We start from the raw sequence: 48,574 nt of genomic DNA on the forward strand, positions 1-48,574 counted from the left end.
ACGGCCGGCTCGTCCAGGGTGCCGTCGAAGTTCGGCACCCAGTCCGCGGTGCCCTGGCCCAGTTCGGAGAGCAAGGTTTCGGCGTAGCGCGACAGACGGGCCTCGGTGTAACGCATGGCGGCGAAGGACTTGGGATCGTCCGGCGCCCCCCAGTTGCCCTGGCCGTCCACCAGCGGATAGCGGTAGGAGAACGGCTGGGCCATCAGCACCATGGCTTCGTAGCACGCCGAGTCGCCGTGGGGATGGTACTTGCCCAGCACGTCGCCGACGGTACGCGCCGACTTCTTGTGCTTGGAGTCTGCGTCCAGGCCCAGTTCACTCATGGCATAGACGATTCGCCGCTGTACCGGCTTGAGGCCGTCGCCGATGTGCGGCAGGGCGCGGTCCATGATCACGTACATGGAATAGTTCAGGTAAGCCTGTTCGGTGAAGTCGGCCAGTGACCGGCGCTCCACGCCCTCCAGACTCAGATCGAGGGTTTCGCTCATGCGTGCCTCACGGTGTAGATCGCTGGCGCAGCACCAGGGTGCCGTCCTGCTGGGTGAAATCCAGTTGTCTGAGTGCGCTCATGCCGAGCAGCACCTCGTCGCCTTCCATGCCCGGCGCGATCAGCGCCGGCACATCGGTGAGGCGGATGTCGCCGAGCTGCAGGTTGGGCAGGCGCGTGCGCCAGCCCTGGCTGCGGCCGTTGGCGGTGTCCAGGGTGATCGGCAACCCGCGCGGCAGGCCGAGCCGGTCGGCCAGGCGCTGCGGCAGGGCTACCTGGGTAGCACCAGTGTCGAGCATGAAGGTCACCGCCTCGCCATTGATCCGGCCGTCGGCCACATAGTGGCCGGCGCGATTGCCCACCAACCGCACTTCCACGGCGCCATTGGCGCGAGTCGACTGCGGTTGAGGGTTGGGATTGTGCTGACGGGTTTCCCAGGCGCCGAAATAGTGGGTGGCGAGCAGGATGCCCGCGCCCCAGGCGAGGAACATCATGACCTTGCCGACCCGCTTGCCCGGGACTGCGTCGTTCATTTGCCACCAAGCCAGCCGCCGGCCGGCGCCGCGAAGCGCAGCACGTAGGGGCGGCCATCGCCGTCGGCGCGGGCGTGTTCACCGTTGTCCAGGCCGATCCAGGCGCCCTGCTCGTCGAGGATCAACGCCTCGGCCACGCCATAAGGCAGGTCGTAGCGGCGCTCCGGGGCCAGTGCACCGGCGGCGAAGGACCAGCACAACTCCTGCGCGCCGGTCTTGGCGTCACGGCGGCAGATCTGGTGCGCCAGGCGCTCCAGGGTGAACAGCTTGTCCTTGAACAACGCGATATCGGAGAAATCGATCGGCAGTGCGCGCTCGCTGCCCAGTTCCGGTGGCGGCATTGCCGTACCGCCCTCGCTGAGCATCACGCAGTTGCCTTCGCACTTCCAGGTGCCGTTCTCGTTGCGCACCTTGAGCAGGCCACGGCGCTGGCGCTCGGCGGCCAGCCACAGCTGCTTGCCATCGGCGCTGACGGCAATGCCTTCGTAGAGCGCATTGAACTCCATCAGCAGGCCGCTGGCGCGAGCCTGGCGCAGCAGGCTCTGCGGCAGCGGCAGCCAGCTCGGCTCGCCGACGGCGGGAAGCAGCAGGACGGCCGCGTAGCCTTCGCTGACCACATAGCGGTTGCCCGCCTGGTCGCAGCTGATGCCTTCGAAGTCCATGGCCCCACCACGCAACAGCCCACCGACGGCGACCCGCGCACGGGTGCCCCAGGACAGCCCGCTTTCCGGGGCGCCCGGCACCACGAAGGGTTCGGCGGTGGCCTGCCAGGCCTTGCCCGGCGCTTCGTCGATCAGCAGTCGATAGATACGGTCGTCGTCGCGGTCGGACACCGTCCACATCTCGTTGCCGCACAGTGCGAGCCCGGAAAGGTTGCCACTGGGCATGCCCTCCACCGGATGCTCGGCGACGAACTGCAGCGACGCAGGAGCCACGGGCGCAGCCAGCGGCGCGCCAGCCTTCGGCGCCTGTTCGGGCACCTGGGCAGCGCTCGCTGCGCCGACGAACAGGCTCGTCAACAGGCAGGAGCAGGCCAGCAGCCAGCGCATCAGGCGAAGTCCGCCAGGTTGCCCTTGGTTTCCAGCCACGACTTGCGGTCGCCGGCGCGTTTCTTGGCCAGCAGCATGTCCATGATTTCCAGGGTGCCTTCGGCGTCTTCCAGGGTCAGCTGGACGAGGCGGCGGGTGTTGGGGTCCATGGTGGTTTCGCGCAGCTGCGGCGGGTTCATCTCGCCCAGACCCTTGAATCGGGTGACCTGCGGCTTGCCACGGCGCTTCTCGGCGGCCAGGCGGTCGAGGATGCCGTCGCGCTCGGCTTCGTCCAGGGCGTAGAAGACTTCCTTGCCCAGGTCGATACGGAACAGTGGCGGCATGGCGACGTAGACGTGGCCGGCTTCCACCAGCGGGCGGAAGTGGCGGACGAACAGCGCGCACAGCAGGGTGGCGATGTGCAGGCCGTCGGAGTCGGCGTCGGCGAGGATGCAGATCTTGCCGTAGCGCAGCTGGGTCAGGTCGGCCGCGCCCGGATCGACGCCGATGGCCACGGCGATGTCGTGGACTTCCTGGCTGGCGAGCACTTCGCCGCCGTCCACTTCCCAGGTGTTCAGGATCTTCCCGCGCAGCGGCATGATCGCCTGGAATTCCTTGTCGCGCGCCTGCTTGGCCGAGCCACCGGCGGAGTCACCCTCCACCAGGAACAGCTCGGCGCGCATCGGGTCCTGCCCTGCGCAGTCGGCTAGCTTGCCGGGCAGCGCCGGGCCCTGGGTGATCTTCTTGCGCTCGACCTTCTTGCCCGCCTTGAGGCGGCGGCCGGCGTTGCTGATGGCCAGCTCCGCCAGTTGCAGGCCCAGTTCAGGGTGGGCATTGAGCCACAGGCTGAAGGCGTCCTTGACCACGCCGGAGACGAACGCGGCGGCCTCGCGGGAGGACAGGCGCTCCTTGGTCTGGCCGGAGAACTGCGGCTCCTGCATCTTCATCGAGAGGACGAAGGCGATGCGCTCCCAGACATCTTCCGGCGCCAGCTTGACGCCGCGCGGCAGCAGGTTGCGGAATTCGCAGAACTCGCGCATGGCGTCCAGCAGGCCCTGGCGCAGGCCGTTGACGTGGGTGCCGCCCTGGGCAGTGGGGATCAGGTTGACGTAGCTTTCCTGCAGCGATTCGCCACCCTCGGGCAGCCACAGCAGGGCCCAGTCCACTGCTTCCTTGTTGCCGGCCAGCGACCCGCAGAACGGCTCGTCGGGCAGGCGCAGGTGCTCGGAGACCGAGTCGACCAGGTAGGAACGCAGGCCATCCTCGTAGTGCCACTCGATGCGCTCGCCGCTGGCCTTGTCCTCGAAGCTGACCAGCAGGCCGGGGCAAAGCACGGCCTTGGCCTTCAGCACGTGTTTCAGGCGGCTGACGGAGAACTTGTGCGAATCGAAGTACTTGGCGTCCGGCCAGAAGTGCACGCTGGTGCCGGTATTGCGCTTGCCAACGGTGCCGACGACTTCCAGGTCGCTGGACTTGAAACCGTCGGCGAAGGTCATGCGGTATTCGTTGCCGTCGCGCTTGACGCGCACCTCGACCAGCGTCGACAGCGCGTTCACCACCGAGATGCCCACGCCGTGCAGGCCGCCGGAGAACTGGTAGTTCTTGTTGGAGAACTTGCCGCCGGCGTGCAGCTTGGTGAGGATCAGTTCGACGCCGGGCACGCCCTCTTCGGGGTGGATGTCCACCGGCATGCCGCGGCCGTCGTCGATTACCTCCAGCGAGTTGTCCTCGTGGAGGATCACCTGCACGCTCTTGGCGTGGCCGGCGAGGGCTTCGTCGACACTGTTGTCGATGACTTCCTGGGCCAGGTGGTTCGGGCGCGAGGTGTCGGTGTACATGCCCGGGCGCTTGCGCACCGGATCGAGGCCGGAGAGAACCTCGATGGCGTCTGCGTTATAGGCGTTCTGCTGGGCCATGGGGTTCCTGCTTAATCAGTCGAAGAGGTGATGGCTTCAAAGGCGGAGAAGTCGATGTCGCGCCACTGGCTGGACGGCACGCCGGCGAAGGCCAGCAGGGCCGGCAGATGGCTGACGAAGCGCTGGAAGCTGTGATCGCCACCGGACTCGATGCGCAAGGCAGCGGCCCGGTAGTAGCGCTCGGCGGCGCGGTAATCGAGGGTTTCGTCGGCAGTCTGCAGCCACACCTGGTAGCGCGAGCCGTCGGTGGGCGTGGGGACTTCCAGTTCCGCCAGGGCGGCAACGTGGTCCAGGGTCAGTTCCCAGGTCTCGCCGCTGTAGTAGTTGGTCTGCGGGCCGAGCTGGCCGTCGAACAGCCGGTGCGGGGCCACGGCCGGGTTGATCAGCACGGCCTTCAGGTCATGGCGTTCGGCCAGATACGTGGCGTAGTAGCCGCCCAGGGAGCTGCCGATCAGCACTGGCTGGCCCAGGTCGGCAACGGCGGACTCCAGCTGCGCCATGGCCTTGCGCGGATGATGGTGCAACGCGGGCACGCGCAGTTGCTCGGCCAGGCCCAGGCGCTCCATGGCGGCAGCGAACTGGCGCGCCTTCTGCGAGCCGGGCGAACTGTTGAATCCGTGGATATAGAGGAATGCGGTCATGGGCCGGGAGGCTACAAGCTGCAAGTGGCATGCCGCAAGTGGGTCAGCGTCGCAAGGCGTTCGAAGCGTGACCGATCAATAACCCTTGATGCTGTAGTCGACTTCGAACTCGATGTCGGTCACGCGCGAAACGCCTGTCTCCACCCGACCATCGGCCATCAGCCGCAACCAGCGATAGCCCGGCGCCGGGCTGTCGACGCAGAAGTCTTCGCTGCCGGGAGTGAACTGCACGCAGGTGGACGGTGAAGCCAGCAGGCGCACGTCGCCGCGCATGCGGTCGATCTCCTGGTGCACGTGGCCCCAGAGCAGGCAGCGCACGTTCGGATGGCGGTCGAGCACCGCGAACAGGCGCTCGGGGTTGTAGATGCCTATGCGGTCCATCCACCGGCTGCCGATGGGCACCGGGTGGTGATGGAAGCTGATCAGCAGGTGCTTGTCTGGCGCGGCCTGGATGGCGCGCTCAAGCAGATGGATCTGCTCGACGGTCATCTGCCCCGGCACCGCGCCGGGAATGGTGGAGTCCAGCAGGATCACCCGCCAGGCGCCCAGGTCGATCACCGGGTCGAGCAGGTCGGTGTCGGCGGCGGCCTCGCGCATCGGCCCCAGTTCGTCGTGATTGCCGGGGAACCAGCGGGCCGGCGCGGCAATCGATGCGGTGATTTCGCGAAAGCGCTGGTAGGACTCTACCGAGCCATCCTGGGAGAGATCACCCGTGGCCAGCACCAGGTCGATCGCCGGTTGCTCCTCGCCCACCAGTCGGACGACCTGGGTCAGGCTGTCGGCGGTGTCCATGCCCAGCAGCCGGCCGTTCTCTTCGGCGAACAGGTGGCTGTCGGAAAGCTGGACGACCAGGACGGAATCGGAAGCGGTGGGCTGGGTGGGCAATGCGCCTTCTCCTGTGAGGCGGGCGTGCGGGGATTCGTGACGAAGTATGGTGACAGGCGCCCCCCTGAGCAAACCGGGAAAGCGTCACAGATCACAGTTAGGGACACGAGTCTGCGATGGACGGGCAGGATATCATGGCACGCTGCCACCACCGCCATCTCAGCGTTGCAGCACCGGCTCCAGCTCATGGCCGCAGGACAGGCAATGGCTCAGCCATTCGCCGAGGAACTGGTTGAGCTGGTTCTTCTCGTCCGGCTGGTGCATCGCCTGGTTCGGGTAGGGGTAGATCGCCAGCAGGCGGCGCGCCTGCTCGGCACCGACCACCTCGGCCATGCGCGCATCGTGGTACACCCGCACTTCCAGCTTGGGCGCAGGCAGCCAGGGCAGCCCCAGCTCCTGGCGTACCTGCAGGACCGTGGTGTACGGGCAGGCTTCGACCACGTCCAGCGCCAGCACGCCGAGCAGCCGCTCGCCTTCGCTGAGCGCCACACGGCGCGAGACCTGGGCCTCGCGCATTTCCGGCAACAGGCGCATCAGGCGCAAGTAGTTCGCCTCACAGGTCGCCTGCAACCCCGCCAGGTCGACGCGATAGCGCTCGCGCAGCAGATTCACACCCATAGCCCCCTTACCTCGGCGCGATTGAGCGCCAGCCATTGCAGGGCGAGCATGCTCGCCGCGTTGTTGATACGGCCGTCACGCACGGCCTGCAGTGCTTCCTCCAGCGGCATGACGTGGACGCGGATGTCCTCGCCCTCCTCTTCCAGCCCGTGAATGCCGGAGGCGCTGCTGCTGTCGCAGCGACCGACGAACAGGTGCACCAGTTCGTTGCTGCCGCCGGGCGACGGCAGGTACTGGGCGATCGGCCAGAGCGCGCCAAGGGTCAGGCCGGCTTCCTCCACCGCTTCGCGGCGGGCGACCTCCTCGGGCTCCTCATCCTTGTCGATCAGCCCGGCAACCAGCTCCATCAGCCAGGGATTGACCCCGGCGTCCATGGCGCCGACGCGGAACTGCTCGATCAGCACCACTTCATCGCGCTGCGGATCGTAGGGCAGTACGCACACGGCATCGTGGCGCACGAACAATTCGCGGGTCAGCAGCGGGCCCATGCCGCCGGCGAACTGGCGGTGCCGAAGGCGCAGGCGGTCGACCTTGTAGAAGCCCTTGAAGCACTGTTCGCGCTCCTGGATCTCGATATCCTGCGGGCCTGGCTTGAACGTTTCCGACATCCCGTTCTACTCCCGTTCCTACTGACAGTACGTTGAACTTCGCGCCATCCTATCGCGCCGCCGGAGCAGGCGCAGCCTCTTTCGCGGGCCGCCGGGCGGCCGGTCTGCTGTGACCGTCGCACACTGCCGGCGTTCCGCCAAAGTGGTTCATACTCACCCGCCGAACCGGCAGCACCGATGGCGGTCGAACCACTCCAATTGCCGGCGAACGTCAACGACAAGGATTCCCATGCGACTTCTGAAACTTGCCGCCCTGGGCAGCATCTGCCTGTTACTGGGGGCGTGCCAGGGTCTGTTCAAGCCCTCGCTCGACGAGCCGCTCACTGCGCGCCACACCGCTTTCGAACACGCACAGCCGGGCTGCCAGGGCGAGCAATGCCCGCTGTTCAACCTCGATACCCTGAGCTTCGACGACGAGCCGGCGCTCAACGAAGCGATCAACGCCCAACTGCTGCAACTGGCCCGCGAGGGCGACGGTGCGGCCCCCGCCAGCCTGGATGTCTACGAGAAAGGCTTCCTCGATTCGGCGCAGCCCGGCTGGAGCTCCTACCTGCAAGCGAAGATCCGCGAACAGCATGACGGTCTGGTGATCATCGAGCTGTCCAGCTATCGCTTCACCGGCGGCGAGTACGGCCAGCCCGGCCGCGCCTTCATCAATTATGATCGACGCCTCCACAAGGTGCTCACCCTGCAGGACATTCTCCAGCCCGGCCAGGAGGACAACTTCTGGAAAGTGGCGCGCATGGCGCACCAGGCGTGGATCCTGCAGAACAAGCTGGACGAGCAGGACCCGAACTTCTCGAAGAACTGGCCGTTCCAGCCGACCGAGCACTTCGCCCTGACCTTCGGCGCGCTGACGCTCAAGTACGACATCGACCGCATCGCTCCGCATTCGGTCGGGCACCCGGAGCTGAAGATTCCGTACCCGCGCCTGAACGGGATCGTGAAGACCTATTACTTCCCTGGGCGCGGGGCGCAGTAAAGGTCCGGTTCGCGAGCACGCACGCTCCTACGAAGAGCACACTCGGCGTTACCGGGTGCCTGCCGGAGCGAGCTTGCTCGCGAACAGCGTTACGCAGTAGCCGGCCCTTTCACGCCCACACGCCCCAGCAGCAGTTGCAACACACCCGCCACCACCAAAGCCGGCAGCGTTGCGCCCAGATCAGGCTGGTAGTTCGCCAACAGGTGATACACCACCACGCCGCCGCCCCAGGCCAGCAGCGAGCCCCAGCGCAGGCCATGGGGAATCGCGGCCGGCGCGCGGCGACGGAGGACGAAGTGATCGATCAGCACCACGCCGAACAGCGGGGCGAACACCGAGCCGATCAGCAGCAGGAAATTCTGGTACTGCGCAAGCGGCGCAAACCAGGCGATCAGGGTACAGATCACACCGATCGCCAGCGCCAGGTGTTCGACCTTGAGCGGCAGCAGGATGCCACTGGAGACCGCCGCCGAGTGGATGTCGGCAAAGGCCTTCTCCGATTCGTCGAGCAGGATCAGCAGCAGCGGGATGCCCATGCCCGCACCGGCCAGCGCCAGCAGCAGCGCGTTGGCATCGCTGCCCTGGGCGAACGCCAGGGTGTAGGCCACGCCCAGCCCCATCAGCCAGAAGCAGCCGATGAAGAAGCCCAGCGCCGCGCCGGTGAAGGTCTGCCCGGCGCGCTTGCCGAAGCGCGAGTAGTCGGCGATCAGCGGCAGCCAGGACAGCGGCATGGCGATGGCGATGTCGAAGCCCACGGCGAAGGTCAGCGAACCATCGCCGGCCTTGGCCCAGAGCGCCGCCAGGTCGGCACGCTGGAACAGGTCGATGGTCAGCCAGATGCACGCGGCGACCAGCAGCCAGATCCCCCAGCGACGCAGCACACGGCGCACGAAGGCCAGCGGGCCGGCGACCGCCAGCAGGGTTGCCAGCGCGCCGAATACCAGGGTCCACAGCGCAGGGTTGCTCCAGGCGCCACCTTCACCGAAGGCGCGGGTCGCCAGCAGGCTGGCCGCATCGCGCATGACGATGATCTCGAAGGCGCCCCAGCCGACCAGCTGCAGCAGGTTGAGCAGCGCCGGCAACGCGGCGCCATGGCTGCCCAGGCTGAGCTTGAGCGAGGCCATGGCGGACAGGCCGGTGTCGGTGCCGATGACCCCGGCGCTGGCCAGCAGCAGCACGCCGACCAGGGTGCCGAGCAGGATCGCGCCCAGCGCGCCGGCCAGGCCCAGGCCCGGCGCCAACAGCGCGCCGGTCTGCAGCACCATCAGGCCGATGCCCAGGGAGAACCAGAGGGAGAACAGGTCGCGCAGGCCGAGTACCCGCTGGGCGTTGCCCACGGCGGAAGTCGGTGAGTAGTCGATGGCGGTAGTGGTCACGATGCGTGCAGGGCTCGAAGGTTGGATTAGGTTTTGTTGTTTTTTGTAGGAGCGAGCTTGCTCGCGAACCGCCCAGTTGCGGAGTCGCCGGCAAAGGTTCGCGAGCAAACTCGCTCCTACAGGTATTGCACAGGCATCACACCTGCTTGTAGATCACCGAGCCTTCGTCCTTGAAGCGCGCGGCCTGTTCCTGGAAGCCGGCCTCGATGGCCTTCTGCTCGTCGGTCAAGCCGTTTTCCTTGGCGTAGTCGCGGACTTCCTGGGTGATCTTCATGGAGCAGAACTTCGGCCCGCACATGGAACAGAAGTGCGCGACCTTGGCCGAGTCCTTGGGCAGGGTCTCGTCGTGGAAGGCACGGGCGGTATCCGGGTCCAGGCCGAGGTTGAACTGGTCTTCCCAGCGGAACTCGAAACGCGCCTTGGACAGCGCGTTGTCGCGGATCTGCGCGCCCGGGTGGCCCTTGGCGAGGTCGGCGGCGTGGGCGGCGATCTTGTAGGTGATGATCCCGGTCTTCACGTCATCCTTGTTCGGCAGGCCCAGGTGCTCCTTGGGCGTGACGTAGCAGAGCATGGCGCAGCCGAACCAGCCGATCATCGCCGCGCCGATGCCGGAGGTGATGTGGTCGTAGCCCGGCGCGATGTCGGTGGTCAGCGGGCCGAGCGTGTAGAACGGCGCCTCGTCGCAGCACTCCAGCTGCTTGTCCATGTTTTCCTTGATCAGGTGCATCGGCACGTGGCCAGGGCCTTCGATCAGCACCTGGACGTCGTGCTTCCAGGCGATGCGGGTCAGCTCGCCGAGTGTTTCCAGCTCGCCGAACTGCGCCGCGTCGTTGGCGTCGGCGATCGAACCCGGACGCAGGCCATCGCCCAGCGAGAAGCTGACGTCGTAGGCCTTCATGATTTCGCAGATTTCCTCGAAGTGGGTGTAGAGGAAATTCTCCTGGTGATGGGCCAGGCACCACTTGGCCATGATCGAGCCGCCACGGGAGACGATGCCGGTAACCCGCTTGGCGGTCAGTGGCACGTAGCGCAGCAGCACGCCGGCGTGGATGGTGAAATAGTCCACGCCCTGCTCGGCCTGTTCGATCAGGGTGTCGCGGAAGATTTCCCAGGTCAGGTCCTCGGCGATGCCGTTGACCTTCTCCAGCGCCTGGTAGATCGGCACAGTGCCGATCGGTACCGGGCTGTTGCGCAGGATCCACTCGCGGGTCTCGTGGATGTGCTTGCCGGTGGACAGGTCCATCACCGTATCGGCGCCCCAGCGGATGCCCCAGGTAAGCTTTTCCACTTCTTCCTCGATGGAGGAGCCCAGCGCGCTGTTGCCGATATTGCCGTTGACCTTCACCAGGAAGTTGCGGCCGATGATCATCGGTTCCAGTTCGGTGTGGTTGATGTTCGCCGGGATGATCGCGCGGCCACGGGCAACTTCCTCGCGGACGAACTCGGGAGTGATCTCCTGCGGAATGCTCGCGCCGAAGCTCTGGCCCGGATGCTGGGCGCCCAGCAGGCCGGCGGCGCGGGCCTCCTGCAGCTTCATGTTCTCGCGGATGGCGATGTATTCCATTTCCGGCGTGATGATGCCCTGGCGTGCGTAGTGCATCTGCGTGACGTTCCCGCCCGCCTTGGCCCGACGCGGGGTGCGCACGTGAGCGAAGCGCAGGGCGTCCAGGCTGGCATCGGCCAGGCGCGACTGGCCGAACTCGGAGGTCAGGCCGGGGAGGATTTCGGTATCGCCGCGCTCGTCGATCCAGGCCGAACGCACGTCCGGCAAGCCCTTGCGCAGGTCGATGCGAACGTCCGGGTCGGTGTAGGGGCCGGAGGTGTCGTAGACCATCACCGGGGCGTTCTTCTCGCCACCGAAGGCGGTCGGGGTGTCGGCGAGGGTGATTTCCCGCACAGGGACGCGGATGTCCGGGCGCGAGCCGGTCAGATAGACCTTTTTCGAATTCGGAAACGGCTGGGTCGACTGGCGATCGAGCTGTTCAAGGCGGGTGACGTTGTTCTTCTGGGTGCTCATCCTGGCTCTCCTTGGGTTGATTGCCGGGGAGAACCTGGAACGAGAGGAGCTGCTTGCTGCAGCGAAGGGACGCATCCCGTGAAGGGCTGGGGCCGGGGCGGAATACGCCGCGGGATGCGGTCTTCTTGTTCCCTACGCGGGTGCTAACCCGATCAGGTTCAACGGGATCCGGAACTATCCGATCTCAGCCCCTCGCAATGGGGCACCCCGACAAGAACGCCCGCAGTCTAATCAAGTGGACAGGGATTAGCCAATCGCCGTCCGACAGAATTCCTTGCGACCTCCTACAGGCAGCTACACTCCAGCCTCGGAAGGCTCGTACGAACGTGCCTTGACCGCCACCGGCGGCGACCGTAGCCTTGCCCCACCTCGCATCACTTTCCAGGATGAACGAATGCTGCGCAGACTCTCTCTGGCTGTCGCTGTTGCCGCTACGACAGGCTTTGCCTGGGCTGCCCAGCCCGCTCCGGCCGCTACTCCGCTGCCCACCAAGACGGATCTGATCAGCGTCTACAAGGACGCTGTCGACAATAACGCCGACCTCGCCGCCGCCCAGGCCGATTACCTGGCGCGCAAGGAAGCCGTGCCCCAGGCACGCTCCGGCCTGCTGCCGCAGATCAACGCCGGTGCCAGCACCGGGTCGACTCGCACCTCACTGGACACCCCCAGCGCCACGCTGAACCGCAATACCCAGCTGGTGCAGGCAAGCCTGAGCCAGCCGCTGTTCCGTGCGGACCGCTGGTTCCAGCTAAAGGCCGCGGAAAACACCACCGAACAGGCCCAGCTGGAATTTTCCGCAACGCAGCAACAGCTGATCCTGCAGACTGCCCAGACCTACTTCGGCGTGCTCCGAGCCCAGGACAACCTGGCGGCCAGCAAGGCCGAGGAAGCGGCGTTCAAGCGCCAGCTCGACCAGTCCAACGAGCGCTTCGACGTCGGCCTGTCCGACAAGACCGACGTGCTGGAATCCCAGGCAGGATACGACACCGCCCGCGCCAACCGGATCGTCGCCGAGCGCCAGGTGGATGACGCCTTCCAGGCCCTGGTGACCCTGACCAACCGCGAGTACAGCGCCATCGAGGGCATCCTCCACTCGCTGCCGGTGGTCGCGCCGATCCCCAATGACGCCAAGGCCTGGGTGGATACCTCGGTGCAGCAGAACCTGCGCCTGCAGGCCAGCAACTACGCGGTCGACGCCGCCGAAGAGACCCTGCGCCAGCGCAAGGCCGGCCACCTGCCGACCGTCGACGCCGTGGCCCAGTACCAGAAGGGCGACAACGATGCCCTGGGCTTTGCCAACTCCGGCGTACCGGGCGAGCCGCACTATGGCAAGTACGTCGACCAGAGCAGCATCGGCCTGCAACTGAACGTGCCGATCTACAGCGGCGGCCTGACCAGTTCCCAGGTCCGCGAGGCCTACCAGCGCCTGAACCAGAGCGAGCAGCTGCGCGAAAGCCAGCGCCGCCAGGTGGTACAGGACGCGCGCAACCAGCACCGTGCGGTGAACACCGACGTGGAGCAGGTGAAGGCGCGCCGCCAGGCGATCATCTCCAACCAGAGTTCGCTGGAAGCCACCGAGATCGGCTACCAGGTCGGTACCCGCAACATCGTCGACGTACTGGACGCCCAGCGTTCGCTGTACAACTCGGTGCGCGACTACAACAACACCCGCTATGACTACATCCTCGACAACCTGAGTCTCAAGCAGACCGCCGGCACCCTCGCGCCGAGCGACCTGGAAGCGCTGGGCAGCTACCTGAAACCGGACTACAACCCGGACAAGGACTTCCTCCCGCCAGACCTGGCCAAGGCCGCCGAGGCACAGCTCAAGGCCGGTTCGAAGTACTGATCCCGCCCCATGAAAAAGCCCCGCGATGCGGGGCTTTTTCTTTGGACTCGCCGCCGACAGGGCGTCGCGCTCAATCGCGATACCCCGGCGAGACGCGATCCAGCATGCGCAGCAGCGCCGACCAGGCCAGGTCATAGCCATCCGGATCGCTCAATTCGCCTTCGGCCAGCGGTCGCGCCGGGGCGTTGAACTGCTGCTCGGTGTGACGACATACCTCCTCCGGCGGAATCAACAGCTCGCCGCCTGCCTGGGCCGCCAACTGGATGTCGCAGGCCTTCTCCAGGTAGTACATGCGCAGGAACGCCTGCTGCACGGTCTGGCCGACCGTCAGCAGCCCATGGTTGCGCAGCATCAGGCCCAGGTGATCGCCCAGGTCGGCGACCAGGCGCTGTTGCTCGTCCATGGACAGGGCGATCCCTTCGTAATCGTGGTAGCCCAGCCGTCCGTAGAACTCCATCGACATCTGGTTCAGCGGCAGCAACCCGCAAGCCTGAGCCGCCACCGCGCAGCCGGCGCGAGTGTGGGTGTGCAGCACACACTGCGCGTCCTCGCGGGCGCCGTGGATGGCACTGTGGATGACGAAGCCGGCCGGGTTGACCTTGTACGGCGACGGCTCCACGGCATGACCGGACAGGTCGATCTTCACCAGGCTCGAGGCAGTGATCTCGTCGAACATCAGGCCGTAGGGATTGATCAGGAAATGGTGTTCGGGACCAGGAATACGCACCGAGATATGCGTGAAGATCAGATCGGACATGCGGTAGTGCGCGATCAGGCGGTAGCAGGCCGCCAATTCCTCGCGCAGCTTCCATTCCTCGGGTGAACAGGTGGCGCGGCTGGGCGCCTGCAGCGACGTCATGGTGCACTTCTCCTCAAGGCAAGAAGACGCCGGGGCAGTCGCCCCAGCGTCACGGTCACGTTCTGGTTATTGCGCGGCCCAGGCGTTGAAGCGCTCTTCCAGCTCCTCGCCATGGTCGACCCAGAACTCATCGTCCATCGCCAGGCCCTGGGGCAGGTTCTGCGTCGAGGTCGGCACCCAGCCGGCGAGATCGGACGGCAGGCGTTCGGCGGCCTGCTTGTTGGTCGGACCATACGCAATGTGCTTCACGTAGTCGACCTGCGCATCGGGCTGGTTGGCGAAGGCGATGAAGCGCTTCGCCGCGTCGACGTGCTGCGAGCCCTTGATGATCGCCCAGTAGTCCATGCCATACAGGCTGCCCGGCCAGACCAGTTGCAGGTTGCGCCCGCCCTTGAAGGCATCGGCGATGCGCCCGGTGTAGGTGGTGGTCATCACCACGTCACCGGCGGCCAGCCACTGCGCGGGCTGCGCGCCGGCTTCCCACCACTGCACATAGGGCTTGATCTGGTTGAGCTTGGCGAAGGCGCGGTCGACACCGGCCTTGGTGCCCAATTCCTTGTAGACGTCCGCCGGCTTCACGCCGTCGGCCATCAGGGCGAACTCCAGGTTGTAGATGGCGCGCTTGCGCAGGCCACGCTTGCCGGGGAATTTCTTCACATCCCAGAAATCGGCCCAGGACTGCGGCGCCGGCTTGAGCTTGTCCGCGTCGTAGGCGATGGCCACGCCCCATACCAGCGCGGCCGAACCGCAATCCTTGGCGGCGTTGGGAATCAGCTGGTCCTTGCCGCCGATCTGCTGCCAGTCCAGCGGCACGAACAGGCCCTCGTCGCAGCCACGCGCAAGGTCAGGTCCTTCGATCTGCACCACGTCCCAGTCGGCGTGGCCGGTATCGGCCATTACCTTGATGCGCGCCATCTCGCCGTTGTATTCGGTCTGGGTCACACCAACCCCGGACTGCTTGCTGAACGGCTGGAAGAAGGCCGCTTCCTGGGCCTTCTGACCCGCGCCGCCATAACCGACCACCACCATGTTCTCGGCGGCCTGGGCGACGCCGCAGCACAGCCCGAGGGCTAGCAGCAGGGGCGCGGCGGCGGTCTTGAGGAAGAAGCGTTTGTGGAAACTGCTTTGACGCAAAGTCATCGGGCATACCCCCAGTCGTAGGTGGCAGCGGGCGCAGCCGGAATGACTGCACACACGCAGGACGGGCGCGCCGGAACCACGGAGCAAGAAAGACAGGGCAGAGATGAATCGATTGCCAGCGGGTGGACCCGCCGTGCGAGGGGGTACCGTACGGGACGGTTCATGCGCCTCTCCTCTTGTAGTTGTTGTGGAGCACGTCGCGGTTGCCCCGGAAACTCCGGGAGCGGCATCGAAACTACCCAGTCAATTTTAAAAAAACAAGTTGATTTTTTACTGGCGGTAAATTTCCATAGCAAGAACTTAAACAACACTTTCCACCCAGGAGAAGTCGCCGTGTCCCAGGTTCGCCACTTCCAGCAATCCGCCCTGCAGTTCCAGTCCTACGGTGGACAAGACATCGAACGCGCCGCCATCTGCCGCCTGATCGGTCCGGCGGACAGCGAGACCATGGGCGCGGGCCTGGCGCGCTTCGACGGCGTCTCCATCGAGTGGACAGTGCTCTACGACGAACTGATCGTGGTGCTGGAAGGCAATTTCCGCCTGCGCCTGGCCGACCAGGTGATCGAGGCCAGGCCGGGCGACGTGATCTGGGTCCCCGAACGCACGCCGCTGGCCTACGAAGGCGAAAAAGCCTGCGTCTTCTACGCCCTCTACCCGGTGGACTGGCAGGCGCGCAACGCCTAGCTGGTCGACCGGCTGCGCGTCGGCGCAACTGCGTTGGAAACCGGCTCGGCATGCTCATTTACTGGAGTAAACTCCGCTGCCTCTCCGGTCTCCGCCTTGTTGCGCTCTAGCTCGCGCGGTCGATGTTTAGCGCTGTATTTACAACAAGAATCCGGAGTTGCCCGATGAGCCAGTTTCCCCACCTGTTCAGCCCGCTGCAGATCCGCGGCAAGGCGCTGAAGAACCGCATCATGTCCACCGGGCACGACACCTCGATGCCCACCGACAACCTGGTCAACGACCAGCTGGTGGCCTACCACACCGCCCGCGCCAAGGGTGGCGTCGGCCTGATCGTGCTACAGGTCGCCGGTGTGCACGACAGCGCCCGCTACACCTCCCACGTGCTGATGGCCACCGATGACGAGTGCATCCCCGGCTACCGGCGCATCGCCGAGGCCTGCCACGCCGAGGGCACGGTGGTGCTGTCCCAGGTGTTCCACCCCGGCCGCGAAATCATGGAGTCCAGCGACGGCCTGCTGGCCGTGGCCTACGCACCGTCCGCCTCGCCCAACGAGCGCTTCCGCGTCATGCCCCGCGAGCTGAGCCAGGCGATGATCGACGAGATCATTGCAGGCTATGCCGCCGCCGCACGGCGCCTGCACACTGCCGGCATCGACGGCGTGGAAGTGGTGGCCAGCCACGGCTACCTGCCGGCGCAGTTCCTCAACCCACGGGTGAACCGCCGCAGCGACGGCTACAACGGCGACCTCGACGCCCGCCTGCGCTTCACCCGCGAGGTGATCGCCGCCATCCGCGCCGCCACCGACGAGGACTTCATCATCGGCCTGCGCATCTCCGCCGACGAACGCGATCCCGAAGGCCTCACCGAAGACGAATCGCTGCAGGGCGTCAAAGGGCTGCAGAAAGACCTGGACTACGTGCACATCGTCGCCGGCACCTCCGCCTCCCTGGGCGGCGCCATCCACATCGTGCCGCCGATGGCCATCGAAGCGGCCTACCTGGCCAACGAAGCCGGCACCTTCAAGCGCAATCTGGACATCCCGCTGTTCGTCACCGGGCGCATCAACCAGCCGCAGGAAGCCGAGCTGATCGTCGCCCGTGGCCAGGCCGATGTCTGCGGCATGACCCGCGCGCTGATCTGCGACCCGCAGATGCCCAGCAAGACCGAACGCGGCCACGTCGAGGACGTGCGCGCCTGCATCGCCTGCAACCAGGCATGCATCGGCCACTTCCACCGCGGCTACCCGATCTCCTGCATCCAGCATCCGGAAACCGGCCGCGAACTGATCTACGCCGAACGCAAGATGGCCGCCCAGCGCAAACGCGTCCTGGTGGTCGGTGGTGGGCCAGCCGGCATGAAGGCCGCCGCTGTCGCTGCCCAGCGTGGCCATGACGTCACCCTTTGCGAAGCCACCGCTCAGCTGGGCGGCCAGGTCAACCTCGCCCAGCTCCTGCCGCGCCGCGCGGAGTTCGGCGGTGCCTCCACCAACCTGCAACGCGAGATGCAGCTGGCGGGCGTCGAAGTGCGCCGCAACACCCGCGTCGACCGCGCGCTGGTAGAAGCCGAGCGCCCCGACGTAGTGATCGTCGCCACCGGCGCCAAACCCTATCGCCCCCCTTACGAAGAAGCGGGCGAGCTGCAGGTGGTGGACGCCTGGCAGGTGCTGCGCGGCGAAGTGAAGCTCGGCCGCTCCGTTCTGGTCACCGACTGGCGCGCCGACTGGATCGCCCCCGGCATCGCCGAGCGCCTGGTACGCGACGGCCACCAGGTGCAACTCGCCGTGAACGGCACCCACGCCGGCGAAAGCCTGCCCCTCTACGTGCGCGATCACCTGGCTGGCGAGCTGCACCGCCTGGGCATCAGCATCACCACCTACGCCCGCCTGTACGGTGTGGACGACAGCACCGTCTACCTGCAGCACACCGCCAGCGGCGAGCCGATGCTGGTGGAAAACATCGACACTCTGGTGCTCTGCCAGGGCCACCAACCGGTGGACGAACTGGCCGACGAGATCGCCGACCTCGCCGAGGTACGCCGCATCGGCGACTGCCTGGCGCCACGCACGGCGGAAGAGGCGATCTACGAGGGACTCAAGGCGGGTTGGGCAATCTGAGCCCTGGCAAGGCAACTTCCTGCAGGAGCGAGCTTGCTTGCGAACCGCTCAGCGCCGAACTCGCCGGGAGCCTCGTTCGCGAGCAAGAACTGGGTGCCCCTCGCTCCTACGAAGAGCAAACGGTCCACAGCCCCGGCGCATTGTTTAGAATGCCCCACGACGATATTCGCCAGGACTCTCGCCGCATGAGCCGCAAAGCCCCGCAGGAAGCACCCGCCAACGCCGAAGCGCAGTTCCTCGGCACCCGCATCCGCGGCCTGCGCAAGCGGCGCGGCATGACCCTGGCGGCGCTGGCCGAGCAGAGCGGGCTCACCGCCGGCTACATCAGCCAGCTGGAGCGCAACCTGGCGTATCCGTCGATTCCGGCGCTGTTCAATATCGCCCGCAGCCTGGGCGTGACCATCCAGTGGTTCTTCGCCAGCGAAGTGCAGGTCGATCCGGCCGACGCCGGCTACGTCGTGCGGCGCAACGCCCGTACCAGCGTGCACTACGAGGATGGCATCGTCGACGAACTGCTCAGCCCACAACCCAGCCGCCAGCTGGAAATCCTCCACTCGAAGTTCCCGCCCGGCACCTACAGCCAGCAGAGCTACAGCCATGAAGGCGAAGAAGCCGGCTACCTGCTCAGCGGCACGTTCGAGCTATGGGTGGGCGAGCGCTACTTCCTGCTCAATGAGGGCGACAGCTTCAGCTACTCCAGCCAGGAGCCGCATCGCTACGGCAATCCGGGTGACGTGGACGCGGTGGTGCTGTGGGTGATTACCCCGCCGACGTTCTGATCAGTCGCCCCAGCCCATCCAGCAACCGCCCGAGCGCGCCCTGGTTGGCTTTCATCACGCCACGCCCGGCCTCGGCCATGCGCTCGGCGCTTGCCGGCTCGTCCCACAGAGCGGCCACGGCCACTGCCAGCGAAGGTGCATCGGCCACCTCGCGCAGCGCCCCAACCTCGCGCAATTGCGCAGCGATTTCCAGGAAGTTGAACAGGTGCGGGCCCGACAACACCGGCTTGCCCAGCGCCGCCGGCTCCAGCAGGTTGTGCCCGCCATTGGGCACCAGGCTGCCACCGACGAAGGCGACGTCGGCCAGCGCATAGAGGAACAGCAGTTCGCCCATGGTATCGCCCAGCAGCACCCGGGTGTCCGCCGTGACCAGCTCGCCGGTGGAGCGACGCTGGGTACGGAAGCCTTCACGCTGGCACAGTTCGAACATCGGGCCGAAGCGCTCCGGGTGGCGCGGCACCAGAAGCAGCAAGGCGTCCGGATGTTTTTCCAGCAGTTGGCGGTGCGCCGCCAGGATGATTTCGTCTTCGCCGACATGGGTGCTGGCAGCGATCCAGATCGGCCGCTGCTGTGCTTGCCATTGGGCGCGCAGATCACCGGCGCGGACCAGTAGTTCAGGGTCGATGGCCAGGTCGAACTTGATCGAGCCGGTGACGCTCACGCAGTCCGGGCGCGCGCCGAGCCGGCGGAAGCGCTCGGCTTCGGCCTCGGTCTGCACGGCGATCCAGCTCATCTCTTCGAGCATCGGCCGGGTCAGCCCGGCGAAACGCGCGTAGCCACGCGCCGAGCGCTCGGACAGCCGCGCATTGGCCAGCGCCACCGGAATACCGCGCTTGGCACACTGGTGGATATGGTTGGGCCACAGCTCGGTCTCCATGATCACGCCCAGCACCGGCCGTGCGCGGTCGAGGAAGCGCGCCGCCGCCCAGGGCAGGTCGTACGGCAGGTAGCAGTGCTGCACCTGGTCACCGAACAGCGCGCGGATGCGCTCGGAGCCGGTGGGCGTCATGCAGGTGACGGTGATCGGCAGGCCGGGGTGACGCTGTATCAGCGCGCGGATCATCGGCGCGGCGGCGATGCTCTCGCCCACCGATACCGCATGCACCCAGATGCCGCCAGGCTTGAGCGCCGGCAGTCCGAGGGCGAAGCGCTCGCCAACGCGCTGGGCATAGGCCGGGGCCTTGCGCGAGCGCAGGAACAGGCGCAGCGCGACCAGCGGCAGGCCCAGGTGGAACAGCAGGGTATAGAGGGTCCGGTTCATGGCGGCGGAGAGTAGCAAATTAGCGGGCTTGGCGGCCGGACAATCCTGCATGGTGCATCGCTCCCACGAAGAGCAGGTCAAACCGGCGCGGCGAGATGCTCCGCAAAGTACTCGCCCAGCCAGTTCGCCGCCGGCCCCAGCGGCTCGTCGCGGCGCCAGACCAACTCCACCACCAGCGGCGGCGGCGTCCAGTCGCTGGCGAGCTCGACCAGCAACGGCTGGTAGGCCGGATACTGCGCCACGTGGGTCGGCAGCCAGGCCCAGCCGAGGTCGCGCATCAGCAGTTCGGCCATGGCGTAGAAGCTGTCGGCGCGCCACACCAGCGGGCTGATCTGCTCGCCGCCGGGGTAGTGGCTGTCCTGCGGGGCCATCAGTAACTGGCGATGCCGAGCCAGCTCGCGACGGTCCGCATAATCCAGCTTCGCCAGCTCATGCCCGGCGCCACACACGGTGACCATCTCGATGGTGCCCAGGCGCTGCCGCTCCAGTTCCTGCGGCATACCCTCGTGATGGAACAGCAGACCAAGGTCCGCGCGGCGCTCCAGCAGCTTGCGCGCCACGTCGCCCTGGGCGCTGCTGGAAAGCTGCACCTCCACCGCGGGGAACTCCTGCGCCAGCGCCTGCAGCCCGGAGAGCACCGGCTGATAAGGCATCGCTTCATCCTGCGCCAATCGCAACAAGGGCTCGGTGCCGCGCACCAGCGACAGCGCGCGGCTCTCCAGCCGCTCGCACTGGCGCAGCACTTCGCGCGCCTCGTCCAGCAGCGCACGCCCCTCGACGGTCAGCACCGGCTGGCGGCCGCTGCTGCGCTCGAACAGGGTCACACCCAGGTCGCTTTCCAGCAGCGCGATGGAAGAACTCACGGCAGACTGCACCCGCTTGAGCTGCCGCGCGGCAGCGGAAAACGACGACTGATCGGCGACGCTGACGAACAGGCGCAACTGGTCCAGGTTCCACTGCATGGTCTATCTCCAGAACCCATCTCCAACTCAGATAGGTAATGACTTTATCCCATCAGCCACGGGACTAGAATGGCCGGCAGAATCGAACGTCAGCTGCGTGTCGCTCACAACGAGCGGCGTGTCGTTCCGGGGAGCACCCACCATGCCCGGCTATCTCTACCTCGCCATCGCCATCGTCGCCGAAGTCATCGCCACCGCCTCACTCAAATCGGTGAAGGGCCTGTCCACGCCTCTGCCGCTGGTACTGGTGATCGTCGGCTACGCCATTTCCTTCTGGATGCTCACCCTGGTGGTCCGCAGCATCCCGGTGGGCATCGCCTACGCTATCTGGGCCGGGCTGGGCATCGTGCTGGTCAGCATTGCAGCCCTGGTGCTCTACCAACAGAAGCTCGATACCGCCGCGCTGCTCGGCATGGGCCTGATCGTCAGTGGGGTGGTGGTGATCCAACTGTTTTCCGGTAACGCCGGTCACTGACGTGGCATCGGCGCGCGGCCTGCCGCCGCGCGCCATCGGGTTATACTGCGCGCCTTGTTTTCCCTTCGAGGCGCTTTCATGTCCGAATCCCTGAGCACCGACATCCTCATCGTCGGCGGCGGCATCGCCGGTCTCTGGCTCAACGCCCGCCTGCGTCGCTCCGGCTTTTCCACCTTGCTGGTGGAAAACACCGCGCTGGGGGGCGTGCAGAGCATGCGCTCGCAGGGGATCATCCATGGCGGCACCAAGTACGCGCTGCACGGCGCGCTGACCGGCGCCTCGGAAGCCATCGCCGACATGCCGGCCCTGTGGCGCGACTGCCTGGCCGGGACCGGCGAAGTGGACCTGCGCGGCGTACGCGTGCTGTCCGACGCCCACTACCTGTGGTCACCGGGCGGCCTGGCCGGTAATCTCACCAGCTTCTTCGCCAGCAAGGCGGTGCGCAGCCGCGTCGCCCAGGTGAAGGGCAGCGATCTGCCGCCCGCCCTGCAGGACAAGGCCTTCAAGGGCAAGGCCTACCGTCTCACTGAACTGGTGCTGGACGTGCCGAGCCTGATCGCCCGCCTCGCCGAACTGGCCGGAGACAGCCTGCTGGCCGGCGAACACATCGAAGCCCTGCGCGAAGGCGGCCAACTGGCCGGCCTGCGCGTGGACGGCCGCGAGATCCGCGCCCAGCGCGTGGTGCTCAGCGCCGGCGCCGGCAACGAGGCGCTGCTGCGCGAGCTGGGCCTGGAGCGCCCGGAAATGCAGCGCCGCCCGCTGCACATGGTGCTGGTCACCGCGCCGACCCTGAAACCGCTCTACGCCCACTGCCTCGGCGGCGGGCCGAAGCCACGAGTCACCGTCACCACCCACCCGCTGAGCAATGGCGACTGGGTCTGGTACCTGGGAGGCGACATCGCCGAAGCCGGCGGTGTCGCGCGCAGCGAAGCCGAGCAGATCACCGAGGCGCAGCGCGAGCTGCACAAGCTGGTCCCGTGGATCGACCTTTCCACCGCGCGCTGGGCCACCTTGCGGGTGGACCGCGCGGAGCCTTCGCAGAACAACTTGCTGCGTCCGGACAGCGCCTTCCTCGCGGAGGACGGCGCATTGCTGGTCGGCTGGCCGACCAAGCTGGCCCTGGCGCCGAACTTCGCCGATCGCGTAGTGGAGTCCCTGGAGAAGAGCGGCGTCCGCCCGCAAGCCAGCGCCGCCCTGCCCAACCTGCCGCGCCCGGCCATGGCCAGCCCGGTGTGGGAGGAACTGTTCGGATGAAGACCCTGCATCACCTGCACCGCCCGCTGGGCAGCACCGGCCTGAACGTCTCGCCGCTGGGCCTGGGCACCGTTAAGCTCGGCCGCGACCAGGGCGTAAAATATCCCGCGGGCTTTCGCATTCCCGATGACCGCGAGGCTGCCGACCTGATCGCCCTGGCCCGCGATCTGGGCATCAACCTGATCGACACCGCACCGGCCTATGGCCGCAGCGAAGAACGCCTCGGCCCGCTGCTGCGCGGCCAGCGCGATCAGTGGGTGATCGTCAGCAAGACCGGCGAGGAATTCGTCAGCGGCCAGTCGCAGTTCGACTTCAGCGCCGCCCACACGCGCCGCTCGGTAGAGCGCAGCCTCCAGCGCCTGGAGACCGACTACATCGACCTGGTGCTGGTGCACTCCGACGGCAACGACCTGGACATCCTGCGCGGCACCGAGGTCTACGCAACCTTGGAACAGCTGAAGGACGAAGGGCTGATCCGCGGCTTCGGTTTCTCCGGTAAGACCGCCGACGGCGGCCTCTTGGCCCTGGAGCGCGGCGACTGCGCCATGGTCACCTACAACCTCAACGAACAGGCGGAAAAGCTGGTGATCGACCATGCCCTGGCCCAGGGTCGCGGCATCCTGATCAAGAAGGCCCTGGCCAGCGGCCACGCCACCCTGGCGCCGGGTGTCGATCCGGTGCGCGCCAGCTTCGAGCTGGCGCTGGGCCATCCGGGCGTCGCCAGCGCCATTGTCGGCACCATCAATCCGTTGCACTTGGCGCACAACGTCAGCATCGCCGCCGAGGTGCTCGACCACTGATCGGCAGACGCCGTACGGTCATGTGGATTGCGTATTCCTGTGCCATGCTCCAACTCCCCCGGCGAAAACCGTGGGCACAGAAACTGTCGCCAGCCAGCCATTCCCCTGCAAAAATCTCGGAATCACCAAGACCTTCAGGGAAAAATCCGGAAATCTTTTTGATTTTCGATGACGCCAGAATCGGTGTCAGGCTGTCTAGGTTGTAGCGACCCGGTAAAGAACGATCGGCCGGTCCGTCTCCCGCAGACGGTCAGCGTTGGCGTCGGCGTCGCCTTTGAAAAGGACGCGCCCGGCGCAACCCGGCGCCCTGTACGAGAAGGAACCCCCACATGCCCCGTACGCTCGCCCGCAAGGACCCGACCGCCTTCAAGACCCTGCCGCTGCTGGTGGAAGCCAGCCCGGAAGGTCTCGCCTACCAGACCCTCGGCAAGCCCCTGAACTTTGCCCAGGTCCTGGAAAAGCGCCGCCCCATCGAAATCCACGAAACCGAACGCTTTACCACCGAACTGGCCAATCTCGGCGTGTCGGTGCGACTGACCTTGAACTACCAGGGCCGCGATCACTGGATCCTGGTGCGCCAGCGCCGCCTCGACCGCGGCGACACGGTGCTCAAGCTGATTTCCGGCTACGTGCCGGCCCACGAACTGAACCTGCCGCTGCTCACCGCGATCCAGGAAGTGGCCGAGGAATGCCTGGTGGAAACCGCGGACGGCTGGCTCGGCGGGCGCTTCGGCGACACCTGGCTGCCAACGCCCTACGAGGGCATCCTGCGCTACCGCGAAACCAGCCACTTCTCGCTCACCCCGCTCTCCGGCGCCTCGCGCCCGGTGCAGGCCGGCGCGCTGCGCCTGCTGGAGCGCCCGCAAGCCTACGTGCACCTGCCGACGGCCTCCCTGCAGTTGGTCTACGACTTGCGCATGGAGCTGCCAAAGGACGCCCGCGAGGTCAGTCTGTTCCATGTCGACGAAAAACTCGAAAGCGGCCCGCTGGTGGCCCGCCTGGACCGCCGTCGTCCGGACCTCTACCTGTTGCCGCTGGAACACGGCCGCCCCACTGGCGAACTCTTCACCCTGAGCAAGGGCGAACTGTGCAAGGCGAGTACCCGCGGCCTCTGGCTATCGGAAAGCTTCGCCGAACAGGAAGGTTGGCTGGTGCGCGAAGAGCGCATCCGTTTCCGCGAATGGATGGAGCAGTGGCCGCCCGCCGCCGGCAATGCCGGCAGCGGGCGACGCACGGCCTGAGGCCGTAACCTGATTCGCCCTGCCTGACGGTAGGGCGACGTCTGTAGGAGCGAGCTTGCTCGCGAACCATGTCAGGCGGGTACGCCGGCGTTGAGCAGTTCGCGAGCAAGCTCGCTCCTACAACAGCTTCACTTCAATTGACTGGAACTCTTGCCCAGCAAGCGCCGCGCCACGATCAGCAACTGGATCTGCTGGGTGCCCTCGAAGATGTCGAGGATCTTCGAATCCCGCGCCCACTTCTCCAACAGCTCCTCTTCCCCGTAACCCAACGCCCCCGCCAGTTCGACGCATTTCAGCGTCACCTCGTTGGCCACCCGCCCGGCCTTGGCCTTAGCGATGGAAGCCTCCTTGGAATTGGGCAGGCGGTTGTCGGCCATCCACGCCGCCTTCAGGGTCAGCAGGCGCGCGGCTTCCCATTCAGCTTCCAGGCGATAGAGGGTGGCTTCGGCATGGCTGGCGATCAGCAGCGGCTGGCGAAAGTCGAAGCGACAACCCGCCTTCTTCAGTAGCTCGCGAGTACGGTCCAGCGAGGCCTTCGCCACGCCGATGGCCATGGCGGCCACCAATGGCCGGGTGTTGTCGAAGGTTTCCATTACCCCGGCAAAGCCTTTCTGCACATCGATCTCGGCATTGCCCAGCAGGTTAGCCGCCGGCACGCGGCAATCGGTGAAGCTGATGGAGGCGGTATCCGACGCCTTGATCCCGAGTTTCTTCTCCAGCCGGGTGACGGTCATGCCCGGCGTGCCCTTCTCCACCACAAAGGACTTGATCGCCGCGCGGCCGAGGCTCTTGTCCAGGGTCGCCCACACCACCACCGCATCGGCGCGGGCGCCGGAGGTGACGAAGATCTTCTCGCCGTTGAGCAGGTAGTGATCGCCATCGCGGGTTGCGGTCGTGCGGATTGCTGCCGAGTCCGAGCCGCAGCCCGGCTCGGTGATCGCCATGGCCGCCCAGGTACCGGAGAAGCGCTTGAGCTGCTCCTCATTGGCCACCGCGGCGATAGCGGCGTTGCCCAGGCCCTGGCGCGGCATGGCCAGCAGCAGGCCGGTATCGCCCCAGCACATTTCCATCACGCCCAGGCAGGCGGAGAGGTTGCCGCCGTTCTTCACGCCCTCCTCCGCGCCGGCCTTGCGCTTGCTGGCCGAGGTGGCGCCGACGGCGTCCGGCGAACCGGCGTTCATGCCGTCCAGCAGCGCCGCCAGCAGGTCCAGTTCCTTGGGATAGGCGTGTTCGGCCTTGTCGTACTTGCGTGAAATCGGCCGCAGGTAGTTCTCGGCGACCTGACGGGCCTGGTTCTGCAAGGTGCGGAATTTCTTCGGTGTCTCGAGGTACATGCAAGGCTCCTAAGCGGAGCTCATCGCGTTGCGAGCGAAGCGCAGCCAAGGCGGAAACGGACGAGGAAGCGGAGTCTACAGTTGTAAATGAGCATTCCGAGTTCGTTTCCAACGCCGGCTGGGCGAGCACAGCAGCGATGAGCCCGCGTTACAGGTGTAGGCCGCCGACCATCAAACTGACGGCGCGCAGGTCGCGGTACCAGCGCTCGGCCGGGTGTTCCTGGGTGAAACCGTGGCCGCCGAGCAGTTGCACCGCGTCGGTGCCGATCTTCATCGCCTTCTCGGCGCAGAGCAGCTTCGCGAGATAGGCCTCGCGGTGGAACGCCTGGCCACGTTCGGCCAGCGCGCACGCGCGCCAGACCATCAGGCGCATGGCGTCCAGTTCGATGGCAATATCCGCAACCATGAAGGCCACACCCTGGCGGTGGCTGATCGGCTCGCCGAAGGCTTCGCGCTCGTTGCAGTAGGTGATCACGTAGTCCAGCGCGGCCTGCGCGGTGCCCACGGCCAGCGCACACCAGGCCAGCGCGGTGTGATCGAGGAAGGATTGATAGTCGAAGCGCTCGGCTGCCAACCGCTGTTCGGCCGGGACTCTCACCCCCTTGAAGCGAACCCGCGCGGTGCCGGTGGCTTTCAGCCCCATCGCCGGCTCGGCACGCACTTCGACGCCCTTGGCACGGGTATCGACGAGGAACAGCGCCGGGCCGTCGCCGGCATCCGCGGCGACGATCAGCTTCTGCGCATCCACGCCGCGCACCACCAGGCACTTCTCGCCGGATAGCGTGTAGCTCGAACCGCGCTTGCGGGCCCTGGTGGACAGGCGCAGTGGATCAGCCAACAACTGCGGCTCGTTCACCGCGATGGCAATCAGCGGCGCCGCTTCCTCGGCGACAAAGGCCGGCAGCCAGCGCGCCTGCTGTTCGGGCGAGGCCCAGCGGCGAATAGAGTTGGCCGCCGACAACGGCACCAGCAGCGCGGCAGCCAGACTCAGGTCGCCGCGGGCGAGGGATTCGGCGATCAGCGCGTTGGTCACCACGGTGCGTTCGCCGGCCATGCCGCCATGCACTTCGCTGACGCCATAGTGGATCAGCCCCAGCTCCTGCGCCTGGGCCAGCAGTTCGAGACTGAGATGGGCCCTGGCGTCGGCCTCATGGGCGGCCGGGCGAAGCACTTCGGCGGCGAAGCCTTCGAGCATCTCCACCAACATCTGCTGCTCGTCGGACAGGGACAGGTCGAACAGCCCATCGGGATCGGCCTTGCGTGGGGTCTTGGGCTGCTTGGCGGCGCGCTCGCTGGCCAACCGAAAGCCGGTGCGGCTGCCGCTGTAGAGCAGTCTTTCGAAAGGCTTGCGCAGCTTCAGTCGGTCCGGCCAGTCGGCCTGGGCGACACGGTTCAGCACGGCCAGGGCGCGGCCCTGCACGTCGGTGGTCATGGCATCTCGCTCCGCGGAGGGTGGATGCCCCGATCATGCGCCGCAAAATGCCGCAGGAACCATGACCGCTTTGCCGTTGGTCGCTGGCAGAGCGGTCAGTGCATGGGGCACAAACAAAAAGGGCGCTACCCGGTAGCGCCCTTTCTGGGGAGGGGAGGATCAGCCCTGGTGACGAATCTTCTCGACGATGGCGGTGGTGGAGCTGTTTTCCACCAGGCCCAGCACGCGGACTTCGCCGCCGTAGGCCTTGACGATGTCGGCACCCACGACCTGATCGACGCCATAGTCGCCGCCTTTCACCAGCACGTCCGGGCGGACTTCGCTGAGCAGGCGCTCGGGGGTGTCTTCGGCGAAGCTGACGACCCAGTCCACCGCGCCGAGGCCGGCGAGCACGGCCATGCGGCGGTCGACGCTGTTGATCGGGCGGCCAGGGCCTTTCAGGCGGGTCACCGAGCCGTCGTCGTTGACCCCGACGATCAGGCGGTCGCCCTGGGCGCGCGCCTGCTCCAGGTAGGTCACGTGGCCGGCGTGGAGGATGTCGAAGCAGCCGTTGGTGAAGACGATCTTCTCGCCGTGGGCGCGGGCGTCCTCGATGGCCAGCAGCAGTTGGTCGAGGCTCAGTACGCCCCGCTCGGAGCCCTGCTCGCGCTGCACGGCGCGACGCAGTTCCGGGGCGCTGATGGCGGCGGTGCCGAGCTTGCCGACGACGATGCCGGCGGCGAGATTGGCCAGGGCCACGGCCTGCGGCAGGTCCTCGCCAGCAGCGATGGCGCCGGCCAGGGTGGAAATCACCGTGTCGCCAGCACCGGTGACGTCGAACACTTCGCGGGCGCGGGCCGGCAGGTGCAGGGCGCTGTGGCCGGGGCGCAGCAGGGTCATGCCGTGTTCGCCACGGGTGACCAGCAGCGCACCGAGCTCCAGCTCGGTCATCAGTTGCTGGCCCTTGGCAACCAGGTCGGCTTCATCGGTGCAGCGACCGACGATGGCTTCGAATTCGGAGAGGTTCGGGGTGATCAGGCTGGCGCCACGGTAGATGGCGAAGTCCTTGCCCTTGGGATCGGCCAGCACCGGGATATTGCGTTTGCGCGCGGCCTGGATCAGTGCCTGGTGGTTCTTCAGCGCGCCCTTGCCGTAGTCGGAGAGCACCAGCACACGGACCTGGTCCAGCAGCGCTTCGACATCGGCGGACAGCGCCACCGCGTCGGTGCGGAAGGCTTCCTCGAAGTCTACGCGCAGCAATTGCTGGTGGCGGCTCATGACCCGCAGCTTGACGATGGTCGGCTGGCCGGCGATGCGCTGGAAGCGGGTGGTCACGCCCACGGCCTGCAGGCTGTCGCTCAGGCTGTCGGCGGCCTCGTCGACACCAGTGACACCGACCAAGAAGGCCGGTGCGCCGAGGGCGGCAAGGTTCAGCGCGACGTTGGCGGCGCCGCCGGGGCGGTCCTCATGCTGCTCGACCCGCACCACGGGCACCGGCGCCTCGGGCGAGATGCGCGAGGTCGCGCCGTGCCAGTAGCGGTCGAGCATCACGTCGCCGACTACTAGAACGGGGGCCTGATCGAATCGGGGCATGGTCAATTTCATGGGAACTCCGCAGGTCGAAATCGCCGCGGATAATACCATAGCCGCCCGGTGCGACTTGCGCCGGTCAGGGCAGTCTGCGGACCCAGAACAGCTCGTGGCGACGCACCGCCTTGCGGAAGAACTCGTCGTCACCGGTGACCGGCCACTGGCGCCCGGCGAACACACGCTGGATCAGCCGGCGCAGGCGCTTCTTGCCGGTCAGCGGGGTCTGCAGATCGTGCTGCAGGGCCAGGGCCTGGGCTTTGTCGATGCGCGTCGCGGCATCCAGCACCGGGCTCCACAGCGGGTCGGCCGGCAATGCCTCGATACAAGGTGGCAGGGCGATACCGCCATCGGCCGGCCCCATGGGCCAGCGATCGTTATCGTGCAGGTGGTTGGCGTAAAGCAGCAGGGTCTGCGGCCGCCAGCTGCTGCGTTCGATGGCCTCCAGGGTCGCGCGGGTAGCGTGCACGTGGTCGGCGTGGGGGTCCAGCTCCGGGTGAGCGGTAAGGATCACCTCAGGGCGGATGTGTTCGATCAGTGTGGTGAGGTCAGCCACCAGGTTGAGCCAAGTCGGCGCACCGTCGCTGTCGGCCGGCAGCGCGAACGGATTGAAGCCGCGTACGCTGCGGATGTCGGTCTCGCCGGACTCCTTCGAGCCGAACGCCTGGCTCGGCTCGGCAGCCATGGCCGGCAGTTGCAGGCAGTAGTAGCCCAGTTGCACGCAACGCTCGGCCGGCACGCCACCCCAGAGCGGCGCAGCAATGCTGTCCCAGGTGCGCAGACGGCCCTTGAGTCTGGCAGCCTCGGCCTTGCCCAGCCCGAGACGCTGGTAGTGTTCGGCCTCGATCTCACCCTGGGTCAGGGTGACGATCCAGGCTTCCGGGCAACGGCTGTACTGGCCGAAGGCAGCCAGTTCGGCGTCATCGGCGTGAGGGGCGATGATCAGCAGGCGCTGCCGGGCGTAATCGGGGTTGTCGAAGGCATGCAGCACGCCCTGCTGCGCCAGCCGGCAATGGCGGCTGCGGATGCGCAGGTGCCCGGCACGCAATGCTGCGCCCTGGCCGGAGAGGTTGATGTAGCGCTTGCCGCTGACACCCCGTTCGAAGTCCTGGCGGTCGTTCTCGACGCCCTCGATCAACACCTGCGGATCGAGCCAGCGGCCGAGCAGCGAGGCTTTCACCTCGATCTCCAGCACCAGGGTCTCTTCCCGCTCCGGCAACGCGCCGGTGGCAACGTGCAAGCCGTGCGGACCCAGGGAGACCGGCAGCGCGACGGAGCCTTCGGGGAAGTCGTAGCGGTAGTCGTCGCGCGGCGAGTAGAACAGGTGATCGGCGAACCACGCCTCGTGGGCGACCCAGCCGAGCAACACGGCCAGCGGCACACTCCACCAGGGCGCGAAGATACCCAGCAGGATCAGCGCCAGCAGGGCGACGAGCAGAACCACACGCTTCTTGCGGCGGTGCTGTTTGAGCAGATGCTGTTTGCGGGCGGTCACGCGGGGATCTCTCTCAAGGCAAATGGTGGACGAGGTCCGCTCAAACGGTGAGGCTTGAGGTTCGGGTTCTCCCCTGTCCCTGAAGGACGAGGGGCCTTCAGACCTGGAACACCGGCACGCGGTGGCACCAGCGGTCCTTGTACTCGCGGTCGGCGCGGCCGAAGGAGTAGCGCAGCGGCTTGCCCAGCGCTTCGGCTTCGGCCCAGGCCTGCTGGGTATTGACGAAGCTGAGCACGCTGCCGGGGCTGAACTCGCGGTTCTCCGGCGCCACGCCGCCATTGATATATTCGACGCTGATCCATTTCGGCGCCTCGACCCTGTAAAGAATCTGGATCGCCACCGGCTCGCCGTCCAGGCGCACCAGCGAACCACGCATGAACTCACGCATCAGGCCGAATACCTCGGCCAACCGTGCCTTGCCCGGTACCTCGAACTCCCAGCGGCGCTGGAACAGGTCGGCATAGATGCTCGCCTGCTCCTCGGGGCTCAGCTCGCTCATCGGCTGCAGCACGCCGCCCGCCTCTTCCAGCAAACGCTGTTCGCGGCGCTGGTTGTAGCGGAATTTCTTCGAGAAATCCGCTGGCGCGCGATTCATCGCCAACTGCTCGGGTTGCTCACGGGCGTCGCTGACCTGCTCACGGTTCAGCTCCGAGAGATAGCGCACCTGATGGCGCAACTCGATGCGCGCGCCCTCGGCGATCGGCAGGATGATCTCGGCGTTGCCCAGGTCGAACAGCGCCTTCTTGCCTTCGCGCTTGAGCACGTCCTTGGACAAGGCCAGGTTGCGCCCCCACGTGGGCACGGCGGCGCGCAGTTCGTCGCCTTCGAACCAACCGAGGTAGCGCACCGGGATACCGGCCAGGGCGGCGAGACGTTCGACCACGTCCGGATGGGTCGCGACGCTGCCGCCGAAGCGCTGCCAGGCGGCGGCGTAATCGGTGGCGCTGAGGGAGGTCCAGCCGCGCTCGCGGAAGACGCGCAGGCGGTTCAGCATGGACGGCGATTCCCCACTGCCGTCATACCGGTTGCTCGACCGGTGCTTCTTCGGTCCCGTCGACCGGGTCGTCGGCGAACTGACGGGCGTGCAGACGGGCGTAGTAGCCGTTCTGCGCGATCAGCTCGTCGTGGCTGCCGCGCTCGACGATGTGACCCTGGTCCATCACCAGGATCAGGTCCGCCGCCTCGATGGTGCTCAGGCGGTGGGCGATAACCAGGGTGGTGCGACCTTCCATGACCTTTTCCAGGGCGGCCTGAATGTGCCGCTCGGACTCGGTGTCCAGCGCCGAGGTGGCCTCGTCGAGGATCAGCACCGGCGCATCCTTGAGCAAGGCGCGGGCAATTGCCAGGCGCTGGCGCTGACCGCCGGAAAGCATCACGCCGTTCTCGCCGACTTCGGTCTCGAAGCCTTCGGGAAGGCGGTCGATGAACTCGCGGGCAAAGGCGTCCTCGGCGGCCTTCTCCACCGCTTCGCGCGGTTTGCTGGCCAGGTCGCCGTAGGCGATGTTGTTGAGCACGCTGTCGTTGAACAGGTTGACCTGCTGGGTCACCAGCGCGATGTGTGTGCGCAGGTTGCTCAGTTTGTAGTCCTCGACATCCGTGCCATCGAGCAGGATCTGCCCTTCGCTATGGTCGTAGAAGCGCGGGATCAGGTTGGCGAGCGTCGACTTGCCGCTGCCGGAACGACCGACCAGCGCCACCATCTGGCCCGGCTCGACGCTGAAGTTCAGGTCGTCGAGGACCTTCTTCTGGGTACCCGGGTAGGTGAAGCTGAGGTTCTTCACTTCAAGGCGGCCCTTTACGCGGTCACGCTCGACGGTACCGTTGTCCACCTCGGGCTGTTCGTCGAGCTGCTCGAAGATGCTTTCCGCGCCGGCCACGCCCTTCTGGATGGTCGAGCTGACTTCGGAGAGCTGGCGGATCGGTTTGGGCAGCAGGCCGGCAACGGTGATGTAGGCGATCAACTCGCCGGCGGAGGCATCGCCGCGCAGCAGCAGCACGAGGTACAGCAGCACGGCCATGGCGCTGTAGATCACCAGTTGCAGCATGGGGGTGTAGACCGCCGAGGTCTTGTTCATGCGCAGGTTCTTGGCGGTGTTCTCGCTGCTTACATTGAAAAAGCGCGAGCGCTCGTAGGGTTCGCCACCAAAACTGCGAACCACGCGATAACCCTGAATGGTCTCCGAGGACACATGGGTCACGTCGCCCATGGCTACCTGGATCTTCTTGCTCTGCTTGCGGAACTTGCGGCTGGCACTGGTGACCATCAGGGCGATGACCGGCAGGATCGCCAGCATCACCAGCGTCAGGCTCCAGTTTTTGTACAACAGGTAGAGGAACAGGAAGACGACCGTCATGCCCTCGCGGATCACGACCTTGATAGCGTCGGTGGCGGCACCAGTCACCATGGTCACGTTGAAGGTGATACGCGAAATCAGGTGGCCGGAGTTATGTCGGTCGAAATAGCGGTTGGGCAGGGTCAACAGGTTGTTGAAGAGTTCGACCCGCAGGTCATGTACCAGCCCCAGGGAAACCTTGGCCAGAAAGTAGTTGCCGAGGAATGACCCGACACCCTGCCAGACGGCAATCAGAACAACCAGCAACGGCACGGCAAACAGCAACTTGAGGTCACGCAGCCAGACCCACTGCGAACGTGGGAAGAGCGACGCATTGGGGTTGTTCAGGCCATCGACGAAGTACTGGAGAATGGCTCCCAGCATCGGCTGAGTAGCGGCAAAGATCAGGAAGCCGACGATGCTGAGCAGGAACATCCCAATGTACGGGCGCACATAGGTCAGCAGTCGGAAGTAGATCTTCAGGCTGGAAGTTGCCTGGGGTTCTTTACCGGACATGTAGGAATCGCACGCTTAAAAGGTCGGCGATTATAACACAGCGCTCTCGTTTGCCCGGCGGCTGGGCTACTATAGCCGGCTATCGATTCAGGGACCCGTTATGCAAGACCTCGCTCTCTCCGCCTACGAAGCGCTGCGCGCCGGCGCCCAGGTGCTGGAAGCCGACAAGCATGGCGACAAGGTCCTGCGCCTGGCCGATGGCAACTTCCTCAAGCTGTTCCGGCGCAAGCGGCTGATCTCCTCGGCGGCGTTGTATCCCTATGCGCAACGCTTTGCCGACAACACCCAGGCCTTGCAGAAACTGGCCATCCCCTGCCCACGGATCATTGCTGTCTACCGCATCCCAGGGATCGCCCGCGACGCGGTGCACTACCACCCGCTGCCCGGTCTGACCTTGCGCCAGCTGATAAGCGCGGAGCATCCCCAGAAGCAGCTACGCCAGGACCTCGGCTCGCTCATCGCCAAACTGCATGATTGCGGGGTGTACTTCCGTTCGCTGCACCTGGGTAACGTCGTGCAGACCCCCGAAGGCGAACTGGGCCTGATCGACATTGCCGACATGAAGACCCAGCGCCGTGCCTTGAGCCGACTGCAGCGCAAACGCAACTTCGCCCACATGCTGCGCTACATGCAGGACCGCACATGGCTGCTAGCGGACGCTGGCGCCCAGCTTTGCCAGGGCTATCGACAAGCCAGCTCGATGCCCTGGCCACCTGGTTCCCTGGAAAAAACGCTCCAGCAACCCTAGATCAGGGCTGCTTCGCGCCGGCACGGCGCAGGACCACGTAGGTCTCGCCCTTGCGGTTGTGGAACTGTGCAAGCGGCACCAGGCCCTTTTTCTCCAGCGCGGGTAGTTGTAGCTTGGCCTTGCGCTTGAGGTCCAGGACGAAATACTCGTAGGCCCCCTTGCCCGTCCGCGCCAGCGCGTGATCACGGTCCAAACTTTCCCTGCCGTATCCCCAGCCTGCGTAGTAACTCACCCGGTTGTCGTCCTGGTACACACTTGCCGACCTCGGCAGATGCTCTCCCACCCAGTGGCCAGCATCGCGCAAGTGTGTCTTGGGCGCCGAGAGTGACACCACGTTAGCCATGGCTATCAACACCAGGATCGCCACCAGAGCGACGCGGATGCGCGGCCAGCGTTGCGCTATCAGACTCAGCCCCCAGGCAGCCCGTGGCAACAGAAGGAACGCGGCAAATGCCACGTAGCGGCTAGATAGAAACAGGTGGCTCAGTGCGAAGACCAGCAAAAGTGCGATGTAGCCAACGGCAGCGACATCCAGGAGCAGCCAGCGGTTTTCCCGCTCTCGCCACTGGGCAACGGCGCCCACGAACAGCGGCACCACCAGTACACCAAAAGCACTGAGTACCTTGCTCGCCAGGTAACCCAGCAGGCCGAAGAAGATGATCTGCGGGGCACTGTCGCGGGCGTATTCAAAGGGCATTGCTTGCGCCACGCCATCAGCGAACGCGTAAAAGTTGCGCAAGACGCTCGCCAGATCCAGGTAGTCCACCAGGCCGGCCACTCGCCCCTGGGGCAACAGGCCATGCCGGCCGACCCACAGCAACGCGCCGGCAATCACGCCCATCAAGGCCACCCCTACGGCGAAGCGCAAACCCCGACGCAAGGGGACCCCGCCGGCTTTCAGTACCTCCATCAGCGGCACGATCAGTAGCAGGTAGACGGCCTCGAAGCGGAAAGCCGCCGCCACAATGACGGCCACGCAAGCCAGTAGCAAACTGACAGGACGACGCTGCTGCAGCCAGCTCTGCATGTAGCACAAACCAACGAGCGAGAAGGCCCAGAAACCGTTTTCACGCAGGATGTCGCCGCGATACTCATTGAATGCCGGCACTGCCAATACGGCGAGGCAGGCCCAGGGCAGGGCTTGCGGGCGGAGTCGGCGGACAAAGTCGACGCAGGCGACGCAGGCGACTGCCGTGAGCAGCTCGCAGAACACTCGGGCGAGCAGTTCATAACTCAGCCCTGTCACCTGGCTCGTCACGCTCAGCAGTATGGAAAACCAGGGCCAGTCAAAGCGCTGCAACGCACCGGTGACACCCTGCTGCTGGTAAATACCCGCAAGATCCATGTACAGGGCCGCATCACGACCGATGATCGGGTTGCAGAAGGATGCAATCAATGACAAAACGAGGCTGGCAAAGAAAACGCACCACAGTAGCTTTCCTTCGCTGACCGCGGAAAAAATCGAACGCCCGACTACATGACTTCCCATGAAACCCTTCATCTCGGATATGAATCACCAGAAACGCAGCATTCAGCAGTTTCCTGCTCAAAGAATCAACCCGGAGCAAGCACTCTCCCTCGCCTGAAGTGTCGAAACAGCGCTGAACGTGGGTTTCCCCGGGCGGACTTCCACGACGGGCTCTGGCCGTCTGTAGAACCTTGGATACAAACCTTTCAACAGGATACTATTCGTCGCCCCGGAACGACTTGTGCAACCGCACTCGCGTCGAGTCACCTCGGGACCAAGCAGGCACAAGCCGCTGCGACTTAACTTGAATTTGCTGTGACGAACGCCCTCAAGCAGATCGCAGCCTCGCATATCCTGATGCCAGCTAGTGGATGGACAGCTACACAATGACGCGCCTCTCATGACAGCAAGACCCCTGATCAGCGTTGTAATTCCCGCGTACAACTATGCGCACGTGCTTCGTCGCGCCGTCGAATCCGTCGCAACTCAATTGGATGAGCACAGCGAGCTACTGATCATCGATGACGGTTCGTCGGACGCTACGCCGGCCCTGATCGAGGCCCTTCATCAGCAGTTCGGCAATTTCCGCAGCCTGCGCAAGGAAAACGGCGGTCTCGCCACCGTGCGCAATCGTGGAATTGCCGAAACCCGAGGGGACTACCTGATCTTCCTGGACGCCGATGATGAAATGACGCCCGGAGCCTTGAGAGCCGCACGCCAGCACATCGAGCAGTACCCGCACAGTCGCATGGTGATTGGCGGCTACCTGGCAAAGACCTGCGACAGGACGGTGGAGCGCACGCCTCAGGCGCTTCCGCGAACCCCGCAGGAGCGGGTACGCGGCTACCTGATCGAAAAGAATATCAACCTCTCCAATGGTGCCTGCGTCATGCATCGAGAGGTATTCGAGCGGGGCCTGTACCCGGAGAACTTCCGCAATGCCGAAGATATCCCGGTATTTGCGCAGGTGCTGGCTAGTTATCCCTGCACCATTCTGGAAAAACCCCTGGCTACCATCCACCGCCACGATGACAGCCTGCGCCACCAGTTCCACTACTCGAAGCAGATCGGCGTGGAACTGGTCGAGGAAGTCTTCCGGCGCCTTGATGGCGACTGGCAGCGACTGAGCAAGGCTTATTACACCCAACGCTGCCTGTCGCTGTTCCGCGAAGCCTACCTGACGGACGACGACCTCTCGGCCAAGCACTTCTTCCGCATGGCCCTCAAGCGCAATTGGCGCGTCATCTTCAAACTGTCTTATACCCGCAAGGCCGTGCGGCTCTGGCTCAATGCCAAGCGCAGGAAGAAGGTCGCCAGGTAGTTTCTGGCGACCTGCTCGCCGGGCAAACGGGACAGACGGCCCGCCTGCCGCAGCGCTCACGGAAACCTAGAGAATGCCGTACTTGTCCAGCCAGGTGCGCAGTTGGGCAACCCTATGGAAATAGCGATTCTCTCGCTTGCCCATCGAGCGCTTGGGCGAGAACGGTTCCTCGGCAAACTGCCCATCGATGCGTACCCGCGAGGCGGTAGTATCCATCATGCAGACCCGCGCGCCGTAACGTTGCAAGGCGAACTTCAGCAGCCGCTCGGAGTGCAGAGAGCGGCCGCTCGCATCACAGAAGTTCAGCATCTCCTCGGCCCGGCAGCCGTACGCCCGGTATATCTCGCGACCGCAGATGGCAAAGCGGTCGTTGAGACCGCCCCACCATTGCCAGTTCGGCACGTAGACATTCCTGCGTCGCCGCTCCGTGTGGGCGAACACATACCCCGGCAATGGGTCATGGAAGAAGATGTCCGGGCGGACGTACACTACGAAATCCGGGTCAGTCGGGGCCAGCAGCGACGTCACCTGATGCAGAGAATTGAGCTGGTGGATCAGGTTGCGGATCGAGCGGAAATCATCTTTCCAGGTGTCCCCGCGCTGCTTGATCGCTTCGAAATTCCAGCGATCGAGACAGAGCTCCGGCTCTTCGATCAGGCCGGTCATATCCTGGAAAGGGGTGAAGTTCTCATCGCCGAGCACCCCGGCCTCGCCAGAACGCGGATTGAAGACCTCGCGCAGGCGATAGAGATGGTAGAAGCAGGACACCTGCGCGTCGGCGGGAAGAACCTGCAGGATGTTGCGCTGGATCTGGGGGAAGCAGAGCTCGGAATTGCGTGGAATACCAAAGAAGGCGACGGCGATCTTCACGACCAGACTCCAGCGAAAAGGCTCGACTGATAGCCACTCATTTGGCTTTCTTCCCTTTGAAACGCAATGGCCACCACCAGCGCTTTCCGGCGCTTTCCAGGGCAATCACACGCACGCGGGATGCATGCATCCAGGCGCGCTCGTAGTCCCAGGCATGCCCGTTCCACAGAGTTCCCGCCTCGTTGGAGAAGCCCAGGGCGAACAACTCGTAGGTATAACCGGGCCTGCCCAGCAACCAGTCGAACACCACCATGGCGTTGAAGCCGGTGGAAGGGCCGGCGAACGGCTTGCCGCTGGGGCGCATGCGGGGATAGTCGAGCAGGGTCGGCAGCGGGATGCGATCTTCGTAGATCGCCACCCGCGGCAACGCCGACATCGGGTTGACCACCCCCACCAGCAAGGTGAAACAGCGATCCGGAGACTGCTCGAACAACCTTGTGATGCATGGACGACACGGCAATCCGAAGAAGTGGAATTCCTGGCCGTGATAGCCATGGACAAACACGTTGACCGTCTCGGCACTCAGCAACTCTGCTTTGACAGCGGTATTGAAGCTCACCACGACATCGCGCGGGCCGAGGGCCAGGGCGTCAAAATCCCCGGCACTGATGGCAGGGTTGTTCGCGACCAGGATGACTCGCTCGGCGCGACGAAGCAGAACCTTCAACTCCGGCGGCAGGTTGTCTTCCACCCACTGCGCTGCATGACGACTCTGACTCACGATCGACCTTTCGCCGCGACACCACGGTACAAATGCTGCATTGGCATCCTCTCAGCCCACCCGGAAGCCAAAGCGCATGCGAGCCCACCAGCGGGTCAGCACTCCGGGCATCGACCAGCCTTGCATAGGCTCGGCGATGGCCGCCGCCAGGTCCTTGCCGACCCGGGCGAAGGTGTAGCGCTCCTCGACGAATGCCTGGCCGACCTGGGCAATCCGCTGGGCCAGTTCAGGGTCGGCCTGAAGCTGCCGGATCTTCTCCACGGCTTCGTCAACCGAGCGATAGAACACCACGTTGTGCATATCCTCGAAGCCCAGCAGGCGATCTTCCTCTCCCTGGCTCCACGCCAGCAGGACGCAACCACAGGCCATGGCCTCGAAGTTCTTGATCATGAACTCGCCCATGCCGATATCCGCGCTGACGAAGATCGCGATGCGATTGAGGGTCTCCAGATACTCCGCTCCGGAAGCGGTGCGAGTGATGAGCATCGGCACACGTTCTGCAATGCTCTCCAGCATCTCCTTGCGCTGGCTGTACTCGCTGCTCTTCAAGCTGCCGAGGAAGCCGACCGGGATATCCCGCTCGCTGCCGATATTGCGCAGCATCTCCTCGTCATAACCCTTGGAGACGAAGCGCACATCGACCCCCTCGTTCGCCAGACGCTGGGCAACTAGCGCTCCCGACACGAGGATGCGCGCCCCTGGGAGCTTGTGCAGCAGGGCCGAGTACTTGCCGCGATACTTACTGCCGGGCATGTAGTTCTGGTAGGCGTCGTGCTCGAGAATCACCAGGTTGGGCAGGCAGCGCAGTACAGCGAGTTGAGGCACCATGCGCTTGAGGCGCGAGAAGATCACGATCCGGTCGAAACGACGGTAATCGGCGGCGATGAGGTAGGGCCCCAGGTTCATCTGCTGCGCCTTGCTCAGTCGATGAATCTCGCACTCGGAGCAATTGCTCTGGATGACTTCATAAAGACGATCGAGGATGACCCTCTGCTCGTCCATCACCATCAACATCACTTTCACGACGTGTCTTCCCGACATGGAAACCGGCCCCTGGCGGAGCCGGCTGGAAACAGCCTGGCAGACTCAGTCGGCGGGGCTGGCGGCGGTGCCATCCTTGACCACCAGGATGTCCTGCATGATCAGGTACTGCAGGTCCGAACCGTAGAACATGTTCAGGGCATCGGTCGGCGAGCAGATCATCGGCTCGCCACGACGGTTCAGCGAGGTGTTGAGCGCCACGCCGTTGCCGGTGAGCTTCTCCAACTCCTTCATCATGTCGTAGTAACGCGGGTTGAACTCGCGCTTGAGCACCTGGGCACGGGAGGTGCCGTCTTCATGGACGACTTCCGGCACACGGGTCTTCCACTCTTCGTTGACTTCGAAGGTGAAAGTCATGAACGGCGCCGGGTGGTCGATCTTGAACATCTGCGGGCCGACGGTATCGAGCATCGACGGGCAGAAGGGCCTCCAGCGCTCGCGGAACTTGATCTGCGCGTTGATGCGGTCAGCCACGCCAGCGATGCTCGGGCAACCGATGATCGAGCGGCCGCCGAGGGCGCGCGGGCCGAACTCCATGCGGCCCTGGAACCAGGCTACTGGATTGCCTTCGACCAGCACCTTGGCGATGTGCTCGGGCACATTGTCGATCTTGCGCCATTGCGGCTTGGCCTCGTGGCGGGCGCAGGCGGCGATGACGTCTTCGTTGCTGTATTCCGGGCCGAGGTAGACATGTTCCATCTTCTCGACCGGTACGCCACGCTCCCAGGACACATAAGCCGCCGCGCCAACCGCGGTGCCGGCGTCGCTGGCCGCGGGCTGCACGTACAGTTCCTTGACCTCGGGACGGGCGATGATCTTCTGGTTGAGCTTGACGTTCAACGCGCAGCCGCCGGCGAAGGCGACCTTGCCGGTCTCGCGGATGATGTCGCCCAGGTAGTAATCCATCATTTCCAGCGCCAGCTTCTCGAACAGCGCCTGGATGCTGGCGGCGTAGTGGATGTAGGGATCGTCGGCGATGTCGCCTTCACGCTTGGGACCGAGCCACTCGATCAGCTTGGGCGAGAAGTAGTAACCCTTGCCCTTCTCCTTGTAGCGACGGAAGCCGATGACGTTGGCGTAGTCGGTATTGATGATCAGCTCGCCGTTCTCGAATTTGGCCAGGCGCGAGAAATCGTACTTGCTGGCATCGCCGTAGGGCGCCATGCCCATGACTTTGAACTCACCGTCGAGCATGTCGAAGCCGAGGTACTCGGTGATCGCGCCATACAGGCCACCCAGGGAGTCCGGATCGTAGAACTCCTTGATCTTGTGGATCTTGCCGTTCTCGCCGTAGCCGAAGAAGGTGGTGGCGTACTCGCCCTTGCCGTCGATCCCGAGGATCGCCGTCTTCTCCTTGAAGCCCGAGCAGTGGTAGGCGCTGGAGGCGTGGGCCAGGTGGTGCTCGACCGGCTGGATCTTGACCTTCTTCAGGTCGAAGCCCAACTGCTGCAGGCACCACTGGATTCGCTTGTAGTAGCGGTGGTAGCGGCGGTTGCCGAGCAGGATGGCGTCCAGCGCGCGGTCCGGCGCGTAGGCGTAGCGCTTGGCATAGTGCCAGCGGGCCTTGTCGAAGATGCTGATGGGGGCGAAGGGAATGGCCACCACGTCAACGTCCGACGGTTTGATCCCGGCCTGTTCCAGGCAGAACTTGGCCGACTCGTAGGGCATGCGGTTCTTCGCGTGCTTGTCGCGGACGAAGCGCTCTTCTTCGACGGCCGCGACCAGCTTGCCGTCGATGTACAGGGCGGCGGAAGGGTCATGGCTTACGGCGCCGGACAGGCCGAGGATGGTCAATGCCACAGGGTCTAGCCTCTTTCATCTGGGCGGGTGCGCAGGCACCCGCGGTAAACGTTCGTCGAGCAGCTGGTGCAGTGCGCTGCCCTCTGGCCAGTTGCGCAGGAAGCGCGCACGGTCGCGGGCATAGGCGCGGGCGAAACTCGCTTCTCGCGAGTGGCGCTGCATGGCATCCAGGTCGATCAACGACCATTGCCCGCCTTCGCCCTGCTCCTGCCAGAACACGTTGTGCCCTTTGAGATCGCCGTGGCTGATACGTTCACGCACCAACGCCGCGAACAGTCTGTCCAGGGCTGCAAGATCCGATTCTGGCGGCAAGCCGCCACCCTCCGACTGATCCAGGTAGGGTTTGAAACGGGCGATTATATCCTGACCCGTCAGGTAATCGGTAATCAGGAAGGCCGGCCCGCGCAGCCAGAGCCAGCGGCGCTCGATGACCGCCAGAGGACGCGGGGTGGCAATGCCGAGGAAGTCCAGTCGATTGCCCTCGCGCCACGCCCCCCAGGCCCGGCTGGGGCGCCAGAAGCGCTTGAACCAGTGCAACAGGTTCTTGATGTTGTAACGCTTGACGACCAACGGCCGGCCGTCGAGCTCGACTCGGGCAACCGTGGCGGCGCCGCCGGTCTTGTAGATATGCCCTTTGCCGATGAAGGCGTCGGGATCGGCCAGCAACGGCTGCAGGCCCGGTTCTTCCTCGCGGCGCACCGCGCGCAGGCCGAACGGCCCCTTGAACACGCTGAACAGGCTGCAATCGCGGGCGATCTTCTTCATCAGGTCGCCCACGCGCCAGCGGCGCACCCTGGCGATTTCCTTCTGCAAGGCCTCCAACGGCAGCGCGTGCTCGCCATTGGCCAGCAGGTAATGGATCAGCAGCTCTTCCAGATACGGATCAAGGCTGGCCGGCAACTGGGCGAAGAATACCCCGAGGTTTTCCAAGACATGCTTGCGCGACAGTGGCTGACCCGGGGTTTCCGCGCGGATGCCGGCGCCGTCGATGAGGTAGAGCTGGCCGGCGTGGCGCAGCAGGTTGTCCAGGTGCAGGTCTTCCTGCCACAGGCCCTTGGCATGCAGCTGGGCGATGGCCGTCAGCGCCTCGGCAATGACGGCGGCCTGGCCTTCGGACAGCAGTGGCTCGCCCTCCACGGCGCGCCAGGCATCCCAGAGGCTCTGGGCGTTGTCGAGGAACTCGAAGAGCAACCAGCCGCCCTCGCCGTCCTTCAGGCCATCGGCCAGCAGTTGCGGTGTGGTCAGGCCCTGCTCGGCGAGCAGGCGCACGCCGTCGCGCTCACGCTGGAAGTGCCGGGCAGCCTTGCCGCCGACCAGCAGCTTGGCCAGCACCGGCCGGCCACGCCAATTGGCCGCGCCGACGTAACGCTGCCCGGGCAGTACCCGCAACAGGCTGTCCAGGCGCAGCTCGGCCGGGCCGGCGCCGTCTTCCAGCTCGATGCGCAGGGGCAGCGACGGAGCGCGGCCGGCATCGCGCAGGGCGGACAGCCTCATGCGCGGTTTTCCTTCTTCTTGCGGCGCGCGCCCAGGCGGCGGTACCAGTCGTCGACTTCCGGGCCACCCGCGGCAGTTCCCAGATAAGCCGCCAGCAGGTTGCGCACGTCGGCCTCGTTCCAGTCCGGCGCGCGGCGCAGCAGCGGTTCAAGGTCGCGCACGCGGTCGCGCTGGCCGAACCACAGCGGGCGGGTCTTCTCCAGGTCGATCAGGGTCGCCTCGAAGGCGTCGTCGGTCTCGCGCAGGAAGATGTGCTTGGGATAGAAGCAGCCGTGCATCTGCCCGGCCTCATGCAGGCGCCGGGCGAGCATGCCACAGGCACGCAGGACGGCCTGGCGGCGCTCGGCAGGCAGGTTCGACCAGCCTTGCAGCAGACTGTCCAGGTCACGCCAGCCATCCAGGGCACGGGTCATGAGGATCGCCCGGCGCTCGCCGCCGACCTGCCGCGCGCCGAAGAAGGCCGCCTGCATCGAGGGAATGCCGAGCTGGCGGTAACGCTGGATATTGCGGAACTCGCGGCTGAAGGTAGGTTCGCCCAGCGGGTGCTTCAGGCTGCGGGTCAGGTGGTTGCTCTGGCGCTTGAGGTAGTAGGCGGTGCCGTCCAGCTCCAGGCGATAAACGCTGCTCCAGCCGCCACGCTCGGTGTTGGGCTCGTCCACCGCATCCAGCTGCAGAGTCCAGAGGGCATCGAAATCGGCCAGGGCGTTGCTTTCCAGCAGGGCCTGGTCGCCCTCGGCAATGAAATCCTTCACTCGCGTCCCTCGAAGAAATGGACGATCTGCCGGACACGCTTCTTGTCCGACGCGTTCAGTCGTTCGCGGCGCCGGTACAGCAGGTAGAACTGCAGGCGCTGCGTGTAAGAGAGATGGTACTTGGCGACCTTGTCGAGGGTGGCCAGGTCCTTGGTGATCCGATAGCGCAGCATGAAGCTGACCCAGAAATCACCGATCGGGCAATCGATGAAGTACACCGTGCCCTCCCCGTCGACCAGAATGTTGCGCCACTTCAGGTCGTTATGGGTGAAATGGTGGTCATGCATGGTCCGCGTGTAGCCGGCCAGCTGGCGCATGACATGCGCGACCCAGGCGCGATCCTTCAGGCGCGGATCGTTGCGCCTGGCCAGGGCATGCAGGTCTTCGGTGTCGACCAGCTCGCGGGTAATGATCGCGCCACGGGAGAAGCCGCCATTGGCGCGCTCCAGGCCGTAGGCCACCACCTGCGCGGTCGGGATGCCCCACTTGGCGAACTGTTTGAGGTTCTGCCACTCGGCCTTCACCCGCGGGCGCGGCAGATAGCGACGGAAACCCTTGCCCGGCTTGCGGTAGCGTTTGACGTAATAACGCACGCCGTCACGCTCGATGCGCACGACGTCGGACATCGCATCCTTGGTGATGCGCTCGCCTTCGAGGGCGAACACGGCATCCAGGCTGCCGAAATCGGCGGCGAGGTGCTGGTAGTCGGCTTCGAGTACCCAGCCGGCCATCAGAGCAGGTCTCCGTATCGTTGTTTGCGGTCGTAGAGCTTGGCCGCCTTGCGTTCCATCCACGCCAGCAGCGCGGCTTCCTCGCGGAGGATGTCACGCAGCGGGCGCAGGAAGTAACCGCGCAGGAAGCGCAATTTGTCACGGCGCGTGAGGCCGATGTCCAGCGCGGAGAAATACAGCGCCGCCAGGTCCTTGTCGCGCCAGCGCCGCGGGGTGGCGGCGCGGGTCTGCGCCCGGTGCAGGTCGATCACCGACAGGCGCAGGTCATCGGCGCTGATCGGGCGGTCGGTATGCAACAGGAAGTGGCAGATGTAGCAGTCGCGGTGGTTCACCCCGGCGCGGTGCATGGTGCCGACCATCTTCGCCACCTCGGCGATCAGCGCACGCTTGAGGCGTGGCTCGGGTGGCGTCTGCAGCCAATCCAGCGAGAGGACTTCCAGATCGATGGTCGGCGCCAGTTCCTCGGTGATGATGAAGGAGTGTTGTGCGGCCGGATTGCCGCCGCGCTCGCCATACGCCACCGAGGTCATGGTGGCCACCCCGGCTTGATGCAGGCGCTCCAGGGCTCGCTGCTCCTGGCCCGCCCCCAGCACCGGAAGCTTGGCACTGAACAGATTCTTGACGATCTCGCCCCAGCCGATGCCGCGGTGGATCTTCACGAAATAGCCGCGACCTTCGACCTCAGCGCGCAGCGTGCGGCGGCCCTCCAGCTCGCGGTAGACCTTGCCTTGCAGGCGTTCGACTTCGGCGAACGGGTCCTTGCCGGCCCAGAGGGTCTTGAAGGGCTCGTGCAGTTCGAGCTTCATGCGCGCTCCCGCAGGATCAGGTCGGCGGCGTGCTGCGGCATGCTGTAGAGATCAGCGCTGTCGGCGAAGGCCAGGCCATTGCGCGACCAGTCGGCGCGCGCGACGTCGTCTTGCAGCATCTCCTGGAGCATGGCGTTCAACCGCTCCTGCTCGAAGGGCGACGGCACCACGCGCCCGGCCTTCGCCTCGTCGATGTAGTGGGCGTAGCCGCAGACATCGGTGACCAGCACCGGCAAGCCCGCGACCAGCGCTTCGAGCAGCACGGTGCCGGTGTTCTCGTTGTACGCCGGGTGAATCAGCAGGTCAGCGCCGAGCAGGAAGCGCGGGATATCGCTGCGCCCCTTGAGGATCTGCACGTTGTCCGACAGGCCCAGCGCCTTCACCTGCAGCAGAAATGGCTTGGGATCGTCCTGGCCGATGGCGATCAGGCGGGTGCGCTTGCGCAGCGAGCGCGGCAACGCGGCCAGTGCCTTGAGGCTGCGGTCCAGGCCCTTGGTCTTGAAGCCCGAGCCGATCTGCACCAGCAGCAGGTCATCCTCTGCCAACTTGAACTCGCGACGGAACTCGGCGCGGATTTCGGCGGCGTTGGCCGGCGCACGGCGGTCCTGGGCGATGCCCGGCGGCAAGAGGTGGAAGCGTGCCTCGGGGGTGCGGTAATGCTTGATGAACAGCGGCTGCTGCACTTCGGAGATCATCAGGATCTCGGTCTTGGACTCTGGCGCGAACACCGCGCGCTCGTAGTCGGCGAAGTGTTTGTAACGGCCCCAGCGGCGGTAGAAGGAGTTGCGCAGGGTCTGCGCCTTGTCCTCGAAGCAGCCGTCGGCGGCGTAGTACACATCCAGGCCGGGCATCTTGTTGAAACCAATCACCCGGTCTACCGGCGAGCGCGCAAGGTCCGCGGTCAGCCAGGCGCTGAACTTCTCGTTGCGGCGATGGTTGAACAACGACTTCACCGGCGCCACGCGCACGTCGAAGCCGGGCGGTACTTCGCCTTCCCAGATCGGCGTGTAGACGCGGATCGCGTGGCCGCGCTGCTGGCACTCCAGGGCGATGCGCATGAAGTCGCGCTGCAGCCCGCCGAACGGGAAGTATTTGTAGAGGACGAAAGCCAGGGTCATCGAAGCGTCTCCGGGGCCAGCAGCAGTGCCTCCAGCTGGGTCGCTACGCGCTGGGGATTCAGGCGCGTGAAGCACAGAGGCTGTTCATGCCGCAGGTCGAACTGGCGCTTGTCTTCGGCCGTCGGCTGGTAGGTGCAGGTCTTCTGCAGGCAGGGCGCGCATGAAGGCCAGTCGCTGGCCAGGTGCACCTGCGAGCGTCCGTAGGCGCCGGTGAGACCGGGATTGGTCGGGCCGAACAGCGACAGCGTCGGCACGTCCAGAGCGGCAGCCAGGTGCCCGAGTCCGGTGTCGACCGCTACGCAGGCGGAAGCGCCGGCCAGCACCTTGGCCATGCCTGCGAGGGATAATCTGGGGAGCACCGAAGCGTTTTCCAAGCCTTCGGCCAAACGTTCGGCGCGTTGCCGTTCGGCTTCGTTGCCCCAGGGCAGGCGCACCGACCAGCCGCGCTCGCCCATGCGCTGGGCCAGTTCACGCCAATACACTTCGGGCCAGTGCTTGGTCACCCAGGTGGTGCCATGCAGGAACACCAGGTAGGGCTCGGCCTCCGTCTCGTCCAGCAGGCGATTGCGATCCAGCCCGTAGTCACCGGTGCCGGCGGGCAGCGGGTAGTCCAGCGCCTGGGCGAACAGCTGGCGCACGCGCTCGACGGCATGCTGGCCCCAGGCGACCGGATGGGTGCGGTTATAGAAGCGGCTGGCAGCCGGCTCGCGCGCAGACTCCTTGTCCAGCCCGGCGATCGGCGTGCGGCGGCGAGCGTAGCGGGTCAGCCAGGCGCTCTTGAGCAGGCCCTGGGCGTCGATCACCAGGTCGTAGTCGACTTCCTTCAGACGGCGTTTGAAGCGGCCCCATTCGCCGCTTTTCAATGTCTGCCAGAGATTCTTGCGCCAGCGACGGATCGCCACGGGGATCACCTGGGCCACGGCGGGGTGCCAGGCGGGAATCTCGGCGAAGCCTTCCTCCACCACCCAGTCGAACTGGATCCCGGGAATGGCACGGGCGGCGTCGGTCAGAGCCGGCAGGGTATGGATGACATCGCCCAGGGACGATGTCTTGATCAGCAGAACCCTCATTCGGCGCTTTCCACGTCCACCGGGTCAGCGACCAGTCGGTCCAGCGCTTCGATCACGGGGCGCGGCTTGAGCTCGCGCAGGCAGTTGTAGTGGCCGAAACGGCACACGCGGTCGAAGCAGGGGCTGCATTCCAATCCCAGGCGGACGATTTCCACCTGGTCGGCCAGCGGCGGCGTGAACTGCGGCGAGGTGGAGCCGTAGACCGCCACCAGCGGGCGGTTCAGCGCAGCAGCCACGTGCATCAGGCCCGAATCGTTGGTGACCACGGCTCCGGCGCAGGACATCAGGTCGATGGCCTCGGACAGGGCCGTCTCGCCCGCCAGGTTCACCGACTCTTCGCGAAGGCCGGGGATCAGGCGCATGCGGATGTCTTCGCCGCCGGGATGATCGTTCTTCGAGCCGAATATCCATACCTGCCAGCCGGCGCGGATCTTCACCTCGGCGATCTTGGCGTAATACTCCGCAGGCCAGCGCTTGGCCTCGCCGAATTCGGCGCCGGGGCACAGGGCGAGCACCGGGCGATCCAGACTAAGGCCGAACTTGGCCAACGCGGCCTCGCGGCTCTGCGGGTCGATGGCCAGGCGTGGCTGTGGATAAGGCTGCGGCAGCTCCGCACCCGGCTCGAATGCCAGGGCCATGAAGCGCTCGATCATCAGCGGGTAACGCTCTTTATCCAGCGCGCGGATATCGTTGAGCAGGCCGTAACGCATCTCGCCCTTCCAGCCGGTGCGCTTGGGGATACCGGCAAAATAGGGCACCAGCGCCGACTTCAGCGAGTTGGGCAGGAGGATCGCCTGGTCGTACTGCCCCTTGAGGGACTTGCCGATACGGCGGCGCGAGGCGATGTCCAGCACGCCGTGGCCGAGCGGGAAGCTCAGGGCCTGGCGCACCTCGGGCATGCGCTCGAGGATCGGCCGGCTCCAGTCAGGCGCCAGCACATCGATCACGCAGTCGGGGTGCCGCTGCCTCAGACACTGGAAGAGTGTCTGCGCCATCACCATGTCGCCCACCCAGGAGGGGCCTACGATCAGAATTCTCATGCCTTTTCCAGAAACGACCGGGGAGGCTCTCGCCTCCCCGTACTCCATTCATCCAGCCGTGTGGCGTCGTCGGGTGCCGTGCATCGAATGCCGGCAGTCTAGCCCAGCCGCTCTTTCGGCCGGACAGTTTTCGTCACTCCCTGTGACCTGGCGCAATGGCATCACGCGCCTCGTTCCTGACATCCATAGGCCCGCACAACACAACTGACAGCGCGGGCCGCTCCGGCGAACTTCATCCCGCCGGATGCTGGCTCCATCGTTCAAAAGCCCAGGGGAGGGAAATCGCAGCGAATCAGGTCAGCTCGAAGGCTTTCCACATCTGCATCACCATGCGCCGCTCCGCATGGAAGTGGTCGCCGCTTACCACGCCCGGCTGCTTCTGCAGGGACAATCGGTGCGCCGMGTTATG

The 48,574-nt window shown here is 65.5% G+C and carries 43 protein-coding genes and 1 riboswitch (1 of these 44 only partly in view); of the genes, 11 read left to right on the forward strand and 32 right to left on the reverse strand.

Annotated elements, in window-relative coordinates:
* The 8 genes from parC to A9513_RS21900 all read right to left on the reverse strand — a co-directional run.
* Positions 1-488, reverse strand: the 5' end (the start) of a protein-coding gene (gene parC, locus A9513_RS21865; protein WP_065085577.1) for a DNA topoisomerase IV subunit A. It extends 1,777 nt beyond the left edge of the window; the window shows 488 of its 2,265 coding nt (coding positions 1-488); its start codon is at positions 486-488; its stop codon lies beyond the left edge, outside the window.
* Positions 489-495: 7 nt separating this feature from the next.
* Complete coding sequence (locus A9513_RS21870) at positions 496-1,020, reverse strand: TIGR02281 family clan AA aspartic protease (protein WP_024764305.1); 525 nt, start codon at positions 1,018-1,020, stop codon at positions 496-498.
* On the reverse strand, positions 1,017-2,069 hold the full coding sequence (locus tag A9513_RS21875) for an esterase-like activity of phytase family protein (protein ID WP_065085578.1): 1,053 nt from the start codon (positions 2,067-2,069) through the stop codon (positions 1,017-1,019). Before A9513_RS21875 ends, A9513_RS21870 begins: the two co-directional genes overlap by 4 nt.
* Positions 2,069-3,964, reverse strand: coding sequence for a DNA topoisomerase IV subunit B (gene parE, locus A9513_RS21880; RefSeq protein ID WP_065085579.1), 1,896 nt, complete (start codon positions 3,962-3,964; stop codon positions 2,069-2,071). Before parE ends, A9513_RS21875 begins: the two co-directional genes overlap by 1 nt.
* A gap of 11 nt (positions 3,965-3,975) precedes the next feature.
* Positions 3,976-4,605 (reverse strand): YqiA/YcfP family alpha/beta fold hydrolase, encoded by a 630-nt coding sequence (locus A9513_RS21885; RefSeq protein WP_024764303.1) that lies wholly within the window; start codon positions 4,603-4,605, stop codon positions 3,976-3,978.
* Between the two features lie 75 nt (positions 4,606-4,680).
* Positions 4,681-5,490, reverse strand: coding sequence for a 3',5'-cyclic-AMP phosphodiesterase (cpdA, locus tag A9513_RS21890; protein ID WP_024764302.1), 810 nt, complete (start codon positions 5,488-5,490; stop codon positions 4,681-4,683).
* A 159-nt stretch (positions 5,491-5,649) separates the two neighbouring features.
* Positions 5,650-6,108, reverse strand: a complete 459-nt coding sequence (locus A9513_RS21895) for a DUF1249 domain-containing protein (RefSeq protein ID WP_024764301.1) — start codon at positions 6,106-6,108, stop codon at positions 5,650-5,652.
* Positions 6,099-6,716 (reverse strand): NUDIX domain-containing protein, encoded by a 618-nt coding sequence (locus tag A9513_RS21900; RefSeq protein WP_038803343.1) that lies wholly within the window; start codon positions 6,714-6,716, stop codon positions 6,099-6,101. Before A9513_RS21900 ends, A9513_RS21895 begins: the two co-directional genes overlap by 10 nt.
* A 229-nt stretch (positions 6,717-6,945) precedes the next feature.
* Here A9513_RS21900 and A9513_RS21905 point away from each other — a divergent pair, with 229 nt between their 5' ends.
* On the forward strand, positions 6,946-7,698 hold the full coding sequence (locus A9513_RS21905) for an RsiV family protein (RefSeq protein ID WP_024764300.1): 753 nt from the start codon (positions 6,946-6,948) through the stop codon (positions 7,696-7,698).
* Between the two features lie 89 nt (positions 7,699-7,787).
* Here A9513_RS21905 and cytX read toward each other — a convergent pair whose 3' ends face one another.
* On the reverse strand, positions 7,788-9,074 hold the full coding sequence (cytX, locus tag A9513_RS21910) for a putative hydroxymethylpyrimidine transporter CytX (RefSeq protein WP_024764299.1): 1,287 nt from the start codon (positions 9,072-9,074) through the stop codon (positions 7,788-7,790).
* Between the two features lie 136 nt (positions 9,075-9,210).
* Positions 9,211-11,091 (reverse strand): phosphomethylpyrimidine synthase ThiC, encoded by a 1,881-nt coding sequence (thiC, locus tag A9513_RS21915; protein ID WP_024764298.1) that lies wholly within the window; start codon positions 11,089-11,091, stop codon positions 9,211-9,213.
* Positions 11,092-11,203: 112 nt separating this feature from the next.
* Positions 11,204-11,311, reverse strand: a riboswitch (TPP riboswitch).
* Positions 11,312-11,485: 174 nt separating this feature from the next.
* Here thiC and A9513_RS21920 point away from each other — a divergent pair.
* Positions 11,486-12,940, forward strand: coding sequence for a TolC family outer membrane protein (locus tag A9513_RS21920; RefSeq protein WP_065085580.1), 1,455 nt, complete (start codon positions 11,486-11,488; stop codon positions 12,938-12,940).
* 70 nt (positions 12,941-13,010) lie between these two features.
* Here A9513_RS21920 and A9513_RS21925 read toward each other — a convergent pair whose 3' ends face one another.
* Together A9513_RS21925 and A9513_RS21930 are read right to left on the reverse strand one after the other, a co-directional pair.
* Positions 13,011-13,799 (reverse strand): class II aldolase/adducin family protein, encoded by a 789-nt coding sequence (locus tag A9513_RS21925; RefSeq protein ID WP_065085581.1) that lies wholly within the window; start codon positions 13,797-13,799, stop codon positions 13,011-13,013.
* 66 nt (positions 13,800-13,865) lie between these two features.
* Positions 13,866-14,939 carry an ABC transporter substrate-binding protein gene (locus tag A9513_RS21930; protein WP_065085582.1) on the reverse strand — a complete coding sequence of 358 codons (1,074 nt, stop codon included), beginning with the start codon at positions 14,937-14,939 and terminating at the stop codon, positions 13,866-13,868.
* 333 nt (positions 14,940-15,272) lie between these two features.
* Here A9513_RS21930 and A9513_RS21935 point away from each other — a divergent pair, with 333 nt between their 5' ends.
* From A9513_RS21935 to A9513_RS21945, 3 genes are all read left to right on the forward strand, one after another.
* Positions 15,273-15,623, forward strand: a complete 351-nt coding sequence (locus tag A9513_RS21935; protein ID WP_065085583.1) for a cupin domain-containing protein — start codon at positions 15,273-15,275, stop codon at positions 15,621-15,623.
* A 164-nt stretch (positions 15,624-15,787) separates the two neighbouring features.
* Positions 15,788-17,737 (forward strand): FAD-dependent oxidoreductase, encoded by a 1,950-nt coding sequence (locus tag A9513_RS21940; protein ID WP_065085584.1) that lies wholly within the window; start codon positions 15,788-15,790, stop codon positions 17,735-17,737.
* A gap of 185 nt (positions 17,738-17,922) precedes the next feature.
* Positions 17,923-18,516, forward strand: a complete 594-nt coding sequence (locus A9513_RS21945) for a helix-turn-helix domain-containing protein (RefSeq protein ID WP_024764293.1) — start codon at positions 17,923-17,925, stop codon at positions 18,514-18,516.
* On the opposite strand, the gene waaA is transcribed toward A9513_RS21945, so the two are convergent.
* Entirely contained in the window at positions 18,497-19,777 is a 1,281-nt protein-coding gene (gene waaA, locus A9513_RS21950) for a lipid IV(A) 3-deoxy-D-manno-octulosonic acid transferase (RefSeq protein ID WP_065085609.1), read from the reverse strand. The genes A9513_RS21945 and waaA overlap by 20 nt on opposite strands.
* A 77-nt stretch (positions 19,778-19,854) precedes the next feature.
* Positions 19,855-20,739 (reverse strand): LysR family transcriptional regulator, encoded by an 885-nt coding sequence (locus tag A9513_RS21955; RefSeq protein ID WP_065085585.1) that lies wholly within the window; start codon positions 20,737-20,739, stop codon positions 19,855-19,857.
* Positions 20,740-20,881: 142 nt separating this feature from the next.
* Here A9513_RS21955 and A9513_RS21960 point away from each other — a divergent pair, with 142 nt between their 5' ends.
* The 4 genes from A9513_RS21960 to A9513_RS21975 all read left to right on the forward strand — a co-directional run bounded on the left by A9513_RS21960 (position 20,882) and on the right by A9513_RS21975 (position 24,509).
* A complete protein-coding gene (locus A9513_RS21960; RefSeq protein ID WP_024764290.1) occupies positions 20,882-21,214 on the forward strand; it encodes a multidrug efflux SMR transporter in 333 nt (110 codons plus the stop codon).
* A 78-nt stretch (positions 21,215-21,292) separates the two neighbouring features.
* A complete protein-coding gene (locus A9513_RS21965) occupies positions 21,293-22,468 on the forward strand; it encodes an FAD-binding oxidoreductase (protein WP_065085586.1) in 1,176 nt (391 codons plus the stop codon).
* On the forward strand, positions 22,465-23,268 hold the full coding sequence (locus A9513_RS21970; protein ID WP_065085587.1) for an aldo/keto reductase: 804 nt from the start codon (positions 22,465-22,467) through the stop codon (positions 23,266-23,268). Before A9513_RS21965 ends, A9513_RS21970 begins: the two co-directional genes overlap by 4 nt.
* Positions 23,269-23,597: 329 nt before the next feature.
* Entirely contained in the window at positions 23,598-24,509 is a 912-nt protein-coding gene (locus A9513_RS21975) for a metal ABC transporter ATPase (RefSeq protein ID WP_065085588.1), read from the forward strand.
* Between the two features lie 128 nt (positions 24,510-24,637).
* On the opposite strand, the gene A9513_RS21980 is transcribed toward A9513_RS21975, so the two are convergent.
* The 6 genes from A9513_RS21980 to msbA all read right to left on the reverse strand — a co-directional run bounded on the left by A9513_RS21980 (position 24,638) and on the right by msbA (position 33,185).
* The gene (locus A9513_RS21980) at positions 24,638-25,843 is read right to left on the reverse strand and encodes an acyl-CoA dehydrogenase family protein (protein ID WP_065085589.1); all 1,206 of its coding nucleotides are present in this window, start codon (positions 25,841-25,843) and stop codon (positions 24,638-24,640) included.
* A gap of 148 nt (positions 25,844-25,991) precedes the next feature.
* On the reverse strand, positions 25,992-27,275 hold the full coding sequence (locus tag A9513_RS21985; protein WP_065085590.1) for an acyl-CoA dehydrogenase family protein: 1,284 nt from the start codon (positions 27,273-27,275) through the stop codon (positions 25,992-25,994).
* 159 nt (positions 27,276-27,434) lie between these two features.
* Positions 27,435-28,859 (reverse strand): bifunctional D-glycero-beta-D-manno-heptose-7-phosphate kinase/D-glycero-beta-D-manno-heptose 1-phosphate adenylyltransferase HldE, encoded by a 1,425-nt coding sequence (hldE, locus tag A9513_RS21990; protein WP_024764284.1) that lies wholly within the window; start codon positions 28,857-28,859, stop codon positions 27,435-27,437.
* 64 nt (positions 28,860-28,923) lie between these two features.
* Positions 28,924-30,336 carry a PIG-L deacetylase family protein gene (locus A9513_RS21995; protein ID WP_065085591.1) on the reverse strand — a complete coding sequence of 471 codons (1,413 nt, stop codon included), beginning with the start codon at positions 30,334-30,336 and terminating at the stop codon, positions 28,924-28,926.
* 97 nt (positions 30,337-30,433) lie between these two features.
* Entirely contained in the window at positions 30,434-31,330 is an 897-nt protein-coding gene (locus tag A9513_RS22000) for a GNAT family N-acetyltransferase (RefSeq protein ID WP_065085592.1), read from the reverse strand.
* A gap of 22 nt (positions 31,331-31,352) precedes the next feature.
* Positions 31,353-33,185: a lipid A export permease/ATP-binding protein MsbA gene (msbA, locus tag A9513_RS22005; protein WP_065085593.1), complete on the reverse strand. Its 1,833-nt coding sequence runs from the start codon at positions 33,183-33,185 to the stop codon at positions 31,353-31,355.
* Between the two features lie 100 nt (positions 33,186-33,285).
* Between msbA and A9513_RS22010 the strand changes: the two genes are divergently transcribed.
* Positions 33,286-33,933, forward strand: a complete 648-nt coding sequence (locus tag A9513_RS22010; protein WP_024764281.1) for a lipopolysaccharide kinase InaA family protein — start codon at positions 33,286-33,288, stop codon at positions 33,931-33,933.
* 1 nt (position 33,934) lies between these two features.
* On the opposite strand, the gene A9513_RS22015 is transcribed toward A9513_RS22010, so the two are convergent.
* On the reverse strand, positions 33,935-35,434 hold the full coding sequence (locus tag A9513_RS22015; RefSeq protein WP_141678475.1) for a hypothetical protein: 1,500 nt from the start codon (positions 35,432-35,434) through the stop codon (positions 33,935-33,937).
* Positions 35,435-35,801: 367 nt separating this feature from the next.
* Here A9513_RS22015 and A9513_RS22020 point away from each other — a divergent pair, with 367 nt between their 5' ends.
* Complete coding sequence (locus tag A9513_RS22020) at positions 35,802-36,722, forward strand: glycosyltransferase family 2 protein (protein ID WP_024764279.1); 921 nt, start codon at positions 35,802-35,804, stop codon at positions 36,720-36,722.
* A gap of 66 nt (positions 36,723-36,788) precedes the next feature.
* Here the strand turns inward: A9513_RS22020 and A9513_RS22025 are convergent, their stop codons facing one another.
* The 11 genes from A9513_RS22025 to waaF form a co-directional block, all read right to left on the reverse strand.
* Positions 36,789-37,592, reverse strand: a complete 804-nt coding sequence (locus tag A9513_RS22025) for a hypothetical protein (protein WP_169887132.1) — start codon at positions 37,590-37,592, stop codon at positions 36,789-36,791.
* 37 nt (positions 37,593-37,629) lie between these two features.
* A complete protein-coding gene (locus A9513_RS22030) occupies positions 37,630-38,283 on the reverse strand; it encodes a hypothetical protein (protein ID WP_226045614.1) in 654 nt (217 codons plus the stop codon).
* Positions 38,284-38,364: 81 nt separating this feature from the next.
* A complete protein-coding gene (locus A9513_RS22035) occupies positions 38,365-39,336 on the reverse strand; it encodes a glycosyltransferase (protein ID WP_065085595.1) in 972 nt (323 codons plus the stop codon).
* A 63-nt stretch (positions 39,337-39,399) separates the two neighbouring features.
* Positions 39,400-41,154 (reverse strand): carbamoyltransferase, encoded by a 1,755-nt coding sequence (locus A9513_RS22040; protein ID WP_024764275.1) that lies wholly within the window; start codon positions 41,152-41,154, stop codon positions 39,400-39,402.
* Positions 41,155-41,169: 15 nt separating this feature from the next.
* A complete protein-coding gene (locus A9513_RS22045; protein WP_065085596.1) occupies positions 41,170-42,648 on the reverse strand; it encodes a lipopolysaccharide kinase InaA family protein in 1,479 nt (492 codons plus the stop codon).
* Positions 42,645-43,400 carry a lipopolysaccharide kinase InaA family protein gene (locus tag A9513_RS22050; protein WP_024764274.1) on the reverse strand — a complete coding sequence of 252 codons (756 nt, stop codon included), beginning with the start codon at positions 43,398-43,400 and terminating at the stop codon, positions 42,645-42,647. Before A9513_RS22050 ends, A9513_RS22045 begins: the two co-directional genes overlap by 4 nt.
* Positions 43,397-44,131, reverse strand: coding sequence for a lipopolysaccharide kinase InaA family protein (locus tag A9513_RS22055; RefSeq protein ID WP_024764273.1), 735 nt, complete (start codon positions 44,129-44,131; stop codon positions 43,397-43,399). Before A9513_RS22055 ends, A9513_RS22050 begins: the two co-directional genes overlap by 4 nt.
* Positions 44,131-44,937, reverse strand: coding sequence for a lipopolysaccharide core heptose(I) kinase RfaP (rfaP, locus tag A9513_RS22060; protein WP_037013950.1), 807 nt, complete (start codon positions 44,935-44,937; stop codon positions 44,131-44,133). Before rfaP ends, A9513_RS22055 begins: the two co-directional genes overlap by 1 nt.
* Positions 44,934-46,055, reverse strand: a complete 1,122-nt coding sequence (locus A9513_RS22065; RefSeq protein ID WP_065085597.1) for a glycosyltransferase family 4 protein — start codon at positions 46,053-46,055, stop codon at positions 44,934-44,936. Before A9513_RS22065 ends, rfaP begins: the two co-directional genes overlap by 4 nt.
* A complete protein-coding gene (gene waaC, locus A9513_RS22070; protein WP_065085598.1) occupies positions 46,052-47,125 on the reverse strand; it encodes a lipopolysaccharide heptosyltransferase I in 1,074 nt (357 codons plus the stop codon). Before waaC ends, A9513_RS22065 begins: the two co-directional genes overlap by 4 nt.
* Positions 47,122-48,165 carry a lipopolysaccharide heptosyltransferase II gene (gene waaF, locus A9513_RS22075; RefSeq protein WP_024764270.1) on the reverse strand — a complete coding sequence of 348 codons (1,044 nt, stop codon included), beginning with the start codon at positions 48,163-48,165 and terminating at the stop codon, positions 47,122-47,124. Before waaF ends, waaC begins: the two co-directional genes overlap by 4 nt.
* Between the last annotated feature and the right edge of the window lie 409 nt (positions 48,166-48,574).

Source organism: Pseudomonas sp. AU12215, from assembly GCF_001675465.2.
Taxonomy (GTDB): Bacteria; Pseudomonadota; Gammaproteobacteria; order Pseudomonadales; family Pseudomonadaceae; genus Pseudomonas; species Pseudomonas nitroreducens.

Bases quoted from the DNA above. Each gene is read 5' to 3' on its own strand.
- thiC (WP_024764298.1), bottom strand. From the start codon at position 11,091: ATGAGCACCCAGAAGAACAACGTCACCCGCCTTGAACAGCTCGATCGC.
- waaC (WP_065085598.1), bottom strand. From the start codon at position 47,125: ATGAGGGTTCTGCTGATCAAGACATCGTCCCTGGGCGATGTCATCCAT.
- A9513_RS21965 (WP_065085586.1), top strand. From the start codon at position 21,293: ATGTCCGAATCCCTGAGCACCGACATCCTCATCGTCGGCGGCGGCATC.
- A9513_RS21975 (WP_065085588.1), top strand. From the start codon at position 23,598: ATGCCCCGTACGCTCGCCCGCAAGGACCCGACCGCCTTCAAGACCCTG.
- A9513_RS21885 (WP_024764303.1), bottom strand. From the start codon at position 4,605: ATGACCGCATTCCTCTATATCCACGGATTCAACAGTTCGCCCGGCTCG.
- A9513_RS21900 (WP_038803343.1), bottom strand. From the start codon at position 6,716: ATGTCGGAAACGTTCAAGCCAGGCCCGCAGGATATCGAGATCCAGGAG.
- parE (WP_065085579.1), bottom strand. From the start codon at position 3,964: ATGGCCCAGCAGAACGCCTATAACGCAGACGCCATCGAGGTTCTCTCC.
- rfaP (WP_037013950.1), bottom strand. From the start codon at position 44,937: ATGAAGCTCGAACTGCACGAGCCCTTCAAGACCCTCTGGGCCGGCAAG.
- A9513_RS21955 (WP_065085585.1), bottom strand. From the start codon at position 20,739: ATGCAGTGGAACCTGGACCAGTTGCGCCTGTTCGTCAGCGTCGCCGAT.
- waaF (WP_024764270.1), bottom strand. From the start codon at position 48,165: ATGAGAATTCTGATCGTAGGCCCCTCCTGGGTGGGCGACATGGTGATG.
- A9513_RS21930 (WP_065085582.1), bottom strand. From the start codon at position 14,939: ATGACTTTGCGTCAAAGCAGTTTCCACAAACGCTTCTTCCTCAAGACC.
- A9513_RS21920 (WP_065085580.1), top strand. From the start codon at position 11,486: ATGCTGCGCAGACTCTCTCTGGCTGTCGCTGTTGCCGCTACGACAGGC.
- A9513_RS22015 (WP_141678475.1), bottom strand. From the start codon at position 35,434: ATGAAGGGTTTCATGGGAAGTCATGTAGTCGGGCGTTCGATTTTTTCC.
- hldE (WP_024764284.1), bottom strand. From the start codon at position 28,859: ATGAAATTGACCATGCCCCGATTCGATCAGGCCCCCGTTCTAGTAGTC.
- A9513_RS21960 (WP_024764290.1), top strand. From the start codon at position 20,882: ATGCCCGGCTATCTCTACCTCGCCATCGCCATCGTCGCCGAAGTCATC.
- A9513_RS21980 (WP_065085589.1), bottom strand. From the start codon at position 25,843: ATGTACCTCGAGACACCGAAGAAATTCCGCACCTTGCAGAACCAGGCC.
- A9513_RS21905 (WP_024764300.1), top strand. From the start codon at position 6,946: ATGCGACTTCTGAAACTTGCCGCCCTGGGCAGCATCTGCCTGTTACTG.
- A9513_RS21945 (WP_024764293.1), top strand. From the start codon at position 17,923: ATGAGCCGCAAAGCCCCGCAGGAAGCACCCGCCAACGCCGAAGCGCAG.
- msbA (WP_065085593.1), bottom strand. From the start codon at position 33,185: ATGTCCGGTAAAGAACCCCAGGCAACTTCCAGCCTGAAGATCTACTTC.
- A9513_RS22045 (WP_065085596.1), bottom strand. From the start codon at position 42,648: ATGAGGCTGTCCGCCCTGCGCGATGCCGGCCGCGCTCCGTCGCTGCCC.
- A9513_RS22010 (WP_024764281.1), top strand. From the start codon at position 33,286: ATGCAAGACCTCGCTCTCTCCGCCTACGAAGCGCTGCGCGCCGGCGCC.
- A9513_RS21925 (WP_065085581.1), bottom strand. From the start codon at position 13,799: ATGACGTCGCTGCAGGCGCCCAGCCGCGCCACCTGTTCACCCGAGGAA.
- A9513_RS21870 (WP_024764305.1), bottom strand. From the start codon at position 1,020: ATGAACGACGCAGTCCCGGGCAAGCGGGTCGGCAAGGTCATGATGTTC.
- A9513_RS22000 (WP_065085592.1), bottom strand. From the start codon at position 31,330: ATGCTGAACCGCCTGCGCGTCTTCCGCGAGCGCGGCTGGACCTCCCTC.
- A9513_RS21940 (WP_065085584.1), top strand. From the start codon at position 15,788: ATGAGCCAGTTTCCCCACCTGTTCAGCCCGCTGCAGATCCGCGGCAAG.
- A9513_RS21970 (WP_065085587.1), top strand. From the start codon at position 22,465: ATGAAGACCCTGCATCACCTGCACCGCCCGCTGGGCAGCACCGGCCTG.
- A9513_RS22065 (WP_065085597.1), bottom strand. From the start codon at position 46,055: ATGACCCTGGCTTTCGTCCTCTACAAATACTTCCCGTTCGGCGGGCTG.
- A9513_RS22055 (WP_024764273.1), bottom strand. From the start codon at position 44,131: ATGGCCGGCTGGGTACTCGAAGCCGACTACCAGCACCTCGCCGCCGAT.
- A9513_RS21985 (WP_065085590.1), bottom strand. From the start codon at position 27,275: ATGACCACCGACGTGCAGGGCCGCGCCCTGGCCGTGCTGAACCGTGTC.
- A9513_RS22020 (WP_024764279.1), top strand. From the start codon at position 35,802: ATGACAGCAAGACCCCTGATCAGCGTTGTAATTCCCGCGTACAACTAT.
- A9513_RS21875 (WP_065085578.1), bottom strand. From the start codon at position 2,069: ATGCGCTGGCTGCTGGCCTGCTCCTGCCTGTTGACGAGCCTGTTCGTC.
- waaA (WP_065085609.1), bottom strand. From the start codon at position 19,777: ATGAACCGGACCCTCTATACCCTGCTGTTCCACCTGGGCCTGCCGCTG.
- A9513_RS21895 (WP_024764301.1), bottom strand. From the start codon at position 6,108: ATGGGTGTGAATCTGCTGCGCGAGCGCTATCGCGTCGACCTGGCGGGG.